The following is a 56,949-nucleotide window of genomic DNA, read 5'->3' as shown; positions in this document are numbered from 1 at the left end:
TGCTCACCGCCGTGGACCGGGTCCGCTTCGCCCAGGTGTACGCCGACGGCACGCTGCTGGCCATGGGCCGGGGGACGGTCACCGGGCAGGGCCGTTGGCTCGGGCTCAGCCTGATCGAGGTGGTGCCCGAGGCACGGCGGCGCGGGCTGGCCGGCCAGGTGGTCAGGGCCCTGGTCGAGTGGGGCCGGGCGGAGGGCGCCACGCGGGCGTTCCTCCAGGTGGAGCAGCGCAACACGGCGGCCGTGGCGCTCTACCGGTCGGTGGGGTTCACCACCCACCACACCTACCTGACCCGGGTCGCCCCACCCGGCTGAGCGCCGGTCAGCGGCGGACGACCCGTCGCGGCTTGGCCGCCTTGATCTCGGCGTACCGCTTGAGCTGCTGCGATCGGTGGTCGAGGCCGAGCGCGGTGAGGACCAGGTATCCGACGGCGACGCCGGCGCCGGCCGCCAGCAGGTACAGCCAGATCTGGGCGAAGAAGAGCCCGGCGCCCCCGCCGAACGGGTCGTCGCCGACCAGCAACGGCCCCACCAGCACGGTCAGCGTCAGCGCGATCAGCACGGCCGCGCCCACGTCCGCGCCCCAGCTACCGGCGGGGCGCTCCCGCCCCTGGACGAAGACCACCGCGGCGAGGATCAGCCCGAGCACCACGAACATGCCGAGCGAGACCCGGTCGGCGGCGGTGTCGTTGCCGTCGAAGCCGAGTTCGATGATCACCCGAGCCACCAGGTTGACCGCGAACAGCGCTCCCGCGAGCACGCCGATCGCGCGCCACCGATCCCTCATCGCACGCCTCCCGCCGTACCGCCCGCCCCGACGGCGGGCCTTCTGGCAGGAATGTCTACCACCACAGGCGGTGCGTCGTCATCACCCGTCGTGACGACCCTGCGTCGTCGGACTCAGGATCTGCCGGAACGCCATCACCGCGAAGGTCATCGCCCCACAGGTGATCATGGCCAGTCCGACCCAGTTGTCCCCGGCGACGAGCAGGTCACCCTCGGCGGTACGGACCGCCGCCAACGCCATCAGCGCGAACCAGGGCAGCGCGGGCAGCGCCACCGCCCACTTCCGGCCGACCGTGGCGTACGCGAACCAGCTCAGCGCGATCGCCGCGCCGATCGTCACCGGCACCGACACCCCGACCAGGTGACCGCCGGCCCGTACCGTCGCCAGCCCCAGCCCGAGCAGGGCGGCGAGCACCCCGCCGACGACCGAGATCAGCCCACCGGCCACCCGCAGGGCGGCGTCGAGCAGCCGCCGCACCTGGCGCGGGGGCGGCGGCGGGGCCTCCTGCTCGACGACCGGCATCGGCGCGGCGGGCAGGGTCACCGGAGCCCGGCCGCCGCGACCGGGCTGCGGTCCGGCCCGTCCGATACCAGCCCGGCGAAGAGGTCGTCCTCCCAGCCGTACGGGCCCCGGCCGGGGCCCTTCCGACCCACCGCGAGGGTGAAGTACTCCACGCCCATGAACTCGGCGCCGAAGTTGCCGGCGATCGAGTAGAGCCACGAGGTGGCCGGGATCTGGGTGGCGTGCGCCCGCATCGCCGCCTCCTTGGCGGCGTGCTGCTCGGTGGCGTCGATCCGGGCGGCGATCTCGGCGTCCGGGGTGCCGAAGGGCAACTCGTCGACGCTCCCGATGCCGTCGAAGGGGTTGTCCGACGACTCGGTGAACTGGTCCAGGCCGGCCTCCAGGACGCTGCGCGGCATCGCCGTCCAGTAGACCTTGGCCGGGGCGCAGCCCTCGGCGGCGGCCAGCTCGGCCGCCCGCATCGCCACCCGGTGGGCCTGGATGTGGTCGGGGTGGCCGTAGAAGCCGTTCGGGTCGTACGTGATCATCACCTGCGGTCGGACCTCGCGCATGACCGCCAGCAGGTGGCCGGCGGCCTCGTCGAGGTCGGCCTGCCAGAAGGCCCGGGGGTGCTCGTTGGTGGCCAGCCCCATCATCCCGGAGTCGCGGTAACGGCCGGCGCCGCCGAGGAAGCGGTGGTCGGCGACACCGAGCGCGGCGCACGCGGCGGCCAGCTCGCCGATCCGGTAGCCGCCGAGCTGGTCGGCCTCGGCCGCGCAGAGCTGCGCCAGCTCCGGCACGTGGATCTCGCCCTCCTCGCCGAGGGTGCAGGTCACCAGCGTGACGTGAGCGCCGGCGGCGGCGTAGTGGGCCATCGTCGATCCGGTGCCGATGGACTCGTCGTCGGGGTGCGCGTGGACCAGCAGCAGGCGTCGGTCGGGCAGCGTCGTCACGGGCGTCACTCTATCCGGCGGTTCTGGCCGTCCGAGGATTACGCGTCCGCTCAGGTCGGCCACATCACGCCGGGCCCGCCCCTACGATCCGAAGCGTGGACTTTCCCGAGCTGGCCGCCCGTACCCGTCGGTTCAGCCACGGGGCGCCGCGCGCCGTCACCGTGGCGGACGACGGATCCCGGGTGGTCTTCCTCCGCTCGGGCGGTCCGGAGGATCCGGCCGAGGCGCTCTGGTCGCTGGACGTCGCCACCGGCGAGGAGCGGCTGGTCGCCGATCCGAGGGCGCTGCTCGGCACGGACGAGGAGGCCGCGCTCGCCCCGGGCGAGCGGGCGCTGCGCGAGCGGCTGCGGCTGAGCAGCGCCGGCATCGGCTCGTACGCCCTGGACGCGGCCGGCCGGGTGGCGGTCCTGCCGCTGGGCGGGCGGTTGTTCCGGGCCGACCTGGTGCACGGCGACGTGGTGGAGGTGGCCACCGTCGGGCCGGTGATCGATCCGCGCCCCGACCCGACCGGCGAGCGGCTGGCGTACGTCACGGACGCCGCCGAGGGGGTGCGCCGGGGGCAGCTGCGGGTGGTCGAGCCGGACGGCACCGACGTCCTGCTCGCCGGCGAGGGCTCCGGGGTGACCTGGGGGTTGGCCGAGCACGTCGCGGCCGAGGAGTTCGACCGTTTCCGTGGCTACTGGTGGGCGCCGGACGGCCGGTCCGTGCTCGCAGCCCGGGTCGACGAGAGCCGGTTGCCGCGCTGGTGCCTGCACGACCCGGCGGATCCGGAGAGCGCGCCGACCAGCGTCGCGTACCCCCGGGCGGGCGGGCCGAACGCCGAGGTCAGCCTGCACCTGCTCGACCTCGACGGCGGGTGGGTCGACGTGCACTGGGACCGGGAGACCTACCCGTACCTGGCGTCGGTGAGCTGGGCCGACGGTGGCCCGCTGATCACCGTGCTGCGCCGCTCGCAGCAGCACGGCCTGGTGCTGGCGGTCGACCCGCGCACCGGCGAGACGCAGGTGCACGCCGAGCTGGCCGACCCGCGCTGGGTGGAGCCGATCCCCGGCACCCCGGCGCACCTGCCGGACGGCCGGGTGCTGGTCGGTGGCGAACTGGCCCACGACGGGTACGACGCCCGCTGCCTCTTCGCCGACGGCACCCTGCTCACCCCGCCCTCGCTCTACGTCCGACGGGTGGTGGGGCGGCTGCCGGGCGGCGGTGGTCCGGCCGACCTGCTGGTGGAGGCGAGCGAGGGCGAACCGAGCCAGCGCCACCTCTACCGGGTCCGCACGGCGATCGGCGGCGGCGTGGACGTCCGCCGGATGAGCGCCACCCCCGGCTGGCACACCGCCGCCGTCGGCGGGGACGTGCTGGTGGTGGGCACCGCGTCGCTGGACGACCCGGGCACCAGCTGGGTGGTGTGGCGCGGTGACCGGGAGGTGGCCCGGCTGCGTTCGCTGGCGGCCAACCCGCCGTACGCCCCGCGGCCGATGCTGGTCCGGGTGACCGACCGGCGGCTGCCGACCGGGGTGCTCTACCCGACCGACCACGTCAAGGGCACCCGGCTGCCGGTGCTGCTGGACATCTACGGCGGACCGGGCCACCAGGAGGTGGTGGCGGCGCGGTCGGCGTGGCTGGAGCGGCAGTGGTGGGCCGACCAGGGCTTCGGGGTGGTGACCATCGACAACCGGGGCACCCCGGGCATCGCCCCGTCGTTCGAGAAGGCGGTGCACCGGCGGCTGGCCGACGTGATCCTCGCCGACCAGGTCGACGCGCTGACCGCGCTGGCCGGCAAGCACCCGGACCTGGACCTGGAGCGGGTGGCGGTGCGTGGCTGGTCGTTCGGCGGCTGGCTTGCCGGGTTGGCCGTGCTACGGCACCCGGAGCTGTTCAAGTGCGGCATCGCGGGCGCTCCGGTCACCGACTGGTCCCTGTACGACACCGCCTACACGGAGCGCTACCTGGGCATGCCCGACGACGGCATCGACGTGTACGGCCACCATTCACTGGTGGAGCTGGCCGCCGAGCCGGTGGTCGACCGGGAGCAGGCGCGACCGCTGCTGCTGGTGCACGGTCTGGCCGACGACAACGTGGTGGCCGCGCACACGCTGCGACTCTCGGCGGCACTGCTGGCCGCCGGTCGCCCGCACGCGGTGCTGCCGCTGACCGGGGCGACCCACCTGGCGGCGGGCGGGGTGTCGGAGCGGCTGCTCCGGCTGGAGCTGGACTTCCTGCGTACGCGCCTGTAGGCCCGTTCCCGGGCGGCCGGGGACGTCGACACCCGGCCGGAACGGACGGAGGCCCCGGTCGACGTCGTTGTCGACCGGGGCCCGTCCGTGGTGCGGGTGTTACGGCTTGACGTGGGCGTTGACGAAGGACGGGTAGCCGAAGACGCTGGAGATGAGGACCCCGCCGACCTTCGAGCCGTGCGCGACGTAGGCCACGTCGACGAAGAGCGGCACGACGGGGGCGTGCTCCTTCATGATCCGCTCGTCGAGCTTGCCCCACTCCGGGCCCTGCTGGGCCGGGGGCAGGGCCAGGATCCGGTCCATCTCGGCGTTGATCGCCGCGTCGTTGAAGTACGACTGGTTGCTGTTGCCCTCGGCCTTGATGGAGCGGCCGTCGTAGAGCACCGGCAGGATGGACGCGCCGCTGGGCCAGTCCGCCGCCCAGTTACCGATGTACAGGTCCCAGGGGTTGTCCTTCTTCTTGATCTCGTCGAGCTTCGCGTCGTCCGGGATGTTCCGAACGGTGATCTTGAAGCCGGCGCGCTCCAGGTTGCCCTTGAGCTGGGTGGCCATCTGCTGCTCGGTGGTGTTGTCGGCGACCCCGAGGACCAGCTCCGGAATCTGCCCGCCGAGCAGTTCCTTGGCCTTGTCGACGTTGCCGTTCGCGCCCGCCGGGTAGGCGTCGTACGCCTTGTACCCGATGGTGGCCGGCGGCATCAGCGTGGTGAGCGGCTGGGCCACGGTCTGCCCGCCGAGCGCCTTGATCAGACCGTCCCGGTCGATGGCGTAGTTGAGCGCCTGGCGGACCTTCAGGTCCTTGACCCGCTGGGTGTTGATGACCAACTGGTTGGCGCTCGGCGTCGGGGAGAGGATGGTCCGCTGCTTGAGCGCCGCGTCCTGGGCCACCCGGGCGACCAGGGAGGCGGGCACGAAGTTGAAGGCCAGCGCGCTCTGGTCGGCGCCGTTGTCGGCGATCACCCGGTTGACCGCCGCGTCCGCGGTCGGGCCGAAGGTCCAGACGAACTGGTCCGGGTACTGGTGGCGCACCGGGTCGGTCTTCGCGTCCCAGTGCGGGTTGCGGTCGAGGGTGAGCTGCACGCCGACCTGGTTCTTGGCGACCTTGTACGGCCCGGACGAGAACGGCTTGGCGTCCAGGTTGACGCCGGTGTCCTGCTCGGGCTTGAGCGGGGCGGTGGTCGGCAGCGACACCGCGAACGGCAGGTCGCAGCGGGGCTTGGCGAACTCGAAGCGCAGGGTCTTCGGATCCGGGGTGGTCAGGCCCGGCGGCAGCGCGGTCTTGTTCGCCTTGAAGTCCCACTTGGTGTCGTACTGGGCGGTGTCGGCGAGCCACTCCTGGATGTAGGTCGGGCCGCCGGTGAGGTCGGGGTCGAAGGAGCGTGCGATGCCGTAGGCGATCTCCTTCGAGGTGATCGGGCTGCCGTCCTCGAACTTCACCCCGTCCTTGACCTTGAATTCCCAGACCTTGCAGTCGTTGTTGACGTTGGTGCCGGGCGTCTCGGCGAGGTCACCGACGAGGACCAGACCGCCCTTGCCGTCGTCCTTCCACGTGGTCAGGTAGCGCGCGAAGAGCGGGCTGGCCATCAGACCGGCGAACGAGTACGTGCGCTGCGGGTCCAGATGGGAGATCGGGGTCTCCCGGATGATGGTGAAGGTGCCGCCCTTCTGCGCCCCCGCCACCTCGGCCGCCGGCCCCTGCGAGTCCTTGGGGTCGGTGGCGATGACTCCGGTCTGCTTGCGGTCGGTGTCCACCGTGGTGCCCTCGCCCGTGTTCTCCGAACACGCACCCAATGCCACAACCAGGGCGATCGCGCCGCCTGCGGCGGCGGCTGCACGTGGTCGCATCTCCTACCTCCTCCACCCGGGTGCCGTCGGCGTGAACGCCGACGTCCCGTGGATCGTAAAGAAGAAAACCTTCAAATTGTGTAACGGTTGTCGATAAATTTCGTCGCCGACCGGGCGGCGGGCGGCCCGGCCGGCGGACGTACGGTCAACGCAGCCGGACCCGGGGGTCGATCGCCGCGTAGAGCAGGTCCACCAGGACGTTGGCCAGCACCACGAAGACCGCGGCGATCAGCACGGTCGCCATGATGGTCGGCAGGTCACCGGCGCGCACCGCGTCGACGGCGGTGCGGCCCATCCCGTTCAGCCCGAAGGTGGTCTCCGTGATCACCGTGCCGCCGAGCGCCGCGCCGACGTCCAGCCCGGCGATGGTGACCACCGGGGTGATCGCCGCGCGCAGCGCGTGCCGGCCGTACACCCTCGGTTTGGCCAGGCCCTTCGCCCGCGCCGTGCGGACGAAGTCCTCCGACAGCGTCTCCAGCATCTGGGCCCGGGACAGCCGCGCGTAGATCGCGGAGAAGAGGAACGCCAGCGCCACCCAGGCCAGCACCAGCCCGCTGGCCCACCGCACCGGATCGTCGAGCAGCGGGGTGTAGCTCGGCACCGGCAGCAGCCGCAGGCTGTAGACGAAGACCAGCAGCAGCACCGCCCCGACGAAGTAGAGCTGCAACGACGCGCCGGTCAGCGAGAAGCCGATCGCCACCCGGTCCAGCCAGGTGCCCCGCCGCAGCGCCGACACCATGCCCAGCCCCACCCCGAGCAGCAGCCAGAGCACCGCCGCCGGGATCACGATGCTCAGGGTCACCGGCAGCACCCGGGCGATGGTGTCGAAGACCGCCTCGTTCGACACGTACGACCAGCCCAGGCAGGGCGCGTCGCACCGGCCGCCCTGGGCGCTGCCCAGGTCCCGCCCGGTGACGATGCCCTTCATGTAGCCGGCGTACTGGGTGATCAGCGGGTCGCGCAGGCCCAACTCCTGGCGGACCCGTTCGAGCCGCTCCGGGTTGCAGTTCTTCGGGCACATCCCGCTGACCGGATCCCGGGGCAGGGCGAAGAACATCAGGAAGGTGAGCACGCTGACCGCGAAGAGGGTGAGCGCGGCGGAGAAGAGCCGCTTGACCAGGAAACGCACCATCTCTCGGCACACCCCTACCGGGAGGACTTCGGGTCGAGCGCGTCGCGCAACGCGTCACCGAAGAGGTTGAAGGCGAACACGAGCGCGAAGATCGTGACGCCGGGGAAGAAGACGTACGCCGGGTCGGTCTGCAGGTAGTCCAGGCTGCGGTAGATCATCCGGCCGAAGCTCGGCGTCTCGTCGGTCAGCCCGACCCCGATGAACGACAGCGCCGCCTCGCTGGTGATGTACGCCGGCACGGCCAGCGAGAACGACACCAGGATCGGGGCCCAGATGTTCGGCAGCAGCTGCCGGAAGAGCATGTGCCCGAGACCCGCGCCGGCAGCCCGGGCCGCCTCCACGAACTCCCGCTCGCGCAGCGCGATGACCTGCCCACGGACCAGCCGGGCGGTGCTGGTCCAGCCGAAGATGGCGAAGATGGCGACGAGCACCCCGATCTGGAACGCGGGCGGCACCGCCTCGCGCTGGCCGTAGAAGCGCAGCGCGAGGGTCGGGGTCAGGGCCAGCGCGATGATCAGGAACGGCATGGCGAGGGTGAGGTCGGTGACCCAGTTGACCACCGCGTCGACCCAGCCGCCGAGGTACCCGGCCACGGTGCCCAGCACGATGCCGATCGCGGCGGTGATGACCGCGGCGGCGAAGGCGATGAAGAGCGAGGTGCGCAGCCCGTGCACCATCCGGATGAAGATGTCGCGGCCGAGGCCCGGCTCCAGGCCGAACCAGTGCTCGCCGGTGACCCCACCGGCGTAGCCGAGCGGCATGCCGAAGCCGTCCAGCCGGCCCTGGAACTGTTCGCGCGGCCCGATCCCGTACGCCATCTCGATCAGCGGGGTGGCCAGCGCGACCACCACGAAGAAGACCAGCATGGCACCGCTGACCACGGCCGTCCGGTCCCGCCGCAGCCGGGCCCAGGCCAGTTGCCCGGGCGACCGGCCGACGAAGCCCTGCTCCTCGCCGACGTCGCCCCCGGACTCGATCTCGGCCAGCGCCACGCCCTCCACCGGGGACAAACTCACCTCGCCACCTCCTGCGCGTCCGGGCCCGCCGTCGCCGCCGGGTCCACGCTCTCGTCCCCGTCCGCCGCGACCGCGCGCCGGGCCGGGGCGGACCCGGTCACCGGGCCGTTCTCCGGGAAGTGGCAGGCGGTGGCCTGCCCGCCGCCGTCGCGCGGCACCAGGGCCGGCTCCTCGGTCGCGCAGATGTCCCGCGCCTTCGGGCAACGGGTGCGGAACCGGCAGCCCGACGGCGGGTCCAGCGGTGTCGGCACGTCCCCGGTGAGCCGGATGCGCCCGGCCGGCCCGAGGGTGGTCACGTCCGGGATCGCCGAGAGCAGGGCCCGGGTGTACGGGTGCTGCGGGCGCTCGTAGATGTCGGCGCGGTCGCCGATCTCGACGATGCGGCCCAGGTACATGACGGCGACGCGGTGGCAGAAGTGCCGCACCACGGCCAGGTCGTGGGCGATGAAGACGAACGCCAGCCCGAGGTCGCGTTGCAGGTTCCGGAGCAGGTTGACGACCTGTGCCTGGATCGAGACGTCGAGGGCGGAGACCGGCTCGTCGGCGACGATCAGCTTCGGCCGCAGGGCCAGCGCCCGGGCGATGCCGACCCGCTGTCGCTGACCGCCGGAGAACTCGTGCGGGTACCGGTTGTAGTGCTCGGGGTTGAGCCCGACCAGCTCCAGCAGCTCCTGCACCCGCCTCTTCACGCCGCCGGGCGGGTCGATCCCGTTGACCTGCAACGGCATCGCCACGATCCGGCCGACCGTGTGCCGGGGATTCAGCGAGGCGTACGGGTCCTGGAAGATGATCTGGAGGTCCTGCCGCAGCGGCCGCAACTCCCGTCGCCCGGCGTGCGTGATGTCCCGTCCGGCGAACTCGATCGTCCCCGCCGTGGGCTCCAGGAGCCGCACCAGCATCCGGCCGGTGGTGGTCTTGCCGCAGCCGGACTCCCCGACCAGGCCGAGGCTCTCCCCCGGCCGCACGTCGAACTCCAGCCCGTCCACCGCCCGCACCAGCCCCCGGCTGCGGAAGCCGGTGCGGACCGGGAAGTGCTTGGTCAGCCCGCGTACCCGCAGCAGCGGCTCGTCTTCGATCCCGCTCACCGGGCCACCCCCACGTGTGCGACGTCCTCCCGGTAGAGCCGGGCGCGCGTGTCGGCCGGCAGGTGACAGGCGACCAGGTGCCCGGCCTCCCCCGCGCCGACCAGCGGCGGCACCTCGGTTCGCGAGCGGCCGTCGGTGCGCGCGGCGTACCGGCAGCGGGGGTGGAACGCGCAACCCGACGGCAGGTTGATCAGCGAGGGCGGGTTGCCGGGGATCGGCACCAGGTCCGCCGCCGCGTCGCCGTGCAGCGAGGGCACGCTCGACAGCAACCCCCAGGTGTACGGGTGCTGCGGGCGGCGCAGCACCTGCTCCACACCGCCCTGCTCGACGGCGCGTCCGCCGTACATCACCAGCACGTCGTCGGCGACCTGGGAGACCACCCCGAGGTCGTGGGTGATCAGGATGATCGCCGAGTGGAACTCGGCCTGGAGGTCGGCGAGCAGGTCCAGGATCTGCGCCTGCACGGTCACGTCCAGCGCGGTGGTGGGCTCGTCGGCGATGAGCAGGTCCGGATCGTTGACCAGGGCCATGGCGATCATCGCCCGTTGCCGCATCCCGCCGGAGAACTCGTGCGGGTACTGGTCGAACCGGCGGGCGGGCTGCGGGATGCCGACCCGGCCGAGCATGTCGACCGCCCGGGTGCGCGCCGCCCGCCGCCCGGCCCGGGGATGGTGCACCCGGTACGCCTCGGCGATCTGCCGGCCGACCGTGTAGTACGGGTGCAGGGCCGACAGCGGATCCTGGAAGATCATCGCCATGTCCCGGCCGCGCAGCCGGCGTACCTCCTCCTCGCCGAGGCCGACGAGCTGGCGCCCACCGACGGAGATCTGCCCGGTGATGGTGCTGCGCTTCGGGTCGTGCAGGCCGAGGACGGCCAGCGAGGTGACGCTCTTGCCCGACCCGGACTCGCCGACGATGCCGAGCGTACGGCCACGCCGGACGGCGAAGGACACCCCGTCGACCGCGCGCACCACGCCGTCGGCGGTGTCGAAGCGGACCCGCAGGTCGTCCACCCGCAGGTAGGGGCCCTCGTCGGCACGCTGCTGCGGCACGACCGGCGGATCGCCCGGCCGTGCGGACGGCGCCTGTTCCGGACTGTCCACGCCCGCCTCCCCGAAAAGTTTGAAGAGAAACTACAACAAACTCACGAGGCTGAAAATAAGCTACATGCGCCGGACTGTCCGGGGCCACAGCGTAACGACTCGACAACGCCCCCGCACCGGCGAGCACCGGCCCTCCGGTCGCACTCGAAGTGCGACCATGGACGCGGTTGTTCCCGGAGGATGGCCGTCGGTGGCGAGGTGGAGGTGACCATGACCGTGGCGGTGTTCGACCACGACGGACCGTGGACCGAAGAGGAGTACGTCGCCCTCGGCGAGACGTCTCAGCGCGTCGAACTCTTCGACGGGAGCCTCCACGTGACCCCGGCACCGACCCCCCGGCACCAACGCATCTCCCGCAAGCTCGGCAACATCCTCGAAGCCGCGGCCGAGCCCGCCGGGCTCGAGCTGCTGGAGGCGGTGAACGTCCGGCTCCGGCCCGGGCGTGTCCCGGTTCCCGATCTCGTCCTCACCGGCCCGGTCGACCTGGACGAGCTGATGATCGACGCGGCAGCCGTCCGGCTGGTCTGCGAGATCATCTCGCCGAGCAACGCGGCCACCGACAAGGTGCTCAAGATGCACTACTACGCCGCCGCCGGTATCGAGTGGTACCTGCTGGTGGAGCAGGAGACGGGCGCGCTGCGACTGTTCCGCAGGCGAGGCCGCAACTACGCGGAACAGGCGATCGTCAAGCGCGGAGAGTCGCTGGAGTTGACCGAGCCGGTGCAGGCCACCATTCGGCCCGAAGATCTCGTCCCCTGACGGATGTCGGTCGGCTCGCCTAGGGTCGGGCCATGACCGAGTTCGACGCGGCCACCGCCGCCGTCCAGGCCGCCCTCGACGCGGGCGCCCGGTACGCGGACGCCCGGGTGATGCAGCGCCGCTACGAGTCGATGTCGGCCCGCAACGGCGCGATCGAGGAGCTGACCCGGGACGAGAGCATCGGGCTGGGCGTCCGGGCGCTGGTCGGGTCGAGTTGGGGCTTCGCCGCCGTACCCGACCTGTCGGACGCCGCGGCCCGCGACGCCGGCCGGCGCGCCGCGGCGATCGCCGCCGCGAGCGCACGGGTGCCCGGCCCGCCGGTCGACCTGGTACCGACCGAGGCGGCCGTGGCGAGCTGGGCCTCCGACTGCCGGACCGACCCGCTCGGCGTCGCCCTCTCCGACAAGGGGGACCTGCTGGTCGCCGCCACCGCGACGATGCGCGAGCACGGCGCCGACCTCGCCGAGGGGCTCTACCAGATCTGGGACACCGCCAAGTGGTTCGTCTCCAGCGAGGGGCACCGCATCGACCAGCGGATCCGCGAGTGCGGGGCCGGCATCTCGGCCACCTCCATCGGCGACGGGGAGACGCAACGTCGTTCCTACCCCAGTTACCGCGGCCAGTACGGCACCACCGGCTGGGAGCTGGTCGAGTCGCTGGACCTGGCCGCGCACGCCGCCCGGATCGCCGAGGAGTCGCGGGCGCTGCTCACCGCGCCCGAGTGCCCGGCGGGCGAGACCGACCTGATCCTCGGCGGCGAGCAGCTCGCCCTGCAGATCCACGAGTCCGTCGGGCACGCCATCGAGCTGGACCGGATCCTCGGCTGGGAGGCCGCCTTCGCCGGCACGTCCTGGCTGGACCTGGCCCGGCTCGGCTCGTTGCGCTACGGCTCCGAGCTGATGAACGTCACCATCGACCCGACCATCCCCGGCGCGCTGGGCAGCTTCGGCTTCGACGACGAGGGCTCCCCGGCGGTGAAGCGGGACGCGGTCCGCGAGGGGCGCTGGGTGGGCGTGCTCGCCGGCCGGGACTCGGCCGCCGTCGCCGGTCTCGGCTACGGCGGCAGCGTACGCGCCGACGGTTGGGCCCGGCTGCCGATGGTGCGGATGACCAACGTGGGCCTGGAGCCGGGGCCGCACACCCTCGACGAGATCGTCGCCGCCACCGACGACGGGGTGCTGATGGACGTCAACCGCTCCTGGTCGATCGACGACAAGCGACTCAACTTCCAGTTCGGCTGCGAGATCGGCTGGGAGGTGAAGAAGGGCCGGCGCGGGCGGATGCTGCGCAACCCGACGTACACCGGCATCGGCCCGCTCTTCTGGCGCTCGATGGACATGCTCTCCTCGGAGACGGTGGCGTGGGGCACGCCCAACTGCGGCAAGGGCCAGCCCGGCCAGATCGGCCACACCGGCCACCCGGCCGCGCCGGCCCGGTTCCGCGACGTCCGGGTGGGGGTACGCGCATGACGGAGCTGGACGTCGCCGGTCAGGTCGTCGAGCTGGTCCGCCGCCTGGCCGGCCCGGCCGCCGAGGCCGAGGTCGTGGTGACCCGCCGCGACCTGGCGCTGACCCGGTTCGCCAACTCGTTCATCCACCAGAACGTCGCCGAGTCCGGGGTCGGGGTGCGGCTGCGGGTGCACGTCGACGGGCGCACGGCCGCCGGCAGCGGCAGCCTGGTCGACACCGAGGGCCTGCGGGCGCTGGTCGAACGGACCCTCACCGCGGCCCGGCTCTGCCCGCCCGACCCGGCCTGGCCCGGCCTGGCCCCACCCGCTCCGGTGCGCTCCGACGGGCGCGTCGACGAGGCCACCGCGTACGCCGAGCCGGACGCGCGGGCCGAACGGGTACGCGGCTTCGTGGACGCCGTCGGCGGTCTGGAGGCGGCCGGCTACTGCCGCACGTCGTACCGGTCGGGGGCGTTCGCCAACTCGACCGGGCACGCCGCGCTCGGGCGCGCGGTCGAGGCGGCGATGGACGGCATCGCCCGGGCCGGCGGCGCGGACGGGGTGGCCCGGCTCTGCGTCGACCGGATCGCCGACCTCGACGGCGCGGCGCTGGGCGTGCGGGCCGCCGCCAAGGCACGGGCCGCCGCGGATCCGGTCGAGCTGCCGCCGGGCCGGTACGAGGTGGTGCTGGAGCCGGCCGCCGTGGCCGACCTGCTGCAGAACCTCGCCTGGTACGGCTTCAACGGCAAGCGGTACGCGGAGCGGCAGTCCTTCGCCCAGCCGGGCGCCGCCCAGTTCGATCCGACGGTGACCCTGGTCGACGACCCGCTGCACGGCTCCACCCTCCCGTACGACCTGGAGGGCACCGCCCGACGGGCACTCACCCTGGTCGAGGCCGGGACGACCCGCGCGGTGGCGCACGACCGGCGCAGCGGCGCGGAGGTGGGCACCGGGTCGACCGGCCACGGCATGCTCAGCGGGTCCACCTTCGGGCCGCTGCCGCACAACATCCGACTCCTCGCCGAGGCGCGGGCGACCGGCGAGGTCGTCGCACCCGGGGGCGGGGGCGAGGTCGCCGCGTCCCGGGGCGAGGGCACGGCGTCCGACGGTCCGGGCCGGGTCGACGACGCGGCCGCTCGGGGCCCGGGCGACGGTGTCCCGGGTCCGGCCGGCAGCGGCGGAGGCGGCCTCCCGGGCGGTGTGGCCGGGGCGGTGACCGACGCGGACACGGCGGCCCTGGTCGCCGGCGTGGAGCGGGGGCTGCTGGTCAGCGACTTCTGGTACACCCGGGTGCTCGACCCGAAGAGCCTGGTGGTCACCGGCCTGACCCGCAACGGGGTGTGGCTGGTCGAGGACGGTGTGCCGGTCCGGGCGGTCCGCGACTTCCGCTTCACCGAGTCGTACCCCCGGTCGTTGGGGCCGGGCCGGGTGCGCGGGCTGGGCCGGCGGCCGGTCCGCCAGCCGGACCGGGTGGAGGGCGTGTGGTGGCAGGCGCCGCCGCTGCGGCTGGCGGAGTGGAACTTCACCGGCGGCGCGTCGGGCTGACGGTCCCGTCAGCGGCGGTCGGCGGGGTGGGGAACGCCGCCTCCTTGTCGTCGCCGTCGCGCTGCGCGACGCCGCCGGAGGCACGGACTCGCCCGAGGCGGGGGCTTGTCCGAGGCAGTCGCACGCCGGTTCGAGGGAGCCGGGAGGTTAGGCATCCGCCGGTTGCAGGGAGCCGAGGGGTAGGCATCAGCACGCTACCGACTTGATCACATGGATGGATCGCCTCGACGGAGGACGTCACCTGATCCATCCGTGCGATCAGGTCGGTAGCGTGCTCGCCCTTACCCCGGCCCTCGTGGGCACGGGCCGCCAGGCCGACATGACCGCCGGGCCATCGGGCCGCCGGGCCGGTCACCGCTCATTGCGCACCGGTCACCGACCAGGGACGCCGGCCGTAACATTGATCATGGTTCGGGTCTTTCCAAGCTGCGGGACACACGGGACACTGCGTTGCGCGGCCGGGCCGTGAAGATCGGCGTAACGTGTGTCACTTAGCTGCGCCGATCGACCGGTGCGGTCGTTGGTGTGCGCAAGACGTGGCAGTGGACGCGCCTCTGGCCGGTCCGCTGACCGGTACGGAATGTGATCCGCCGCCCGTGAGGGCCCCGTCAGGGAGACGACTCGAATGACATCAACGGCAACGAAGCCGCGGGGGGCGCGGGCACGCGCCGCGATCGCGGCGAAGACGTTGCGGACCGACCGCTGGTGGCTCGCCCCACTGCTGACCGTCGTCGGGCTCACCGCCTGGGTGGCGTACGCGACGGTCCGGGTCTTCATGCACAAGTGGTACTGGGTCGACGCGTACCACTACCTGACCCCGTTCTACTCCCCCTGCGTGACCGACCGGTGCGTCGAGAATGCCTCGCACTTCGGCCGTTTCCTGCCCGGCTGGTGGATCATCCCGGACGCGGCGCTGACCCTGCCGTTCCTGCTGCTGTTCCGGCTGACCTGCTACTACTACCGCAAGGCGTACTACCGGTCGTTCTGGCTGTCGCCGCCGGCCTGCGCGGTGCCGGACGGGCACAAGGCGTACAGCGGGGAGACCCGGTTCCCGTTGCTCGGGCAGAACCTGCACCGCTACTTCTTCTACGCCGCCGCCGTCATCTCGCTGATCAACACGTGGGACGCGATCCTGGCGTTCCACTCCCCGAAGGGTTTCGGATTCGGGCTGGGCAACATCATCCTGCTGGTCAACGTGGTGATGCTCTGGGCGTACACCATCTCCTGCCACTCCTGCCGGCACATCATCGGCGGCCGGCTCAAGCACTTCTCCAAGAGCCCGGTGCGGTACAAGGCGTGGACGTTCGTGTCCAAGCTGAACGTTCGACACATGCAGCTCGCCTGGATCACCCTCGGCACCCTGGCCCTCACCGACTTCTACGTCATGGCGGTCGCAGCCGAGTGGATCTCCGACCTGCGGTTCATCAACTAGAGGGCGCCCCGGACATGACCACTACCACTCGCATCGAACGACACCACTACGACGTCGTCGTGATCGGGGCCGGCGGAGCCGGCCTGCGCGCGGCGATCGAGGCCCGGCTGGCCGGCAAGAAGACCGCGATCATCTCCAAGTCGCTCTTCGGCAAGGCGCACACCGTGATGGCCGAGGGCGGCGCGGCGGCCGCCATGGGGAACGTGAACAGCCGGGACAACTGGCAGGTGCACTTCCGCGACACCATGCGCGGCGGCAAGTTCCTCAACAACTTCCGGATGGCCGAGCTGCACGCGAAGGAGTCGCCGCAGCGGATCTGGGAGCTGGAGACGTACGGTGCGCTCTTCGACCGCACCAAGGACGGGAAGATCTCCCAGCGCAACTTCGGCGGTCACGAGTACCCACGGCTGGCGCACGTCGGCGACCGGACCGGCCTGGAGCTGATCCGCACCCTCCAGCAGAAGATCGTCTCCCTCCAGCAGGAGGACAAGCGGGACCACGGCAGCTACGACGCGCGGATCAAGGTCTTCGCCGAGACCACCGTCACCGAGCTGCTGCTCGACGGCGACCGGGTCGCCGGGGCGTTCGGCTACTACCGGGAGTCCGGCGAGTTCGTCCTCTTCGAGGCGCCGGCGGTGGTGCTGGCCACCGGCGGGGTCGGCCGGTCGTACAAGGTCACCTCGAACTCGTGGGAGTACACCGGGGACGGGCACGCGCTGGCGCTGCGCGCCGGGGCCACCCTGATCAACATGGAGTTCCTCCAGTTCCACCCGACCGGCATGGTCTGGCCGCCCTCGGTGAAGGGCATCCTGGTCACCGAGTCGGTGCGCGGCGACGGCGGCGTGCTGAAGAACTCCGACGGCAAGCGGTTCATGTTCGACTACGTCCCCGACGTGTTCCGCAAGCAGTACGCGGACAACGAGGCCGAGGCGGACCGCTGGTACAAGGACCCGGACAACAACCGGCGTCCGCCGGAGCTGCTCCCCCGCGACGAGGTCGCCCGCGCGATCAACAGCGAGGTCAAGGCCGGTCGGGGTACGCCGGCCGGCGGCGTCTACCTGGACATCGCCTCCCGGCTGCCGGCCGAGGAGATCCGCCGCCGCCTGCCGTCGATGTACCACCAGTTCAAGGAGCTGGCCGACGTCGACATCACCAAGGAGCCGATGGAGGTCGGCCCGACGTGTCACTACGTGATGGGCGGCGTCGAGGTGGACCCGGATTCCGGGGCCGCGTACGGCACCGTGCAGGGGCTGTTCGCCGCCGGTGAGGTCTCCGGCGGCATGCACGGCTCCAACCGGCTGGGCGGCAACTCCCTGTCCGACCTGCTGGTCTTCGGCAAGCGGGCCGGTGGGCACGCGGCGTCGTACACCGATCAGTTGACCGCCCGCCCGAAGGTGTCGGTCGGCGCGGTGGAGACGGCGGTGGAGACGGCGCTGGCGCCGTTGCAGCGGGACACCGGCGAGAATCCGTACACCCTCCAGCAGGACCTCCAGGCGGTGATGGGGGATCTGGTCGGCATCATCCGCCGGGAGGGCGAGCTGGTGGACGCGCTGAGCCGGCTGGCGGAGCTGCGCGAGCGGGTGGCGAAGGTCAGCGCGAGCGGCGGCCGGCGCTACAACCCCGGCTGGCACCTGGCGCTGGACCTGCGCAACATGCTGGTGGTGTCGGAGTGCACCGCGAAGGCGGCGCTGGAGCGGCAGGAGTCCCGCGGCGGGCACACCCGGGAGGACTTCCCCACCATGGACCCGGCGTGGCGGCGGGTGAACCTGGTCTGCGCGCTGGACGGCGACACGGTGCGCCTGACGCACAAGCCGCTGCCGAGGATCCGGCCGGAGCTGATCACCCTGTTCGACCGCGCGGAACTGGCCAAGTACCTGACCGACGAGGAGCTCGCCGAGTTCGACGCCCTCGCTGGGGACGCTCACGCTGAGGAGGCGGGCAAGTAATGGGCAGCAAGCGACAGTTCCGCATCTGGCGGGGCGACGAGTCCGGCGGTGACCTTCAGGACTACACGGTCGAGGTGAACGAGGGCGAGGTGGTCCTCGACGTCATCCACCGGCTCCAGGCCACCGACGCGCCCGACCTGGCCTGCCGCTGGAACTGCAAGGCGGGCAAGTGCGGCTCCTGCTCGATGGAGATCAACGGCAAGCCGCGGCTGAGCTGCATGACCCGGATGTCCACCTTCGAGGAGGGCGAGACGGTCACGGTCACCCCGCTGCGCACGTTCCCGATCATCCGGGACCTGGTCACCGACGTCTCCTTCAACTACGAGAAGGCGCGGGAGACGCCGGCGTTCGCGCCGCCGCCGGGGGTGGCTCCGGGCGACTACCGGATGCAGCAGGTCGACGTGGAGCGCTCGCAGGAGTTCCGCAAGTGCATCGAGTGCTTCCTGTGCCAGAACGTGTGCCACGTCATCCGCGACCACGAGGAGAACAAGCCGGCCTTCTCCGGCCCGCGGTTCTTCATCCGCGCCGCGGAGCTGGACATGCACCCGCTGGACGCGAAGACCGACCGCAAGGAGTACGCACAGCAGGAGCAGGGCCTGGGCTTCTGCAACATCACGAAGTGCTGCACGGAGGTCTGCCCCGAGCACATCAAGATCACTGACAACGGGATCATCCCCATGAAGGAGCGGGTCGTCGACCGCAGGTACGATCCCCTCGTGTGGCTTGGTAGCAAGATCTTCCGTCGGGGTGACACGCCCCAGAGCACCGCGAGCAGCGCGGGGAAGGAGTCCGTGGTGCACAGCGGCGCTCGTCAGGCTGGAGTCCACTCGCACGCGGGAGGGTCGCACGACCCGGCCGCCGAGGTGCAGGCCCAGAAGGGCGTGAACTGGCACCGTGAGGTCCCGCACCCGACCGCCCCGGCGGTGGACGCCAGCGGCAAGCTGCCGCTGACGGAGCTGACCTTCGACCGCGCGGCGGCGCCGTCGCCGTTCGGTGACGACGTCACCTTCCCGCTGCCTCCGGAGCACCTCAACTTCGCTCACCCGAGCCAGGACGAGAAGCACTGAGCAGCGCGACGACGTTCGACGGGGGGCCTGCGGCTGATGCCGCGGCCCCCCGTCCCCTTTCCACCCCCCTGCCGTGTTCCGACCGCCCCACCGATCCCGACCGCCCCACCGACGCCAAGTCGATCATGAAGTTGTTTCCACCGCTGACGGCGTGTCGTGGCAATAACTTCATGATCGACGGCCGGGGCCGGGGTCGGGGGTGGGGGTGGGGGTCAGGTGGGGGTGGCGAGCAGGAGGGGTCGGAGGGCGGCGACGATGGGCGCGTCGGCGGGGAGCCAGGTGACGGTGTCCAGCTCGGCGGCGGAGAGCCAGCGCATGGCGGAGTGCTCCAGCGCTGTGGGCTCGTCCCCGTGAAGCAGCCGGGCGGTGTACACCTTGAGCACCGAGCGGCCGTGGGCCATCCGTACGTCGCGGCCGACCCGCTGGCCGATCTCGACGCGTACGGCCAGTTCCTCGGCGCACTCGCGGGCCAGGGCCGCGACCTCGCTCTCGCCCGGCTCGACCTTGCCGCCGGGGAACTCGTACATCCCCGCCACCTCGGGCGGGGCGGACCGCGCACAGGCCAGCACCCGCCCACCCGCGATGATCGCCGCGCCGACGATCACCTTCGGCTCGCGCCGCTCGGCCTGTCCGTTTCCGCCTACCCGTTCGGTCCGCACGGGCGTCCAGCGTGCCAGATCAATCGTCGGTTTGGGTACCGTCCCCGACCGGTAGGTCAGCAGAACACGGAAGTGTGGGCGTGGACACACCGGATGTCTCCCGACAGACTGGGGAACATCACGAGGACACGGGACGGCGACGATTTGGCCACAAGCCGGCAACGACGCCTGGGAGGTGCGGTGATGCGCGCGCTGTTCAGCAGCCGGGCGAAGCACGACTACCTCAGCGACGCGCTGACCCTCCTGCGCGGGTGGACCCGCGAGGGTGAGCAGATCCGCCGTACCCTCGTCATGGACGACACCCAGCACGCGGCACTGACCGAGCGGGTGAAGGTGGTGGCGGACGCACTGCGGTTGCGCCCCGAGATCAGCCGACGTGACCGCGAGACGCAGATCCGGGTCGGGCACGGCGACGGCGAGCCGCTCACCGAGGGCGAGGTCCTGCTGGCCGCCCGCATCGAGGACGCGTACCGGGCGGTCACCGAGCACTGAGCGGGGTCGGGCACTGCCGCGCCCACCTGGCAGGCGTCCATCGTCGGCCCCCCGTCCCCGCCTCGACCGGTCACCGGTCGACGTCACCTCAGCCTAGGGGTCCCGCCGGACGCCGGCCGTCATCGGAACGTCCGGGCCACCCCGCCCGAGTGGTCACCCCCTGACGCTGCGTGTCCTCTGCTGAGACGTTCCTGAGAGTTCGGCGTTTCCGTCCGGACGGCTCCGGGTACAAGATCCGGCAAGGGTGAAGAAGCCGCCCATTTGAACGACATAACACTCTTAGTCGTACCTTTTGGGAGCTGATCATGACTGCGCCTACGACCAACGCCGCCACCCGGGCCAACGAACACCGCGACCACGTCGGCCACGACGTGCGGCCCGCGCGCCGGCACGGCGAGGAGACCAAGCCGTCGTGGAAGACCACCGAGCTGGCCGTCTACCTGCTCTCCGTGATCGGTGTGCTGATCGCCTCCAACGCCGTCGGTGACGGCGCCGCGAACAACGGCGGAGACTACTTCGCCGCCGACAAGGCCTGGTGGTACATCACCCTGCTGACCATCGGTTACCTGGTCAGCCGGGGCCTGGCCAAGTCCGGCAGCCGCACCCGCGACCACGACCCGCGCGTCGACCACTGACGCCCGCTGACCCACGGCCCCGCCCACCGGCGCACCCGCGCCCGGCCGGCGGGGCCCGGTCGTGTCAGCGGGCCGGTTCCCCCTGCGTCGTGGAGAGCCCCAGGGCACGGCGTACGGCCAGCTCGGTCTGCGGGTCGCGGCGCTGCTCGGCCTGCGCCACCAGGCGGAGCATCTGGTCGCGGTCGGGGGCCTTCTCCGCGTCCCGCCAGGCCACCGCCGCCCCCTGCGCCTGGGCAACCAGCTTGCCGATCGGCTCCTGGGCCTGCGCCGGCCAGGTGCCGCCGCTGAGCGCCAGCCACATGCCGGCGTGCGCGGAGGCCGCGCGCCCCACCATCGTGCGCAGCTCGGCCGGCGAGGCGGTCGGGCCCTGGGCGGCGAGGACGCCGCGGGCCTCGTCGAAGTCGCGCACCGCCATCAGGTACGCGAGCTGCTCGGGGCGCAGCACGGTGGCGTCCTGCCGCAGCGGCCGGGTCAGCGGGCTCCCGCCGGCCGCGAGATAGCAGGTGATCTGCGGGTCCGCCCCCCACTCGACCCGCGACGGGACGTACCAGCGCAGCCGCACCTCGGCCGGGAGCGAGAGCGGGTCGAGCACGTAGCTGCGCTGCTGCCGCCGGCAGGCGCTCTCCGCCCGGGTCGAGAGCGCGGCCGTGCCCGGGTACGCCTCGTCGGCGTACCGCTCGTAGCCGGGCAGACGGTCGACCAGCTCCGCGTCGTGCGGCTCGGTGCACGGCACCTCGGTGACCTCGTCCGGCGCGGTGCGCGTACCCGAGGGGGTGCCCTCGACGCGGAAGCAGTCCCCGACCCGCAGCCCCCGGACGCCCGACTCCGGCTCGGGCCGGGACGGGGGCACCGTGAGGACCAGGAGCAGCACCAGCGCCCACACGCCGAAGAGCACCAGGCCGGCGACGGCGAACCCCCGGCCCCGCTCCCCGGTCCGGCGGATCCGGCGCAGCGCCACCACCGCGAGGACCGCCCCGAGCACCCCGCCGAGCAGGCCGAGGACGAAGGCGGCGATCGCGAGCCGGTTCGTCCGGCCCCGCTGCGCCCCGGAGCCGGCCCACGGCTCCCACCCGTCGTCGGCCACCTCCGGCACGCCCGGGAGCACGGGTCGCCTCGGCCTGCTGTCGTCCGCGGTCATGTCCCGTTCCTTCCCCCGTGTCCCCGGTGCGGCGTGCAGATTAGCCGACGGCGGCTCCGCCGAGGACCGTCGTGTCTGGCGCGCGCTTCCTACCGTGGGATCCATGGCCAATGCGACGTACGACCGCAAGGAGCAGTTCCAACAAATCCAGAGTGGACTGCTCGACGGAGAGCAGATCATCGCCGTCTACGACGCCGTCGGCACCGGCACCGGCTTCATCGGACTGACCGACCGCCGAGTGATCATCCAGGACCGCTCCTTCATCGGCAAGCGGTACGCGATCACCAGCATTCCGTACTCGAAGATCACCAGCGTGAGTGTGGTCAGCAACAAGTCGTGGGGCGGGTCCTTCTTCTCCACCGGCGCGATCGCCGTCCACGTCGGCACGCACACGTACGAGGTGGAGTTCCGGGGCGCGCAGAAGAGCCACCACGTGCACAACGTGATCCTCCACTACATCTCCTGACCGCCGCGCTACGGGCCAACGGTCGCCCCTGCCGTCGGCGTCCGCCACGACGCGGTGCCCCGGTGGGCCAGGACCGGCTCGGCCAGCAGCCGGCCGAGCCGGTCGCTGAGCCGGTCGGCGCCGGGGTGATCCAGGTCGTCGAGGATCTCCAGGGCCGACCGCCACGCCTCGCCGGCCCCGCCGGGGTCCCCGGAGGCGAGCAGGCTCTCGCCGAGCCGGGTCAGGGTCGCCGCCCGCACGTACCGGTCCCCGAAGTCCCGCAGCATGTCGAGGCAGCGCCGGTAGCACTCGATGGCCCGTGGGTAGTCACCCCGCTGGTGGTGGACGTATCCGACGCTGTCCCAGCTCTCCGCCTCACCGTGCCGGTCACCGATCGCCTGGAGCAGCGCCAACGCCTCCTGGCAGCGGGCCAGCGCCTGGTCGTGGTCGCCGAGTTGGGCATGCTCCCAGCCGAGCCCGCTCAGGCTGCGGGCCTGCCCGATCCGGTGGCCGACCTGGCGGTAGAGGTCGAGGGCGAGCTGCGCGTGCCGGAGCGCGTCGTGGTGCCGGCGCTGCCGGTCGAGCAGACGGGCCACGTCCAACTGCACGTGCGCCTGCCCGGTGAGGTTCCCCGACTCGAGGTGCAGGTCGAGGACCTGCTGGTACTGCCGGTGCGCGTCCGGGTAGCGACCCAGCCGGTCGTAGGTGCTGGCGAGGTAGCGGCGCAGCTCGGCCTGCGCCGCCCGGTCCCCGCAGTCGCCTGCCGCCGCCACCGCCACCCGCAGCACGACCAACTGGTCGTGCCAGTGCCCTTGGCGGCTCAGGACCGGTTTGATCACCCAGGCGAGTTGCCAGGCGTGGTCGGGGAAGCCCTCGGCGGCGGCGTGCTCGACGGCGGCGAGCAGGACCCCGCGTTCCTCGGCGAACCACGCCGCGGCCTGCGCCGGACCGTCGAACTCCAGCAGATCGGCCCCGGGCGCGGGGGCCGTCAGCGGAACCGGGTCACGGTTGGGTTCCAGCAGCAGGTCCCCCCGCCGGGCGGTGTGCAGGCAGTGGTCGAGCAGCCGGCGCAGCGCGGCGCGCCGGACCTCCGCCGGGTCGACGGTGTGGGCCAGTTCGGCGGCGTAGGCCCGCAGCAGGTCGTGGAAGGCGTACCGCCCGGGGATGTGCTCGTTGAGCAGGCGGATCCGGGTCAGCTCGGCCAGCAGCGGGCGCGTCCGGGCCACCGGGAGGTCGGCGAGGCTCGCTGCGGCGGACGCGCTGATCTCGGGGCCCGGGTGCAGGCCGAGCAGCCGGAACAGGTGGGCCGCCTCCTCGCCGAGCGCGCCGTACGACCACGAGAAGACGGTCCGGACATCGGTGCTGGCGTCGCCGTTCGCGAAGGCGTCCAGGCCACCGCGGCTCTCGCGTAGTTCGGCCGCGAGCGCCGCGAGCGGAAAATCGGGGTGGGTGACGGCGCGGGCCGCCACGACCGCCAGCGCGAGGGGCAGCCGCCCGCACCGCGCGATGATCTCCTCGCCGGCCGCCGGGTCGTCGGCGAGCCGTCGGTCACCGATGCGCGCGGCCAGGAAGTCCCACGCCTCCCGTGACGACGGGCGGTCCAGGGTGAGCGGGTGGGCGCCGTGCGCCGCGACCAGACCGGGCATCTCATGACGACTGTTGACCAGTACGAGACAGCAGGTGGTACCGGGCAGCAGCGGGCGAACCTGGTCGGCGTCGCGCGCGTTGTCGAGCACCAGCAGGATCCGCCTGTCGGCGACGATCGTCCGGAGCAGGTCGGCCTGCCCCTCCACGTCGGCGGGCAGCCGTTGGGCCGGCACCCGCAGGGCGGACAGCAGGCGGGACAACGCCTCGGCCGGCGACATCACCGACCCCGTCGGGTCGAAGCCGCGCAGGTCGAGGAAGAGCTGCCCGTCGGGGAAGAGGTGGGCGACGCGACGGGCCCAGTGCACGGTGAGGGCGGTCTTGCCCACCCCGGCACCACCGGTCACGACGATCAGCGCGGGGGTGGGCTCCCCGGTGTCCTGCGGCACCAGCGCGTCGAGCATGGCCAGCTGCCGCTCCCGGCCGGTGAAGTGCGCGACGTCGGCGGGCAGTTGTCGCGGGCAGCCGTCGGCGGCGGGGTGCCGGTCGGGCGGTGCGGGCGACGGCGGCTCCTGGTCCAGCAGCCGCCGGTGGAGGCGTTGCAGGTTCTGCCCCGGCTCGATGCCCAGTTCGTCGACGAACCGTCGCCGGGTGTCCCGGAACAACGTGAGGGCGTCGCAGCGGCGGCCGGCGAGGTACAGCGCCGTCATCAACAGGCCGAGCAGGCTCTCCCGCAGCGGATACTGCGCGGCGAGGGTGGACAGTCGCGTGACGACGTCGACGTGCCCGCCGAGGCTGAGTTCGACCTCGGCCTGGTGCTCGATCGCGCGGAGTCGTTCCTCCTCCAGCGCCGGCGCGACGGTGGCGGGCAGCCAGTCGCCGGAGACGTCGACGAACACCGGTCCGCGCCAGAGCGCCAGCGCGGCACCCAGCAGCTTCCCGGCCTCGGTGGGGTGGCTGTCGCGTGCCCGCTCGGCCAGCCCGCGGAACCGGTGCAGGTCGACCAGTTGGGGGTCGACGTCCAGCCGATAGCCCTGTCCCGCGGTGACCAGGCCGACCTCGGGAAGACCGGTGAGCAGCCTGCGCAGCCGCGACACATGGCCCTGCACCGCGTTCCGCGCCGACGCGGGTGGGCTCTCTCCCCAGAGCGCGGTCACCAGATGGTCGAAACTGACCACCGTTCCGGGAGTGAGCAGAAACATCGCCAACAATGTCCGCTGTTGCGCGTTCGTCGGGCTCAGTTGGCATTCGTGATGCCACACACCGACAGGTCCCAGAATGCGGAAGTCCGGTCCGTCCACCTGCTCGCCACCCCGTTTCCGAATGCCGCAAGCGCACGAGCCTACTCGCGGAATCGAAAGCCGTGGGTACGCGCGGAGGGAGGCACCCGCGAACGGGCACCTCCCTCCCCTGACGCCAGCCGAGGGGCGTGTCGTCAGCCCTGGGCGACCGTGCCGCTGTCGCAGTAGTCGAGTCGGGCCCAGTCGTCCTTCATCAGGCAGAGGTTGATGAAGACCTTCCTGTCCTCGGGGAGGTTGAAGGTGGCGCCCTCGGAGGCCTTCCGGTCGGCGCAGCTCCCGTTGCCGCCCACGTAGAACTGGTACTCGAAGGTCCGCAGACCGTCGGGCCGGACGGAGAAGACCTGGGCGGAGGTCGCCCAGCCGTCGGCCTCGATGTCGCAGATCTTCACGACGTCGCCGTAGCCGGTCCAGTAGACGACGCCGCCGGGGTCCCTGTCGTCGGTCTTCCAGCTGTTGTCGTACGCGAGCGCCGGGCTGGCCACGGCGAACGTGGTGAGGACGGCGGCGGCCGACATACCGACCGTGGTGAGCATCTTCTTCAGTGCCATGAGCACTCCTTTCGGGGTCGGCAGGAACGTATCCGGGGGCGCTGATCCCGACATGAAATCCGGCTTAATTGGCCGGCGTCGATCAATTCAGCAGCCGTACGCGGGCGTCGGCGAACGCGTGCGGCGCGAGCACCGGCCGGGCCGCCTCCCGATCCGCGACCACACCGTCAGCGCCGGGCGAGGCGGCGGGAGCAGGGGCCGCCGTGGTCGGCCCGGAGCCGGCAGCGCCGGCCGCCTGGCATCCGCAGATCACAGACCCGATGGCGTACGCCCTGCTCGTCCTCGGCCGACACGGTGGTCTCCCCCCGGGTCGGCCGGGGTGAGCACGCTCGCCCAGCGGGCCACCACCCGGGCGAGGCGGACCGCGCCGGCCCGCGTCGGCCCGCCGTGCCTGCTCGGACTGCCAGCGACGCAGCGAGTCCTTGATCCGGGCCGTCTCCAGCCGGCGCTCCCGCAGCGCCTGGTAGACCGTGGCGAGGTCACCGGCCACCCGGCCGAGGAAGAGTTGCACCTCGTCCGGGTCGAGTCCGCGCCGGCCGTACCCGGTCAGCCTGAATCGTGCTCAGGGGCACAACCACTCCGACGCCGGCAGGTGGAGGTGCCGCCTGGCGCGACGGTGATCGCGCGGATGTCGAGCGGCAAGGAGCGTCGGGCGATGCAGCTCGACGAGGGCGTACCCGTGCTGGAGGTCCGCCGACGCGAAGGGCGAGGTCGAGGTCCTGCCCGGCGACGAGGTCGAACTGACCCGCCCGCCGGCCTGACCCGCGTCGCCTGCGGCATGTCGCGGTGTCCCAGCCCGACGAAGACCGCGACATGCGCACCGCGAGCCGGAGAGCCGGCCCTGCGGTCATCGTCTCCAGAACAGCAGGTGGGTGATCCCGCTCGGGCTCGGCACCGATTCGAGATGGAAGCGGTCGAGGAGATCGTCGGGGCTGTCCCACAGTCGCTCGCCTCGTTCGAGGTCGACCGGGGCGACCGCGATGTGCATCGTGTCGACCAGGTCGGCCTCGATGAACTCGCGGATGGTGGCGACTCCACCACCGAGGCGTACGTCCCGACCGGCGGCGGCCTCCTTGGCGCGCGCCAGCGCCTCGCCCGGGCTCGCGTCGAGGAAGTGGAAGGTGGTGTCGGCCAGGGTGAACGACGGGCGTTCGTAGTGGGTGAGCACGAAGACCGGCGTGTGGAACGGCGGGTTGTCCCCCCACCACCCCTGCCACTCGTAGTTCTCCCACGGGCCGCGTTGGGGACCGAACTTGTTGCGACCCATGATCTCCGCCCCGATGTTGTGGTCGTAGTCGCGGGTCATGTAGTCGTCCAGGCCGCGAGTGCCGCCAGGTTCGGTGCGGTAGTGGAAGCTGGCGGTGGCGGCGCGCCAGGAGAACAGCGGGGTGGGGTCCGCGTGGCCGAAGGGCCGATCCAGGCTCTGCCCCTCACCCGTACCGAACCCGTCACGCGACACGTTGAAGCACTGCACCCGCAACAACTGCGGCATGTTCTACACCTCGCTGACCTGATGCGCCGTCCCGATCGCAACGTACAGGGTGGCGCTGGTGGACGCGGGTCTGCTCGTTCGACACGACGGCCGAGGATCTCCGCCTACTCGCCGGTCGGGCCGCCCGCCAACTCCGCCACGATGTCCAGGTGCCCGACGTGCCGGGCGTACTCCTGCACGAGGTGGAACAGCACGCGCTCCAGCGACGCCGGGTCGGCGCCGTCCCAGCGCTCGCCGGGCGCCCCGATCGCGGCGAGGTCGCTGCCCTCCACCACCGCCCGGGTGTGCCCGCCCTGCGCGCGGAGCGCGGCCAGCAGGTCGGCCCGGGTCTCCTCCGGAGCCACGTGCCACCGGTCGTCGCGCCGGTCACCCCACGGGTCGCCGACGTCGCGCCCCTGGAAGCCCCACTCGATCCAGCGAAGCTCCACGTACCGCAGGTGCTTGACCAGCTCCAGCGGGGTCCAACCCGACGGCAGCCTGCTGCGCCGTACGTCGTCCTCGGACAGCGCGGTCACCTTCGCCACCACGCTCTCCCGGAAGTAGTCGAGATAACGCAGGAACACCTCGGTACGCCCTGCGGCCGGGACGGTGGGCGAAGGAAATTCGATGGTCACCCGACCAGTATCCGCACGAGCCTCCCCCATCTGGGTGGCGCGGACCTACCCAGGTCGACCGAACACGGAGTTCAGCCGGTCGGCCCAGTCGCCGTCGGCGAGCCCCGCCGCCACCAGGACATCCCGCCAGTCCTGCTGAGCCGACGCCATCGCGTCCAGAAACCGTCGACTGTCGCCACGAGACAGCAGGAGCACTGCCCCCTGGACGCGCTCGGCACCCTCCGCAGTGCCGCCCGGCCCGAACGGCGCAAGCTCCGACAGGAGTTGCAGCACGGCGTCGACCTCCGACCGCCCGAACCATGCGTGCGCCCATGCCCGGAGTCGGTCGCTCACCATGCGGGCCAGTGTGTCGAGCGTGGTCAACCATCCTCGGCTCACCTGCGGTGTTCCCCCGGTTCGCGGCCGAGCGGGTCGGAGCGGCGTGCAGGTGCGGCGCTGTCGTCGCCGGAATGCCCCGGACCCGGACCGCCGAGGTTGTCCTCGCCTGGCAGCCTCGGACAGGTGCAGATCCTGATCGCTCAACTACCCGCGCTCCTCGGCGTCCTGGTCGGAGCACTCGGCACCGTGCTGGCCACGTCCATAGCTGACAGGAGGAGATGGAAGCGCAGCCTGAGTGTCCGGTGGGACGAGCGCCGGCTCGACGCCTACGCCGAGTTCGCCCGCGTCCTCAAGGAGATCCAGGCGGTCTCGGTCAGGATCCTCGCAACGGACACGGGCGACGGGAGCCGCTCGGGGATGGATCCCGCGGTAGGACTGCCACGGCTGGCCGATGCCGACGTCCGCCACACCTTGGCCTGGGAGAACATCCTCCTGCTGGGTGACGCCTCGACGGTCCGCGCCGCCCAGTCGTGGCGAGACGCGGTCTGGAGCATCGAAGATCTCGCCCGCGGCGTCGCGAACGGAGACGAGTCGCTACCGGACCGCCTGCACCGCGCCAACGAGGCACGCGACGCCTTCTACCGTGCCGCTCGCGGCGGCCTGGACGTCAGCGGCGGTACGGTCGCCCAATCGGAACTCCTGCGGCAACGCCTCGGCCCCACGCTGACGGCCGGCTCCTCGCAGCCCGGTGACAGCGGGCGGACCGACGCGTGACGCGCTGAAGCCACCTTCCGGCGTCCCCGTCCCTCGTCACCCCACTTCGTCACACCCCTCGGGCAGGCTGACCGTCCTGAACCAGGGCCGGTGCGGCACCGGCCTCACAGACCTGGGGGGGGAACCGTGGCGGTCACCGCCGATGATCTCGACGCAGCGATGTCCAGCGTCGTCGCCGCCCTGCGACCGGCGACCGGCCTGGACTGGGCTGCGCGGGCAGGAAGTCTGGAGTGGGACTGCTGGCACACCACCGAGCACATCGGTGACTGCCTGATGTCGTTCGCGGGCCAACTCGTGGCCCGGCCGCAGGAGCGGTACGTGCGCTTCATGGCGAACGCGGACAAGGACGCCTCCCCGGCGGAGGTGCTGGAGTTCGCCGAGGCAGGCGGCCGGATCCTGGCGGCCACGGTACGCACGTCCGGGCCGGATGTCCGGGCCTACCACCCCTCGGGCCGTGCCGATCCGGAGGGCTTCGCCGCGATGGGGTGCGCGGAGACGCTGCTGCACGGCGACGACATCGCGCAGGGCCTCGGCCTCGCCATCGATCCACCACGTGACGTCTGCACCCGGGTACTCACGCGGCTCTTCCCCGAGGCGGCGCAGGAACTGGCCGGCGTGGACCCGTGGACTGCACTGCGATGGTCCACCGGCCGGATCGAGCTGCCCGGACGCCCCCGGCTGACGGAATGGCGCTGGCGCGGTGCTCCGCTGAGCGAATGACCCCGGCAGACGCGACGCCCTCGCGTCTGCCGGCGGCCCGCCCTCCCCGAGGGCGAACCGCCGCCCGACCCGCAGCGTCAGGGCTGTCTGACGGACAGGTCCTTGGTGAGGCAGGCGGTTCCGTCAGGGCTGGCAGGCATCGACCGGTAGCCCTCGCTGCGGTAGAGCTCGATGTTCCGTAGGCTCTTGGCGCCGGTGTACAGCACGACGCGACGGCAGTCCGGTGGAGCGGCGGCTTCGGCGGCGCGCAGCAGCCACCGGCCCAGCCCCTGGCCGCGCAGGTCGGGCACGATGGCGAGCCGACCCACGTGCCAGTCGGTGTCGACGCGACGCACCCGCACCATGCCCAGCAATCGGCCGTCCCGCCAGATGCCCGTGGTACGCCAGGTCGCCAGCCAGTCACGGACCTCCGCCAGCGACTCGTGCAGGGCCGGCACGGCCAGGGTGTCGTTGGCGACGCCCTCGTCCACCCAGCAGCACCGCTGCAGCACGGTGACCTCGGGCGCGTCGTCGGGGGTCAGCTCTCTCGCGTACGACCCCGGCAACGGTCCGGACAGGGCACCGGCTCGGGCGCGTTCGCGCATCGGCCGTAGGGCGTGGGCGACCCGGGCCAGTTCGTCCAGCAGGCCGACAGCCGCCGTGTCGCGGGCCGCGTCGGGCCGCAGCCGTCCGTTCTCCGTCGCGTCACCGATGCGCATCGCGACCGTGGCGCCCAACGGAACCAGGCGCAGCGTGGTCACCACCTGCTTCGCGTGCTGGACCGACCGGGTGCCCGCCGACGTGTGGCCGTAGCTGACGAAACCGATCGGCTTCCAGGCCCATTCGCGGCTGAGGTAGTCCAGCGCGTTCTTCAGGGTCGCCGGCATCCCGTAGTTGTACTCCGGCGTGACCACGATGAACCCGTCCGCCGCGTCGACGAGCGCGCTCCACCGGCGGGTGTGCTCATGCCGGTACACACCCGACGACGGGTGTTCCTCCTCGTCCAGGAACGGCAGGTCCAGATCGCCGAGGGCCACCGGCACGAGCTCGACGCCGAGTTCCGCCGCACGAGGGGTGATCGCCTCGACCAACCACTGCCCCACTGCGGGGCCGAGAGCGCCGGGGCGGGTGCTGGACGTGAGCACCAGGACACGGATCGTTTTCGTTGACATGGAAACGAAGACTAGATGCTAAGTTGATTACATGTCAACGAGATCGTCGGTCGGCAACGTGCGGTGGTTGAACCCGGACGAGGAGCGGGCGTGGCGGGCCTTCCTGCGGGTGATGGTCGCCGTGCGGACCGGCACGGCGCGCGACCTGGCCGCGCTCGGCCTCTCCGAACCCGACTACGAAGTCCTCAGCACGCTGTCGGAGCGGCCCGACCACACCAGCACCCTGGGGGAACAGGCCGACAAGATGGGCTGGTCACGCAGTCGGCTGTCCCGGCACGCCACCCGGATGGAGGCGCGCGGCCTGCTGCGGCGCGCACCCGACCCGACCGACGGCAGAGGCTGCCTCCTCGTGCTCACCGCGCACGGCCTGGAGACCCTCGACGACGCCGCGCCGGCCCACCTGGAGTCGGTGCGGCACCACTTCATCGACCGGCTCACCCCGGAAGACCTCAGCGCCATCGAACAGATCGCCCGGAGGCTGGAGAATCCCTGACCGGCGACGACCGAGCACCCGGACGGCACCCGTCGGCATGACCGTCGCCGGCTACGAACGGTCGGGCCGCGCCCCCGGTGTGCCCGAGGGCGAAGCGCCAACCACGTGACCTGTGGAAGCAGGCCGGAGTCAGACGTTGAAGCGGAACTCCACCACGTCGCCGTCCTGCATGACGTACTCCTTGCCCTCGATCCGGACCTTGCCGGCGGCCTTCGCCGCCGCCATCGATCCGGCCTCGACCAGGTCGGCGTAGGAGACCACCTCGGCCTTGATGAAACCGCGCTGGAAGTCGCTGTGGATGACCCCCGCGGCCTCCGGCGCGGTCGCGCCGACCGGGACGGTCCAGGCCCGCGCCTCCTTGGGGCCCGCCGTCAGGTACGTCTGGAGGCCGAGCGTACGGAAACCGACCCGGACCAACTGGTCCAGGCCGGGCTCGCTCTGCCCGATGGACTCCAGCAGCTCGCGGGCCTCCTCCTCGGGCAGGTCCACCAGCTCGGATTCGATCTTGGCGTCCATGAAGACGGCCTCGGCGGGGGCGACCAGCGCGCGCAGCTCGTCGAGGAACTCGGCGTTGGCCAGCTCGGCCTCGTCGACGTTGAAGACGTAGAGGAACGGCTTGGTGGTGAGCAGGTGCAGCTCGCGCAGGTGCTCCAGCTCGATCTTGGCGGCGGCGGCCCCGGCGTACAGGGTGGTGCCTCCGTCGAGCACCTCGACGGCGGCCTTCGCGGCGGCGACGGCGGCGGCCCGGTCCTTGCGGAGCTTGGCCTCCTTCTCCAGCCGGGGCAGCGCCTTCTCCAGGGTCTGGAGGTCGGCCAGGATCAGCTCGGTGTTGATCGTCTCGATGTCGTCGGCCGGGGAGACCTTGCCGTCGACGTGCACCACGTTCGGGTCGGAGAAGGCGCGCACCACCTGGCAGATCGCCGAGGCGTCGCGGATGTTCGCCAGGAAGGCGTTGCCCCGGCCCTGCCCCTTGGAGGCGCCGCGCACCAGGCCGGCGATGTCGACGAACGACACCGGCGCGGGCAGCACCTTCTGCGAGGAGAAGATCTCGGCGAGCTTGGTCAGCCGCTCGTCCGGCAGCCCGACGACGCCGACGTTGGGCTCGATCGTGGCGAACGGGTAGTTCGCCGCGAGCACGTCGTTCTTGGTCAGCGCGTTGAACAGGGTGCTCTTGCCGACGTTGGGCAGGCCGACGATGCCGATGCTCAGACTCACGACGAGCCAGCTTACGCGCTCCGTCGCCGGCACCGGGCAGCCAGCCCCGCTCGCGCCGGAGAAAAGGGACCCCGGGGACACCGGGCGCGTTGCTAGCCTGCGCCGGTGACCAACCAGGCGGGGCAGCGACTGCCCGAGCTGTACGTGGCGGTCGACGTCGAGGCGGACGGGCCGATCCCCGGGCCGTACAGCATGATCTCGCTCGGCATGGCGGTCGCCGGCCGGCCCGACCTGACCTTCTACACCGAGCTCAAGCCGATCTCCGACGACTTCGTGCCGGCCGCGCTCGCCGTCTCCGACCTGGACCGGGACCGGCTGCTGCGCGAGGCCCCCACCGCCGAGCAGGCGATGACCGCCGCCGCGACGTGGGTCGACGGGCTGCGCCGGATCGGCCGCCCGGTCTTCCTGGCCGCGCCCGCCGTCTGGGACGGCATGTTCATGCACTGGTACTTCGTCCGGTTCACCGGCCGCAGCCCGTTCGGCGCGACCGGCTCGGGAGTGGACCTGCGCAGCTTCTGGATGGGGCGGACCGGCGTCGAGTGGGTGGCCACCCGCAAGGGGATCATCAAGCACGAGTTGGGCCTGACCGACGTGCCGCACACCCACCACGCCGGGGAGGACGCGGCCGAGCTGGCCCAGGTCTTCGACGCCGCGCTGCGCCGGCCCGCGTCCGGCTGAGCCCGGGCGGCGCGACCGCGCGTACCGGGGGGGGGTCAGCCGGTCTCGGCGGCGGCCAGGAGCGTACGGAGCAGGTCGCCCAGGCGTCGCCGGTCGTCGGGCGGCAGCGCGTCGAGGATGCGCCGCTGCACCTCCAGGCCGGCCTCGGCGGCCTCCTCCACCGCGTGGCGGCCGGCGTCGGTCAGGGTGACCCGCAGCCCTCGCCGGTCGGCCGGGTCGGGGGCGCGACGCACCAGTCCGGCGCGCTCCAACCGGTCGAGCCGGCCGGTCATCCCGCCGGAGGTGAGCATCAGCGAGGCGGTCAGCTCCTTCGGGGCGAGCGTGTACGGCGTGCCGCTGCGGCGCAGCGCGGCCAGCACGTCGAACTCACCCCGGCCGATGCCCCAGCCGGCGTACACCTTCTCCTGCGCGTCGCCGACGATGCGCGCCAGCCGGTAGATCCGGCCGAAGACGGCCATCGGCTCGGGCCGCATGCCGGCCCGCTCGCGCCGCCACTGCTCGACGATGACATCGACGTCGTCCCGCTCGGTCACCCCCGGATTGTGCCGCACCTCGCACTTCCCGATTCCCCTCGCCGGTGATTAGCTTAGCGCTAAGCTACTTAGCATCGAGAGAATCGAGCGTCCGATGAGCCGCCGCGGCACCGACATCGCGCTGACCGCCCTCGCCCCGGTCACCTGGGGCACCACCTACCTGGTCACCTCCGAGCTGCTGCCGCCGGGACACCCGCTCTGGTCGGGCGTGCTGCGGGCCCTCCCCGCCGGGCTGCTGCTGCTCGCCGTCACCCGACACCGACCACACGGCGACTGGTGGTGGCGGGCCACCGTGCTGGGCGCGTTGAACGTCGGCGTGTTCTTCCCGCTGCTCTTCCTCGCCGCGTACCGGCTGCCGGGCGGCACCGCCGCCGTGCTGGGCGCGGCGCAGCCGCTGCTGGTCGCCGCGCTGACCGTCCCGGTGCTGCACGACCGCCCGCACCGGCGCGCACTGCTCGCCGCGCTCGCCGCCCCGCTCGGCGTCGCCCTGGTCGTGCTGCGGCCGGACGCCGGCACCGACCCGCTCGGCGTCGCCGCCGGACTCACCGCCACCGCCGCGATGGCCACCGGACTGGTCCTCACCCGCCGCTGGGGACGCCCGCCCGGCGTCGGCACCCTCGCCGTGACGAGCTGGCAGCTCACCGTCGGTGGCCTGCTGGTCGTACCGGTCGCGGTCGCGGTCGAGGGAGCGCCGCCCGTCCCCGACGGACCGGCCCTGGCCGGGTACGCCTGGCTCGGACTGGCCGGCGCCGCACTGGCGTACGCGCTCTGGTTCCGAGGCGCGGGGCGGCTGCCGCTGACCCAGGTCTCGGTGCTCGGGGCGCTGAGCCCGCTGACCGCCGCCGCCCTGGGCTGGATCGTGCTCGGGCAGGCGCTGGACGCGACCCAGCTCGCCGGGTTCGCCCTCGCGGTGGCCGCGATGGTGGTGGCCCAGCTCCCGGCCCGGTCCGGGCACGCTCAGCCGGCGGACCGCCGGGCCGCTGCTCAGCCGGCGAGCCGCCAGTCCGCACCGATCGCGTCGACCTCGGGCAACGCCCCGTCGGGCAGTTCGGCGGCGGCGGCCAGCGGCAGGGTGAACCGGTGCGCGGCGGCCGGCCCGGCACCGTACGACTCGCCGAGCATCCAGCGCACCTCGTCGACCGTCCAGCCCAGCCCGCGCCGCCCGGCGATGTCGCGGACCAGCCGCAGGCCGGGGCGGGTGTCGTCGTCGTAGAAGCGCATGCACCAGTGGTGCGCCCACATGCCGAGCGCACGCAGCGCGGCCGGGTCGAGCGAACCGGCCAGCCGCCCGCACGCCGTGTCGGCGAAGGGCCGCCCCGGATCGCCGACCCGGTCCCGCTCGATCGCCCCGTACGCCGCCGGCGCGACCGCCCGCATCCGGTCGTAGAAGCCCTGCACCACCGCGCCGTCGAGCCGTGCCCGCCCCGACCGCATCAGCGGGCACCCCGCCCGGCCACGCCCACCATCGCCCCCGCACCCTTTCTGGAGTTGGTGGCGGGACGGTACCGGCCACTACCGACACTTTGCCGCCCCGGATCCGTTGCCCCGCAACGGATAACCGCCCCCACCTGCGACATCTGCACCCGGGACGGGACTGGACGGACGACGACCGTGCCGAGTGTGACCGCCGCCGACCGGGACGACCCGGGCCGCCGGCCGGAGCAGGGAACGGTCCGGCGGAAGCCCGGCCGGAGCCCGGGCCCAGGGTGAGCCGGGCCGGGGGCAGGGTGGCCCGGCGGGAGCGGGGGCCGGTAGGAGCCGGGCCGGGCCGGGACGGCCCGGCGGGGAGCCCGGGTCGGACGGCCCCCGTACCGCCAGGTCCGAATCCCGCGAGCCACCGGCCCTGAGCTGCGGGCATCATCGGTGGCGTGGAGTTGGACTTCGAACGGTGCTACCGGGCCGTGGACAGCCGTGACCAGCGCTTCGACGGCTGGTTCTACACCGGCGTGACCTCGACCGGGATCTACTGCCGGCCGTCCTGCCCGGCGATGACGCCGAAGCGGCAGAACGTCCGGTTCTTCCCGTCCGCCGCCGCCGCGCAGGGCGCCGGGCTGCGGGCCTGCCGCCGCTGCCGTCCGGACGCCGCGCCCGGCTCGCCCCAGTGGGACGTCCGGGCCGACGTGGTGGGGCGGGCGATGCGGCTGATCGCCGACGGGGTGGTGGACCGGGACGGCGTGCCGGGGCTGGCCGGGCGGCTCGGCTACACCGAACGGCACCTGCACCGGATGCTCCGCGCCGAACTGGGCGCCGGCCCGCTGGCGCTGGCCCGGGCGCAGCGCGCGCAGACCGCCCGCACGCTGATCGAGACGACCGAACTGGGCATGGCCGAGATCGCCTTCGCGGCCGGCTTCGGCAGCGTGCGACAGTTCAACGACACCGTCCGCGAGGTCTACGGCACCGCCCCGTCCGAGCTGCGCACGCTGCCGGGACGCCGTCCGGCGGCCGGTGGCGCGGGGACGATCACGCTGCGGCTGGCGTACCGGCCGCCGCTGCACGCCGCCGCGCTGCTGGACTTCCTCGCCGTCCGCGCGCTGCCCGGGGTGGAGGAGGTGCGCGACGGGACGTACCGCCGGGGGTTGCGGCTGCCGCACGGCCCGGCGGAGGTGGCGCTCACCCCGGTCGACGGGCACGTCTGCGCGACGCTGCACCTGGCCGACATGCGGGACCTGGCCCCGGCGGTGGCCCGCTGCCGCCGCCTGCTCGACCTCGACGCCGACCCGGAGGCCGTGGACGCCACCCTGGCCGCCGACCCCGCGCTCGCCCCGGCGGTCCGGGCCGAGCCCGGGGTACGCCTGCCCCGCGCCGTCGACGGCTTCGAGATGGCCGTCCGCGCGATCGTGGGCCAGCAGGTCTCGGTCCGCTCCGCCCGCACCACCCTCACCCGCCTCCTCCAGACCGCCCACCCCACCCCCACCCCCGACCTCCGCCCTGTTGATCAAGAAGTTCTGGTCCACGAGAGCGCTTCCCCAGGCCACGAACCTCTTGATCGACAAGACGAGGGGTGGGGCGGTGGGGCGCAGGCAGGGGGTGGGTTGCGGGGGTTTCTGACGGCCGCGGAGGTGGCGGGGTTGCCGGATGCGGCGTTCGGGATGCCTGGGGGGCGGCGGGAGACGCTCCGGGCGCTGGCCCGGGCGGTCGTCGACGGGGAGATCGTGCTCGACCCGGGTGGGGACCGGCAGGAGACCGTACGGCGGCTGCTCGCGGTGCCCGGGATCGGGGCGTGGACGGCGGGCTACGTGGCGATGCGCGCGCTCGGCGACCCGGACGTCTTCCTCCCCACCGACCTGGCGGTACGCCGGGGCGGCGCCGCCCTCGGCCTGCCCGACGACCCGAAGACCCTCGAACCGTACGCCGACCGCTGGCGCCCCTGGCGCTCGTACGCGGTGATCCGACTCTGGAGAGCAGCATGACCATCGACAGCACCGTCATCGACACCCCGACCGGCCCGCTGAGCGTCCTGGCCGGCCTCGACGGGGCGGTACGCGCCGCCGGCTTCACGCCGGACCCCGTGACCCTGCTCCCCCTCGTCCACCCGAGCCTGCGCGGCGAGATCCGTCACCGGCCGGACCTCGGGCCGGTCAGCCGGGCCGTCACGTCCTACCTGGACGGTGACCTGACCGCGATCGACGACGTGCCGGTGCACCAGCACACCGGCGGCATGTTCATGGCGCACGCCTGGCAGGTGCTGCGCGACGTGAAGGCCGGCGAGCCGGTGACCTACACCGCGTACGCCGCGCTGGCCGGGCGGCCCGCCGCGGTCCGCGCCGCCGCCGCGGCCTGTGCCCGCAACGCCGCCGCCCTCTTCGTCCCCTGCCACCGGGTGCTGCGCACCGACGGCACGCTCGGCGGCTACCGCTGGGGCCTGGCCGTGAAGACGTGGCTGCTCGACCACGAGCGGCACAGTGACGGCAAGCTGACACCGGCAGCGCTCCCGATTGACGCTACCGTCGGGTAGTGCCTGCGCAGCGCGACGGCGACCCCGAGGAACGGGTCGACGGCGGCTCGCGCCCGCTGCGCAACCTCTGGCGGCTGCGCCCCTACCTGCGCCCGTACACGGCCGAGTTCTGCTGGCTGCTGCTGGCGGCGCTGGCGGCCACCGCGGCCAGCCTGGCCGTCCCGCTGGTGACGCAGCGGGTGGTCGACGGGCCGGTCGCCGACCGCGACGTCGCCGGCCTGTTCCGCCTCGGCGGCCTGGCCCTGTTGCTCGGGCTCGCCGAGGCGGTGCTGATCTTCATCCGGCGGTGGACGCAGTCCTCCTCCTCGGTCGGCATGGAGGCGGCGATCCGCGCCGACGTCTACGCCCACCTGCAACGCCTGCCGGCCGGGTTCCACGACCGGTGGCAGTCCGGCCAACTGCTCTCCCGGGTCACCAGCGACCTGTCGGTGATCCGCCGGTTCCTCTCCTTCGGCCTGCTCTTCCTGGTGCTCAACCTGATCACCTACCTGGCCGTGGTGGTGCTGCTGATCCGGCTGCACGGGCCGCTTGGCCTGCTGGTGGCCGCCAGCGCCGTGCCGCTGTTCCTGATCAGCCGCAGGTTCGCCCGGCACTACCACGCGGCGGCCCGGCGGATGCAGGACCAGCAGGGCGACGTGGCCACGCTGGTCGAGGAGACCGCCCAGGGGCTGCGCACCATGAAGGCGTACGGGCGGGGGCCGGAACTGGCCGGCCGGTTCGCCGCCCGGGCACGGGCGCTGCACGACACCGGAGTCGGCAAGGCGCGACTGCTCGCGCGCACCTCGGCGCTGTTCGACCTGGTGCCCAACCTGACCCTCGGCGTGGTGCTGGTGGGCGGCGCCGCCCTGGTCGCCCGGGGCACGCTCACCGTCGGCGAACTGGTCGCCTTCGTCAGCCTCCAGCTCATGCTGATCTGGCCGGTGCAGTCGCTCGGCTGGATCATCGCCAACGGGCAGGAGGCGGCGACCGCCGCCGACCGGATCCAGGAGGTGCTGGACACCCCGCCCGCCATCGTGGACGCGCCGCACGCCGTCGCGCTCGACCGGGACGCCGTGCGGGGTCGGCTGCGCTTCGAGGGCGTCTCGTTCCGCTACCCGGGCAGCGGTGAGCCGGTGCTGCGGGAGATCGAGCTGACCGTCGAGCCGGGCGAGACGCTGGCCCTGGTCGGCGCGACCGGCGCCGGCAAGAGCACCCTGCTCTCCCTCGTCCCGCGGCTGCACGAGGTGACCGGCGGCCGGATCACCCTGGACGGTCACGACCTGCGCGACCTGCGGCTGGCCTCGCTGCGCCGGCTGGTCGGGGTGGCCTTCGAGGAGCCGACCCTGTTCTCCATGTCGGTCTGGGAGAACCTCACCCTGGGCCACCCCGACGCCGGTGAGGACGAGGTCCGGGCGGCGCTCGCGCTGGCCCGGGCCGACTTCGCGTACGAGCTGCCGTGGGGGCTGGCCACCCGGGTCGGTGAGCAGGGGCTGTCGCTCTCCGGCGGGCAGCGGCAGCGGCTGGCGCTGGCCCGGGCGGTGCTCGGCCGGCCGGCGCTGCTCGTCCTCGACGACCCGCTCTCCGCGCTGGACGTGCACACCGAGGCGCTGGTCGAGGCCGCGCTGCGGCGGGTGCTGCGGGACACCACCGCGCTGCTGGTGGTGCACCGGCCGTCGACCGTCGCGCTGGCCGACCGGGTCGCGCTGCTCGACGGCGGACGGATCACCGCCGTCGGTCGCCACTCCGACCTGCTGGCCACCGTGCCGGCGTACCGGGCGCTGCTCTCCGCCGGGCCGACGGCCGAACACGGCCTGGTGCGGTAGTGACACCCCCGGTACCCCGCCCCCGCGCCGGCACCTCCGACCACCTGACCCGCTGGCGGGGCCGGGCCACCGACCCGGACGCCGACCGAAGCCGCGCCGAGGACACCGCACCGGAGGCGGTGGCCCGGCTGCGCGTCCGCAGCCGGGTCCTGCTGCGCAGCCTGCTGCGCCCGCACCGGCGACGGCTGGCCCTGGCGGTGGTCCTGCTGCTCGTGCAGAACGCCGCCGCGATGTCCGGGCCGTACCTCGTCATGCTCGGCATCGACCGGGCCGTCGCGCCGCTGCGGACCGGCGACGCGGGCCCGCTCGCGGCCGTCGCCGGCGCGTTCGCCGTCGCCGCCCTCGCCGAGTACGCGGCCCGGCGCGGCTTCCTCACCCTCTCCGCCCGGATCGGCCAGGCCGTCCTGCTGGAGCTGCGCCGGCGGGTGTACGGCCACTTCCTCGTCCTGTCGGTCGGCTTCCACGAGCGCTACACCTCCGGTCGGGTGATCTCCCGGCTCACCAGCGACCTCGACTCCATCGCCGAACTGGTCGACGGGGGCATCGACAGCCTGGTGACCGCCGCGCTGACCGTGGTGTCGGTGGCCGCCGTGCTGCTCTGGCTGGACATGCCGCTGGCCGCGGTGACCCTGCTGGCGTTCCCGTTCCTGTTCCTGCTGTCCCGCTGGTTCGCCCGCGCCTCGGCCGACGCGTGGCGGCACAGCCGGGAGGCGGCGGCGCTGGTGATCGTCCACTTCGTGGAGTCGCTGCGGGGCATCCGGGCCGTGCAGGCGTTCCGCCGGGAGCCGCGCAACCAGCAGATCTTCGGGGCGGTCAACGACGAGTACCGGCGCGCCAACCTGCGCGCGTTCCGGCTGATCGCGACGTACTCCCCGGGGATCAAGGTGGTCGGCAACGTCACCGTGGCGGTGGTGCTCGGCTACGGCGGCTGGCGGGTCCTCGGCGGCGCCACCGAGGTGGGGGTGCTCGCCGCCTTCCTGCTCTACCTGCGGCGGTTCTTCGAGCCGATGCAGGAGCTCAGCCAGTTCTACAACTCGTTGCAGTCGGCGACGGCGGCGCTGGAGAAGCTGGCCGGGGTGCTGGACGAACCGCCCGGGGTGCCGGAGCCGGTCCGGCCGGTGCCGCTGCCGCCCGGGCCGGGCCGCGGGGCGGTGGAGTTCCGGTCCGTCTCCTTCGGCTACCGCGCCGGCACCCCGATCCTCACCGCGCTGGACCTGCGGGTGCCGGCCGGGCAGACGGTCGCGCTGATCGGCCCGACCGGCGCCGGCAAGTCCACCGTCGCCAAGCTGCTGGCCCGCTTCCACGACCCGGACGGCGGCACGGTGGAGCTGGACGGGGTCGACCTGCGCGACCTGGCCGACGCCGAGCTGCGCCGCGCGGTGGTGCTGGTGACCCAGGAGAACCACCTGTTCAGCGGCACGGTGGCGGAGAACATCCGGTTCGGCCGTCCCACCGCCGACGACGCGGCGGTGGAGGCCGCCGCGCGGGCCATCGGCGCGCACGACTTCATCGCCGCCCTCCCCGACGGGTACGCCACCGAGGTGCACCGGCGCGGCGGCCGGCTCTCCGCCGGGCAGCGGCAGCTCGTCGCGTTCGCCCGCGCCTTCCTGGCCGACCCCCGGGTGCTGATCCTGGACGAGGCGACGTCGTCGCTGGACGTGCCGACCGAGCGGCTGGTGCAGCGGGCGCTCGCCACCGTGCTGCGGGACCGCACCGCGCTGGTCATCGCGCACCGGCTCTCCACCGTGGAGACCGCCGACCGGGTGCTGGTCCTCGACTCCGGCCGGGTGGTGGAGGACGGCCCGCCGGCCCGGCTCGTCACCGCCGGCGGCCGGTACGCCGCCCTGCACCGGCAGTGGCGCGACTCGCTCGTCTAATGTCTCGCCCTTTAGCGCTAATCGGGCGATCCGTCGGCTCCGGGAATTGCGGTTGCGGGAATCACTCGCACGGGGAGAAATTTGCAACAACTCCCGCCAGCTGCGCAGCCCGCGATGCCTCCTATCTGACATCGAAATCTATCGACTGAATTGCGCCTGCGGGAGATCCTTGTACGCGGTAAGTCAATTGGCCTTACCGCAGTCAAGGAGAACGGGGATGGCCGCATGAAACTGAAATCGCTCACGAGCGTCGCAGTAATGATCGTGGCATTGTTCGGCGGAACCGTGGCCGCGGCTTCGCCGGCCAACGCCGCCACCACACCGCCGGGTACCGCGCAGGGGGCCGTGCGACTCACCCCTTCGGACCTGTCGACCAAGGCGGTGACGCCGATCATCTCGTGGGCCAACAGCCGGTACGTCACGGCAAGACTCAGCCAGACCAGTGCAGCGCTACAGGCTCGCGCCAGTGCTGAGAGCAGCTGGGAACAGTACCAGTCCTACGGCCTGTCCGATGGTTCCTGGGCGATTCAATCGCTGGCCAACGGCCTCTTCGTCACCGCGAGGATAAGCCAGACCGATGCGCCGCTACAGGCTCGCGCCGCCAGCATCTCTGGCTGGGAAAATTCAGCATCCCCTACCTCTGACGATTCGGGCGGCACAGGATCTGGCAACCGCACGCCCTACCGGGGCGGTCAGTTGACCGCCCCGGTAGGGCCGTCAGGTTAAGCGGGGCGGCTTGCTGCGCGACCTCCGGATAGACTGCCGCTCGTCGATCGGTCGAGCCGTCAGCCGCAGTGCCGGCCCGGCGGGACGGGCCGGTCGGGCACCGCCGAACTACACGGGGAGGTTACGGCGTGCGGATCCGACGACGGATGGTTGTCGCGGCAGCATTGGTGATCAGCACGGTCGGCGCGACGACGGTCGCGCTGAGCCGGGAGGAGGACGGCGGCCCGCCGGTCGCCACGGCGGCGACGGGCGAGTGGTCCGCGGAGGCCGCGGCCGAATCGGCGGACGTGTCGCCGCGCGCGGCGACGGACGGTGCCCGCGAACGGGCCGCCGCGCCACGCTCCACGGCGGACACCCGGCCGGTGAAGGCCACCCCCCGGCCAGCGTCGGAGGTGGCGAAGGCGGCCCCCGCGTCGGTGGGCTACCTCGCCGAGCGGTACCGGCTCCCGCAGGGCGAGGCGGCCCGGCGGGTGGCGTTGCAGGAGATCTCCGCGCCGCTCGCCGCCACCCTCGCCGACCGGTTCCCCGACGGGTACGCCGGGATGTGGCTGGACCAGGCCGCCGGCGGCGTCCTGACCATCGCCGCCACCGACCCGGCCCCGATCCGGCAGGCGGTCGCCGCGATGCCGGACGCCGCGCACATGACGGTGGTTCCCGCGCGCCATTCGCTGCGCCGGCTCACGGGGACGGCCGCTGAACTGGCCGCGACCCTCGGGGTGGAGGCCGGAACGGACGTGGTGGTCGACGAGCAGGCCAACGAGGTCGTGGTGCTCACCGGCGACCGGGTCGCCGCCGACGACCCCCGGCTCGCCGGGGCGCGTGACGGGGCCGGGGCACCGGTCCGCGTCCAGCCACGCCGGTCCGGGCCGACGGTGCCGAAGGCGTGCGACCCGCGCTACTGCGCCCAGGCCCCGATGCGCGGCGGCATCCGGCTGGACGTCCCCCGGGACAACGGCACGGTCGGCGGCTGCACCAGCGGCTTCAACGTCCGGGCGCGCTCCGGGCGGTACTACGTGCTGACCGCCGGGCACTGCGTGGCCAGCGGCACCCACACCCACGTCGACCGGACCTGGCACCAGTTCCTCGGGCCCAAGGTGCCGGTGAACATCGAGTCCACCAGCCCGGTGCTGGCCGAGTACGACGGCACCCTCCCGTACGACTACGCGCTGCTGCCGTACCAGGAGGGCGCATTCACCCGGTGGGCGTACCCGAAGCGCACCCAGGGAGCGAGCCTGGTCAACTACTGGTGCGTGACGGACAACCCGGCCTGCGCCACCAGGGGCAGCCGCGACGTGAAGATCACCGGCGTCACGCCGTACAGCGCGGTGGTGATCGGCTCGATCGTCTGCGCCACCGGCTCGGCGTACACGCCGAAGGCGGGCGAGGTGTACGTCGACTCCGGGGCGGGCGCCGGGTACGTCCCGGGCACCCGCTGCGGCCAGGTCATCGGCAAGGCCGGCGGCATCAGTGTGCAGATCTGCGCCCGGCCCGGCGACAGCGGCGGCCCGCTGTTCACCGAGTCCGACGGCCGGGCGCTGGGCATCCTCAGCGACGGTGACCCGGGCAGCGGCCCGTGCACCAACGCGGCCGAGAAGAACCACTACGCGCCGGTCTCCCTCATCCTGGACCGGGCCAACGCCCGCACCGGCCTGGGCTTCCAGATCGCCACCCAGGGTCCGCTGCTCACCCCGATCGGCTCCTCGACGCGGTAGCGACGACGCGACAATTCGGTGGCGCGGGCCGGTCGGCTGCCTAGGATCGGACGATGACCGACACGGCGAGGACGGCCCGCGCCGGCGTCCCCGAACGTCCCACCCTGGACGGCATCGAGGAGACCTGGGCGCGCCGCTGGCAGGAGGAGGGCACGTACGCGTTCGACCGCGCGAAGCAGCGTTCGGACGTGTACTCGATCGACACCCCGCCGCCGACGGTATCGGGCGAGCTGCACATGGGGCACGTCTTCTCGTACACGCACACCGACACGGTGGCCCGCTTCCAGCGGATGCGCGGCCGCACGGTCTTCTACCCGATGGGCTGGGACGACAACGGCCTGCCCACCGAACGTCGGGTGCAGAACGTCTACGGGGTGCGCTGCGACCCGGCCCTGCCGTACGACCCGCACTGGCAGCCGCCGGCCACCCCGGTCACCGAGGACGCCCGCAAGAGCCCCACCTCGATCTCCCGGCGCAACTTCGTGGCACTGTGCGAGACGCTGACCGCCGAGGACGAGCAGGTCTTCGAGGCGCTGTGGCGGCGGCTCGGGCTGTCGGTGGACTGGTCGCTGACGTACACGACGATCGGGCGGGCGGCCCGGGCCACCTCGCAGCGGATGTTCCTGCGGAACCTGGCCCGGGGCGAGGCGTACCAGGCGGAGGCGCCGACCCTCTGGGACGTCGGCTTCGCCACCGCCGTGGCCCAGGCCGAACTGGAGGACCGGGAGCGGCCGGGGGCGTACCACCGGCTGCGGTTCACCGGGCCGGGCGGGCGCGAGGTGCTGATCGACACCACCCGCCCGGAGCTGCTGCCGGCCTGCGTGGCGCTGGTCTGCCACCCCGACGACGAACGGTACGCGGACCTGGTGGGCGCGGTCGTGCGTACCCCGGTCCTCGGGGTCGAGGTGCCGGTGCGCGCGCACCCGCTGGCGGTCCCGGCCAAGGGCACCGGCATCGCGATGGTCTGCACCTTCGGTGACCTGACCGACGTGACCTGGTGGCGGGAGCTGGACCTGGCGACCCGGGTGGTGATCGGCCGGGACGGGCGGCTGCTGCCGGAGCCGCCGGCCGGCGTGCCGGCGGAGCCCTACGCGGCGCTGGCCGGGCAGACGGTCAACGGCGCCCGGCGGACGCTGGTGGCGATGCTGGCCGACGCGGGCGACCTGGTGGGCGAGCCACGCCCGATCACCCACCCGGTGAAGTTCTACGAACGCGGCGACCGGCCACTGGAGATCGTCTCGACCCGGCAGTGGTACCTGCGCAACGGCGGCCGGGACGCCGGGCTGCGGGCGGAACTGCTGGCCCGGGGCGCCGAGCTGCGCTGGGTGCCGGAGCACATGAAGCACCGGTACGACCACTGGGTGGGCGGGTTGACCGGTGACTGGCTGGTCAGCCGGCAGCGCTTCTTCGGCGTGCCGGTGCCGGTGTGGTACCGGCTCGACGACACTGGCGAGCCGGACTACGCCCACCCTCTCACACCGGACGAGGCCACGCTGCCGGTCGATCCGTCCAGCGAGCCGCCGCCCGGATTCTCCGAGGAGCAGCGCGGCGTGCCGGGCGGCTTCGTCGGCGACCCGGACGTCCTGGACACCTGGGCCACCTCGTCGCTGACCCCGCAGATCGTCGGCGGGTGGGAGTCCGACCCGGACCTGTTCGCCCGGGTCTTCCCGATGGACCTGCGCCCGCAGGGCCAGGAGATCATCCGCACCTGGCTCTTCTCCACCGTGGTCCGTGCCCACCTGGAGCACGGGGTGCTGCCCTGGCGGGGCGCGGTCCTGTCCGGCTGGATCCTCGACCCGGACCGCAAGAAGATGTCGAAGTCCAAGGGGAACGTGGTCACCCCGATGGCCCTGCTGGAGCAGCACGGCTCGGACGCGGTCCGCTACTGGGCGGCCAACGGCCGACCCGGGATGGACCTGGCCTTCGACGCCGCGCAGATCAAGGTGGGGCGGCGGCTCGCGACGAAGCTGCTCAACGCGTCGAAGTTCGCCCTCGGGCTGGGCGCCGCCGACGCGTTGCGCGCCCCGGCGACCGCGCCACTGGACACCGCGATGCTCGCCGAGTTGGCCACCGTGGTCGAGGTGGCCACGGCGGCGTTCGACTCCTACGACCACACGGCGGCGTTGCAGGCCACGGAGGCGTTCTTCTGGCGGTTCTGCGACGACTACATCGAACTGGTGAAGGAGCGCGCCTACGGCGCCGGGCCGGGGGCGGACTCGGCCCGGGCGGCGCTGGCCACCGCGCTCTCGGTGCAGTTGCGGCTCTTCGCCCCGGTGCTGCCGTACGTGACCGAGGAGGTCTGGTCCTGGTGGCGGTACGGCTCGGTGCACCGGGCCACCTGGCCCACCACGTACGAGGTGCGGCGGGCGATCACCGGCACCGGTGACCCGGGGCTGCTACGGCTGGCCTCGGACGCGCTGAGCCAGGTGCGCCGGGCCAAGTCGGAGCGAAAGCTGTCGATGAAGGCGGAGGTGCCGCTGGCCGAGGCGCTGGGCCCGGCGGCGCTGTTGGACCAGCTCACCCTGATCGCCGACGACCTGCGCGCCGCCGGACGCATCGGCAAGCTCGACCTGCTCCCCGACCGCACCCCCGAACTGGTCGTCGCCTGCGCCTTCTGACCCCCTCCCCTCCCCCTCCCCCATCCCCCTCCCCCCGCGCACTTTGAGAGCGCACTTTCAGAGAAAGAGTGGCTATCCGGCGAGGAATAGCCACTCTTTCTCTGTATTTGCGCCCCGAGGGTGGGGGCGGGGTGGGGAGGGGTGGGTGGAGGTCAGCTGGTTTCGCCGGCGATGCTGAAGGAGCGGAGGCGGTCGACGGCGAGGGCGGTGAAGCCGACCGCGACCAGGCCGGTCAGCACGGCGGCCACCGGGACGGAGACCGTCGTGGAGAGCAGGTCGGTCGGGGCGCTCCGGTCGGCCAACGCGATCACCCACTGCTGGATCGACAGCACCCGCGTGCCGCTGACGAACCGGCCCAGCAACCCCTCCCAGATCAGCACGTAGACCAGCCCGAGCAGCACCGGCCGCCGGGTGAGCAGGCTCATCGCCAGGAACAGCGCCGAGTACGCCAGCGCGCCCAGCGCGGAGGCGGCGGCGAGCGCCCCGCCGAGGCGTACCGAATCGGCGAGCAGGCCCGCGACGAAGATCGGCACGGCGACGGTGGCCGCGCTGACCCCGGTCGCCACCGCGAGCTTCGGCAGCACGATCTGCCAGCGGGGCAGCGGCTTGGTGAGGACGTGCACCACCGTCCCGTCGTCGATCTCGGCACCGAGCACGCCGGTGCCGACGACCAGCGCCACCACCGGCAGCACCACGGCCAGGCCGAGGCCGACCAGCACCGGCGGCCCCCAGTCGGCCGGCGCCACCCCCAGCGACCGGCAGAGCACGGCGAGCGCCACCAGCACCGCCGGCAGCGGCAGCAGCATCAGGAAACGACGGCGGCCGAACAGCCCGCGCGCGGTGATCCAGGTAACGGTCGACACGGCTCTCAGCCCTCCAGCAGGTAGGAGAAGACGCTCTCCAGGGACTCGTCCTCGGGCAGCAGCCGCCGGACCCGGATGCCGTGGGCCAGCGCGACCTTCGGCAGCGCACGGGTGAACGCGCCGTAGTCGCCGGCCTTCACGGTCAGCCCGGTACGGTCCAGTTCGACCCCGGTGACCGAGGGCTCGGCCATCAGCGCCACGGCCAGCGCCCGGTCGTCGGTGGAGCGGACCGCGAACACGTGCGGCCGGTTGGTCATCAGCCGCCGGATGGTGCGGAAATCGCCCGAGGCGGCGAGCCGGCCGGCGACCATCACCTGCACCGTGCCGGAGACCTGCTCGACCTCCTCCAGGATGTGCGAGCTGAACAGGATGGTCCGGCCGGCGTCCCCGAGCGAGTGCAGCAGCGTCATCATGTGCAGCCGCTGCCGCGGGTCCATCCCGTTGAACGGCTCGTCGAGCAGCAGCACCTGCGGGTCGTGCACCAGCGCCGCGGCGACCCGCGCCCGCTGCCGCATGCCCTTGGAGTACGTGCCGATCCGCCGGTCCTGCGCCCCCTCCAACTCGACCAGGGCGATCGCCCGACGGGCCGCCGCTGCCGGGTCGGGCAGCCGGTGCAGCTTCGCGCTGGCCAGCACGAACTCGTACGCGGTGAGGAAGGTGTGCACCGCCTCCCGCTCACTGACCAGCCCGAGCCGGCGGTACACCGACGGGTTGCGCCAGGTCGGCTCCCCGTCCAGGGTCACCGTGCCCCGGGACGGGGCGAGGAAGCCGGCCATCATGTGCAGCAGGGTGGTCTTGCCGGCGCCGTTGGGGCCGAGCAGTCCGGTCACCCCGGGCCCCAGCCGCATGCTGACGTCGTTGACGGCCACCACATTGCCGTACCAGCGGGAGACGCCGGCGAGGTCCAGGGTGCTGGTGGTGACGGCCGGGGCGGCCTCGGCGCTGATCGTGGTCATCGGGCGGCCACCTTCCGGTATCGCAGCAGCAGCAGGGTGACGCAGGCGGCCACGAGCAGCCCCGCGCCGAGGACGTAGACCGGCCCGAACCCGCCGATCAGCCGGTCCACCTCGGACGCGGGCACCAGCAGGTCACCGAGGAGGAACAGGCCGACCCCCTGCACCAGGGTGGACGGCGAGGCGAGCAGGGCCAGCTCGTTGACCGTGGCCGACGGCAGGATCGACAGGGTGCCGACGATCGGGGTGGTCATCAGGAAGACCGCCACGATGCCCCCGGCGGCGAACGCCCGCTTGCCGGTGAGCGAGGCGACCAGCAGCCCGACCGAGGCGAAGACCACCGCCCAGAGACCGGCGTAGAGCAGCGCCGGCAGCAGGTCGAGCAGTTCGTCGCGGACCCCGCGCAGGCCGGCGTCGGTGGTGAACGCGGCACCGAGGAACATCACCAGCTGCGGCCCGCCGAGCAGCAGCCACAACCCGGTGACCAGGGCCAGCAGCTTGGCCGTCGCGTAGTCGCCACGCGGCAGCGGCCGGGAGAAGTACAACGGCAGCACCCCGCTGCGCAGGTCGCGGGAGACCAGCTCCGGAGCGGCGACCGCGACGAAGAAGATGACCAGCCAGCTCATCGAGTCGGCGAACTGGGCGTACGTCATCACCACCTGGCCGATCTGGCTGCGTACCGCGGTGACCCCGGCCGCCACCAGGGTGACGATGCCGACCACCAGCCAGGGGAAGATCTTGGCCTTGGCGCTGCGGCCCAGGCCGAAGACGGTCCGCAGGCCGTGCAGGTAGAGCGCGCCGAACACGTGCCGGCGACCCAGCCGGGGGCCGGTGTAGCGCTGGTAGCCGATGTCGTGGATGACGCCGGTCGGCTCAGACATGGCTGGGCTCCCTCGGGGTGAACAGCTCGGCCACCCGGTGCCGTCGCTGGTCCAGCCGGTGCAGCGGCAGGTCCAGGTCGGCGACCGCGCCGAGGATCAGGTCGTAGGTGGCCTCGTCGGCGAGCGGGACGAGCAGCAGCCGGCCGTCGGTGTCCACCGGCAGGTCGAGCGCCGCGAGCCGGGCGGCCAGCAGCTCCGTACCCTCGCTGACCTCGACGGCGAGCACGTCGGTGGCGGAGGTCATCGCGGCGATCGGTCCGGCGCGCAGCAGCCGGCCGCCGTCGATGGCGACCAGGGTGTCGCAGATCCGCTCGACCTCGCCGAGCAGGTGCGAGCAGACCAGCACGGAGATGCCGAACTCGGTGCCGATCCGGTGCACCAGGGCGAGCATGTCGTCCCGGCCGGCGGGGTCGAGGCCGTTGGTCGGCTCGTCCAGCAGCAGCAGGTCCGGGTCGTGCACCAGGGCCTGGGCGAGCTTCACCCGCTGCTTCATGCCGGTGGAGTAGCCGCCGACGGCGCGGTGCCGCTCCTCGTGCAGCCCGACGTGGCGCAGCGCCTCGGAGGCCCGCTCCCGGGCCGCCGTCCGCGGCAGGCCGCTGATCCGGCCGAGGTGGGTGACCAGCTCGGCGGCGGTGAGGTCGGGCGGGAGCGCGTCGTGCTCCGGCATGTAGCCGACCCGGGCCCGAACGGCGGCCGGGTCGGTGGTGGGGTCGAGGCCGAGCACGGAGACCCGCCCGCTGGTCGGGGCGAGCAGCCCCAGCAGGATCTTGATCAGGGTGGACTTCCCGGCGCCGTTGGCGCCGACCAGCCCGATGATGCCCGGCTCGACCGCGACGGTCAGGTCGGCCAGCGCGGTGACGCGGCCCCCGTACGTCTTGGTCAGCGACTCGGTCGCGATCAGTGTCACGACCGCCAGCGTAGGAAGTCGGGACCCCGGGAGGTATCGGGAATCGCCCGGGTCGGCCCCTGATACCCGTCCGGGGGAAGCCGGTAAGGCTTTCGTAAGGCCGCCGACCGGTCCCCGGGTGACCGCGTCCGGCCAGACTGGACGGCATGCTCACCCGTCTGCTGCGTACTCCCCTGGCCTGGGTCGCCGTCGCCGTCCTCGCCGTCGGGGCGGCGGTCGGCCTGTACTGGTTCCAGCCGTGGAAGGCGGTCACCGACACCCGGGTCAGCGAACAGCTCTCCGACGTGACGGTGGAGACGCCGTCGGTCGGGCCCGCGCCGACGGGGGGCGCGGGCCCGGCCACCCCGGCGCCGCCGGCCGGGCCGACCCTGGTCAGCCGGGGCGAGTTCGTCACCCACGAGCACGACACCTCGGGCGCCGCCCGGATCGTGCGGGCCGCCGACGGCAGCCACCGGCTGGAACTGGTCGGGCTCGACACCTCCAACGGACCCGACCTGCGGGTCTGGCTGAGCGACCAGCCGGTGCGCACCGGCCGCGCCGGGTGGGACGTCTTCGACGACGGGCGGTGGGTCGAGCTGGGCCGACTGAAGGGCAACCGGGGCGATCAGGCGTACGACATCCCCGCCGGAACCGACCTGGCCCGGCTGACCAGCGTCTCGATCTGGTGCAAGCGCTTCTCGGTCTCCTTCGGCGCCGCCCCGCTGGCCCCGACGGGCTGACCGACGCCCACCCTCGGCGCGCGGGAGTGGAGTGGCGCTCTCGACCGATCGCCGGTCGGCTGCGAAACTGTGTGCCGGTCAGCGAGTGAGGGGTACGGATGAGCAACGGGTGGGTGCTGCCCGACGAGGTGCTTCGGGACGCGCCGGCGTACACGCCGCGCCCGGGCGAGCTGGCCGATCTGGAGTTGTTGCTGACCGGCGCGTACGCCCCGCTGACCGGTTTCATGACCCGCGCCGACCTGGTCTCGTTGCAGCGCCGGGGCCGGCTCGCCGACGGCACCCCGTGGCCGGTGCCGGTGACCCTCCAGGTGCCGGCGACGCTGGCCGCCGGGCTGGACCCGGCCGACCCGGGCCGCCGCACGCTGGTGCTCAGCGACGGCGAGGGCGCGCCGGTGGCCGCGCTGGAGGTCGTCGACGTGTGGCCGGCCCGCGAGGGCGTGACCGGGGTGGGCGGCCGGGTCCGCCGGCTCGGCGACGGTGGGCACGGCCCGTTCCAGCGGCTGCGCCGCACGCCGGAGGAGGTCCGCGGGCTGCTGCCCCCGGGCCGGGTGCTCGGGGTGATCGCGGACCGGCCGCTGCACCGCCCCCAGCTGGCCCAGATCGCGCACGCCGCCCGCACCCTGGGCGCGCACCTGCTGGTGATGATCCCGGTGGCCGAGGACGGCCACGGCGGCCTGCCGTCGGAGGCGCTGGTCCGGGCGGTCTTCGCCGCCCGTGACCGGATGCCCCCGGCGACCCTGGTCGCGGTGCCGATGCCGCGTCGCCGCGACGAGATCAGCGACGCCCTGCTGCGGGCCCGGATCTCCGCCGCGTACGGGGTGACCCACCTGCTCTCCACCGGCGAGATGCTCTCCGGCGCGGGGCTGCGGGTGCTGGTCCCCCGCGAGCTGGCCTACGACAACCGGGACGGGCAGTGGCGCTGGCGGGAGGACATCCCGCCACGCAACCGGCGCCTGGCGTTGAGCCAGGAGGAGATCGAGGACCTGCTGGACCGGGGCTTCCCGCTGCCCGAGTGGCACACCCCGCCGGCGGTGGCCAAGGAGCTGAGCCGGGCCCGGCCGCCGCGCCGGCACCGGGGCCTGGTGGTCTTCCTCACCGGGCTCTCCGGTTCGGGCAAGTCGACGATCGCGCGGGGCCTGGCGGACCTGCTGCGTGAACAGGGCGACCGGACGGTGACCCTGCTCGACGGGGATGTGGTGCGCCGGGAACTCTCGGCCGGGCTGGGTTTCAGCAAGGCCGACCGGGACGCCAACGTACGCCGGATCGGTTGGGTGGCCGCCGAGATCGCCCGGCATCGCGGCGTCGGCATCTGCTGCCCGATCGCCCCGTACGCCCAGGCGCGGCAGACCGCCCGGGAGATGGCGTTGGCCGCCGGGGCGGGCTTCGTGCTGGTGCACGTGGCCACCCCGCTGGAGGTCTGCGAGCAGCGTGACCGCAAGGGCCTGTACGCCCGCGCCCGCGCCGGCCTGCTCACCGGGATGACCGGCATCGACGACCCGTACGAGGAGCCGACGGACGCCGACCTGGTGATCGACACCACCGGCCTCGATGTCGAGGAGGCGGTGCAGTCGGTGATGAACCTGCTCACCGAGACCGGCTGGGTGGAGCCCCGCCTCCAGTCCACCTGATTCCCCGGGGGGTTCGCCTTCCGTCGCTGACGCCTGCGCGCTAGTGTTCGCTCTTGTTGGAACACGTTCGAGCGCGTGAGAGTGCGCGGGAGCCGGAGGTGCGGCGGATGCTGGCGCGACAGCGACAGGCGGCCATCCTCGACCGGGTCCGCGCGACGGGCGGCGTACGCGTCAGCGAGCTGTCCGTCGAGTTCGGCGTCTCCGACATGACCATCCGGCGCGACCTGGACGTCCTGCACGAGCAGGGTCTGCTCGCCAAGGTGCACGGCGGGGCCACCGTCGCCGGCCCCGGCTCCACCGACGAGCCCGGCTTCCACGCCAAGTCGGTGCGCCAGCTCGCCGAGAAGGCCGCCATCGCCGCCCGGGCCGCGGAGCTGGTCCGCCCCGGGGCCGCGATCGCCCTCTCCGCCGGCACCACCACCGCCGAGCTGGCCCGGCGTCTGGTCGACGTACCCGGCCTGACCGTGGTGACCAACTCGCTGCCGGTGGCCGAGATCCTGCACTCCGGCGGTCGCCCCGACCAGACCGTGGTGCTCACCGGGGGCGTCCGCACCCCGTCCGACGCGCTGGTCGGCCCGCTGGCCGTGGACGCGATCCGCTCGCTCCACCTGGACCTGCTCTTCCTCGGCGTGCACGGGATCAGCGCACGGGCCGGCTTCACCACCCCGAACCTGATGGAGGCGGAGACCGACCGCGCCCTGGTGGCCGCCGCCGACCGGCTGGTCGTCCTCGCCGACCACACCAAGTGGGAGACCGTCGGCATCTCCTCGATCGTCGGCCTGGCCGCCGCCGACGTGCTGGTCACCGACGACCGGCTGACGCCCGAGGCGCGCCGGGTACTCGACGAGCACGTGGGCGAGCTGGTGATCGTGCCGGGCACGGAGGGAGCGCAGTGAAGCGTACGGCGATCGAGCTGGCGGACGGCCGCGAGCTGATCTACTTCGACGAGCGGGACGACGCGCTCCGCGACCAGCCCGACCGGCGTGAGCTGCCGCCGCCCCCGCCGGCCTCCCAGCTCCGGTACGACCCGCTGACCGACGAGTGGGTGGCGGTCGCCGTGCACCGGCAGACCCGGACGTTCCTGCCGCCGGCCGACCAGTGCCCGCTCTGCCCCTCCCGGGACGACCGGCTCAGCGAGATCCCCGCCCCCGACTACGACGTGGCGGTCTTCGAGAACCGTTTCCCGTCGCTGAGCCAGCGGGTCGCCGAGGAACCGGCGGAGATCACCCGGTTCACCCCGGTCCGGCCGGGCCGGGGCCGCTGCGAGGTGGTCTGCTTCACCGACGACCACCACGCCTCCTTCGCCGGGCTGCCGCCGCACCGGGTCCGCACCGTGCTGGACGCGCTGGCCGACCGGACGCTGGCGCTGAGCGAGCTGCCCGGGGTGGAGCAGGTGTTCTGCTTCGAGAACCGGGGCGTGGAGATCGGGGTGACCCTGCACCACCCGCACGGGCAGATCTACGCGTACCCCTTCCTCACCCCCCGCACCCGGTCGCTGCTGGCCGCCGCCCGCCGGCACACCGAACGCACCGGCGGGGGCAACCTCTACGCCGACGTGCTCGCCGCCGAACGCGCCGCCGGGGACCGGGTCGTCGCGGCCAACGAGCACTGGACGGCGTACGTCCCGGCGGCCGCCCGCTGGCCGTTCGAGGTGCACGTGGCGCCGCACCGGCCGGTGCCGGACATCCCGGCGCTCGACGACGCCGAGCGGGACGCCTTCGGCCCGCTCTACCTGGACGTGCTGCGCCGCTTCGACGGGCTCTTCGACCTGCCGATGCCGTACATCGCCGCCTGGCACCAGGCGCCGGTCCACGTCGACCGGGAGTTGGGGCACCTGCACCTGCAGCTGTTCAGCATCCGGCGGGCCCGGGACAAGCTGAAGTACCTCGCCGGCTCGGAGTCGGGCATGGGCGTCTTCATCAACGACATCGCGCCCGAGCGGGCGGCGGAACTGCTCCGCGCCGGCTGACCCGCCGATCCGCAGCACGCGGCAGTGGCCGGGAGACAGGGCGCGGGGGGCCCGGGACAGGGCCCCCCGCAGGGAAGGGACGGCTGGCTGTGCACGACAGCCGGGAAGGCTGGCTGGTCGGCACTCGTGCCGCGAGGTGACCGCGGTCAACCTTCCTGGACGCGACTGGCACCACGTCCACCCAGTTCAACGACCTGGCCCTCCCCCGGTGACGGAGCGCCACCGTCACCGGGCCGCCCACCCGCCCACCCGCCCGCGCGACGTCCGACGCGCGGGCGTGACGCGCTCGAAGATCGTGCTCGATCCTGGCTGTAGGGGCATCCACCGCGCCCCGAGGCCACTACATCCAGGATCCTGCGTCCACACGACGCGGCCCCGCCACGACGCGGCCCGGGTACGACGGAGCCCGGGTACGACGGAGCCCGCCGGCGCGGGGCCGGCGGGCTCGGTCGGTGCGCGGGAATCAGGCGCCGAGCTTGCGGGCCAGGTTCTCGTCGAGCGCGTTCATGAACTCGTCGGTGGTCAGCCACGGGGCGTCGCGCGAGATGAGCAGCGCGAGGTCCTTGGTCATCTGGCCGCCCTCGACGGTGTCGATGATGACCTGCTCCAGGGTGTTGGCGAACTCGGTGACCGCCGGGGTGCCGTCCAGCTTGCCCCGGTGGGCCAGGCCCCGGGTCCAGGCGTAGATCGAGGCGATCGGGTTGGTCGAGGTCTTCTCGCCCTTCTGGTACTGCCGGTAGTGCCGGGTGACGGTGCCGTGCGCCGCCTCGGCCTCGACCGTACGGCCGTCCGGGGTCATCAGCACGGAGGTCATCAGGCCGAGCGAGCCGAAGCCCTGCGCGACGGTGTCGGACTGCACGTCACCGTCGTAGTTCTTGCAGGCCCAGACGAAGCCACCCTCCCACTTGAGCGCGGCGGCGACCATGTCGTCGATGAGCCGGTGCTCGTAGGTGATGCCGGCGGCCTCGAACTCCGAGGAGAACTCGTTCTCGAACACCTCGGCGAAGATGTCCTTGAAGCGGCCGTCGTACGCCTTGAGGATGGTGTTCTTGGTCGACAGGTAGACCGGGTAGCCGCGGTCCAGGCCGTAACGCATGGAGGCCCGGGCGAAGTCCCGGATCGAGTCGTCGAAGTTGTACATGCCCATGGCGACGCCGCCGCCGGGGAAGTTGGCGACCTCCATCTCCATCGGGGCGCCGCCGTCGGCCGGCTGGTAGGTGATGGTCACCGTGCCCGGGCCGGGGACGACGAAGTCGGTGGCCTTGTACTGGTCACCGTGGGCGTGCCGGCCGATGATGATCGGCTTGGTCCAGCCGGGGACCAGCCGCGGCACGTTGGACATGATGATCGGCTCACGGAAGACGACGCCGCCGAGGATGTTGCGGATGGTGCCGTTCGGCGACCGCCACATCTTCTTCAGGCCGAACTCCTCGACCCGGGCCTCGTCCGGGGTGATGGTGGCGCACTTGACGCCCACGCCGTGCTGCTTGATGGCGTTGGCGGCGTCAACGGTGACCTGGTCGTCGGTCTCGTCGCGGTACTGGATCGACAGGTCGTAGTAGTGCAGGTCGACGTCGAGGTAGGGCAGGATCAGCTGCTCCCGGATCTGCTTCCAGATGATCCGGGTCATCTCGTCGCCGTCGAGCTCCACGACCGGGTTGTTTACCTTGATCTTCGCCATCGGCCGGCGCTCCTCTCGGGGGACACGTGCTCAAGCAGTACGAGCGTACTGGAAACGGGCCGGCACCCCCCAGCCGGCCTCGGCAGGTGGGATGACCGGGGGCCGGCGCGGGAGATCACTGGCATCATCGGCCGATGCCACTGAGCCGCACCCTCGGGTCTATCACGGTCACCGCCCTCACCGACGGCGAGGGGGCGTTCTTCGAGCCCCGCAGCGCGGCGTTCCCGGACGCCACCGACGCGCACTGGCGCGAGGCGGACCGGCGTGACCCCGGGGCGGTCACCGCCGACGGGCAGTGGTGGCTGCCGTTCCGCAGTTTCGCGCTGCGCGCCGGGGACGGGCCGGCGACCCTGGTCGACGCGGGCATCGGCCCGGCCGACTCCCCGGCGGCGAGCTGGGCGCCGGTGCCGGGACGGCTGCCGGACGAGTTGGCCGCCGCCGGCATCGACCCGGGCGACGTCCGCACCGTGGTCCTCACCCACCTGCACAGCGACCACATCGGCTGGGCGGTGACCGGCACGCCGGGCCGGCCGTGGTTCCCGAACGCCGACTACGTGGTGCAGCGGGCGGAGCTGGCCGCGATGGAGTCGATCAACCCGGGGCTGCCGGCCGGCCTGGTCGCCCCGTTGCGCGCCGCCGGCCAGCTCCGCGTGGTCGACGGCGACACCGACCTCACCCCGGGGGTACGGGTGCTGAGCACGCCCGGACACACCCCCGGCCACCAGTCCGTGCTGGTCGACACCGGCGACGAGCGCCTGCTGCTCACCGGCGACCTGCTGGTGCACATGGTGCAGCTGGTCGCCCCCGACCTGGCGTACGCCCACGAGCAGGACCCGGCCACGGCCCGCACCTCCCGGACGACCCTCCTGCGCACCCTCACCGCCTCCCCCACCCCCACGAGCAGGACCCGGCCACGGCCCGCACCTCCCGGACGACCCTCCTGCGCACCCTCACCGCCTCCCCCACCCCCACCCTCCTGGCCACCCCCCACCTGTCCACCCCCTTCACCCCGCTCTAACC

At 72.9% G+C, this 56,949-nt stretch carries 51 protein-coding genes and 3 pseudogenes (1 of these 54 only partly in view); 28 read left to right on the top strand and 26 right to left on the bottom strand.

Translation table 11 applies throughout. The features are described 5' to 3' along the window. Positions 1-314, top strand: the 3' end of a protein-coding gene (locus ACPFP2_RS24590; RefSeq protein WP_424091819.1) for a GNAT family N-acetyltransferase. It extends 649 nt beyond the left edge of the window; 314 of the gene's 963 nt are visible here — the last part of the coding sequence; the start codon falls outside the window, past its left edge; its stop codon occupies positions 312-314. Between the two features lie 7 nt (positions 315-321). Here the strand turns inward: ACPFP2_RS24590 and ACPFP2_RS24585 are convergent, their stop codons facing one another. The 3 genes from ACPFP2_RS24585 to mshB form a co-directional block, all read right to left on the bottom strand. Next, positions 322-786, bottom strand: coding sequence for a hypothetical protein (locus ACPFP2_RS24585; protein ID WP_424091817.1), 465 nt, complete (start codon positions 784-786; stop codon positions 322-324). Positions 787-867: 81 nt separating this feature from the next. Beyond that, on the bottom strand, positions 868-1,308 hold the full coding sequence (locus ACPFP2_RS24580; RefSeq protein WP_424091871.1) for a hypothetical protein: 441 nt from the start codon (positions 1,306-1,308) through the stop codon (positions 868-870). Positions 1,309-1,325: 17 nt separating this feature from the next. Further along, on the bottom strand, positions 1,326-2,249 hold the full coding sequence (mshB, locus tag ACPFP2_RS24575) for an N-acetyl-1-D-myo-inositol-2-amino-2-deoxy-alpha-D-glucopyranoside deacetylase (protein WP_424091815.1): 924 nt from the start codon (positions 2,247-2,249) through the stop codon (positions 1,326-1,328). Positions 2,250-2,335: 86 nt separating this feature from the next. On the opposite strand from mshB, the gene ACPFP2_RS24570 reads away from it, so the two are divergent. Continuing rightward, positions 2,336-4,474, top strand: coding sequence for a prolyl oligopeptidase family serine peptidase (locus ACPFP2_RS24570; RefSeq protein ID WP_424091813.1), 2,139 nt, complete (start codon positions 2,336-2,338; stop codon positions 4,472-4,474). Positions 4,475-4,573: 99 nt separating this feature from the next. On the opposite strand, the gene ACPFP2_RS24565 is transcribed toward ACPFP2_RS24570, so the two are convergent. The 5 genes from ACPFP2_RS24565 to ACPFP2_RS24545 form a co-directional block, all read right to left on the bottom strand. After that, complete coding sequence (locus ACPFP2_RS24565; RefSeq protein ID WP_424091811.1) at positions 4,574-6,316, bottom strand: ABC transporter substrate-binding protein; 1,743 nt, start codon at positions 6,314-6,316, stop codon at positions 4,574-4,576. A 145-nt stretch (positions 6,317-6,461) separates the two neighbouring features. After that, a complete protein-coding gene (locus ACPFP2_RS24560; RefSeq protein ID WP_424091809.1) occupies positions 6,462-7,448 on the bottom strand; it encodes an ABC transporter permease in 987 nt (328 codons plus the stop codon). A gap of 14 nt (positions 7,449-7,462) precedes the next feature. Continuing rightward, positions 7,463-8,464, bottom strand: coding sequence for an ABC transporter permease (locus ACPFP2_RS24555; protein WP_424091808.1), 1,002 nt, complete (start codon positions 8,462-8,464; stop codon positions 7,463-7,465). Further along, entirely contained in the window at positions 8,461-9,540 is a 1,080-nt protein-coding gene (locus tag ACPFP2_RS24550; RefSeq protein WP_424091870.1) for an ABC transporter ATP-binding protein, read from the bottom strand. The genes ACPFP2_RS24555 and ACPFP2_RS24550 overlap by 4 nt, the downstream gene beginning before the upstream one ends. A gap of 5 nt (positions 9,541-9,545) precedes the next feature. Continuing rightward, positions 9,546-10,601, bottom strand: a complete 1,056-nt coding sequence (locus ACPFP2_RS24545; RefSeq protein WP_424091868.1) for an ABC transporter ATP-binding protein — start codon at positions 10,599-10,601, stop codon at positions 9,546-9,548. Between the two features lie 261 nt (positions 10,602-10,862). Between ACPFP2_RS24545 and ACPFP2_RS24540 the strand changes: the two genes are divergently transcribed. The 6 genes from ACPFP2_RS24540 (at position 10,863) to ACPFP2_RS24515 (ending at position 18,848) form a co-directional block, all read left to right on the top strand. Beyond that, positions 10,863-11,411: a Uma2 family endonuclease gene (locus ACPFP2_RS24540; RefSeq protein ID WP_424091806.1), complete on the top strand. Its 549-nt coding sequence runs from the start codon at positions 10,863-10,865 to the stop codon at positions 11,409-11,411. Positions 11,412-11,443: 32 nt separating this feature from the next. Next, complete coding sequence (locus ACPFP2_RS24535; RefSeq protein WP_424091805.1) at positions 11,444-12,880, top strand: TldD/PmbA family protein; 1,437 nt, start codon at positions 11,444-11,446, stop codon at positions 12,878-12,880. Further along, positions 12,877-14,403, top strand: a complete 1,527-nt coding sequence (locus ACPFP2_RS24530) for a TldD/PmbA family protein (protein ID WP_424091803.1) — start codon at positions 12,877-12,879, stop codon at positions 14,401-14,403. Before ACPFP2_RS24535 ends, ACPFP2_RS24530 begins: the two co-directional genes overlap by 4 nt. A 625-nt stretch (positions 14,404-15,028) precedes the next feature. Beyond that, positions 15,029-15,835 (top strand): hypothetical protein, encoded by an 807-nt coding sequence (locus ACPFP2_RS24525; RefSeq protein ID WP_424091801.1) that lies wholly within the window; start codon positions 15,029-15,031, stop codon positions 15,833-15,835. Between the two features lie 14 nt (positions 15,836-15,849). Beyond that, positions 15,850-17,781 (top strand): fumarate reductase/succinate dehydrogenase flavoprotein subunit, encoded by a 1,932-nt coding sequence (locus tag ACPFP2_RS24520; protein ID WP_424091800.1) that lies wholly within the window; start codon positions 15,850-15,852, stop codon positions 17,779-17,781. Further along, on the top strand, positions 17,781-18,848 hold the full coding sequence (locus ACPFP2_RS24515; protein ID WP_424091798.1) for a succinate dehydrogenase/fumarate reductase iron-sulfur subunit: 1,068 nt from the start codon (positions 17,781-17,783) through the stop codon (positions 18,846-18,848). The genes ACPFP2_RS24520 and ACPFP2_RS24515 overlap by 1 nt, the downstream gene beginning before the upstream one ends. A gap of 212 nt (positions 18,849-19,060) precedes the next feature. Here the strand turns inward: ACPFP2_RS24515 and ACPFP2_RS24510 are convergent, their stop codons facing one another. Continuing rightward, positions 19,061-19,453 carry a (deoxy)nucleoside triphosphate pyrophosphohydrolase gene (locus ACPFP2_RS24510; protein ID WP_424091866.1) on the bottom strand — a complete coding sequence of 131 codons (393 nt, stop codon included), beginning with the start codon at positions 19,451-19,453 and terminating at the stop codon, positions 19,061-19,063. 237 nt (positions 19,454-19,690) lie between these two features. Between ACPFP2_RS24510 and ACPFP2_RS24505 the strand changes: the two genes are divergently transcribed. Beyond that, on the top strand, positions 19,691-19,999 hold the full coding sequence (locus ACPFP2_RS24505) for a 4a-hydroxytetrahydrobiopterin dehydratase (protein ID WP_091290064.1): 309 nt from the start codon (positions 19,691-19,693) through the stop codon (positions 19,997-19,999). 305 nt (positions 20,000-20,304) lie between these two features. After that, positions 20,305-20,634, top strand: coding sequence for a hypothetical protein (locus tag ACPFP2_RS24500; RefSeq protein ID WP_424091796.1), 330 nt, complete (start codon positions 20,305-20,307; stop codon positions 20,632-20,634). 64 nt (positions 20,635-20,698) lie between these two features. On the opposite strand, the gene ACPFP2_RS24495 is transcribed toward ACPFP2_RS24500, so the two are convergent. Beyond that, positions 20,699-21,772, bottom strand: coding sequence for a DUF4190 domain-containing protein (locus ACPFP2_RS24495; RefSeq protein ID WP_424091794.1), 1,074 nt, complete (start codon positions 21,770-21,772; stop codon positions 20,699-20,701). Positions 21,773-21,875: 103 nt separating this feature from the next. On the opposite strand from ACPFP2_RS24495, the gene ACPFP2_RS24490 reads away from it, so the two are divergent. Continuing rightward, a complete protein-coding gene (locus ACPFP2_RS24490) occupies positions 21,876-22,238 on the top strand; it encodes a PH domain-containing protein (RefSeq protein ID WP_088960401.1) in 363 nt (120 codons plus the stop codon). An 8-nt stretch (positions 22,239-22,246) separates the two neighbouring features. Here the strand turns inward: ACPFP2_RS24490 and ACPFP2_RS24485 are convergent, their stop codons facing one another. The 7 genes and pseudogenes from ACPFP2_RS24485 to ACPFP2_RS24455 form a co-directional block, all read right to left on the bottom strand. Then, positions 22,247-25,063, bottom strand: coding sequence for a BTAD domain-containing putative transcriptional regulator (locus tag ACPFP2_RS24485; RefSeq protein WP_424091792.1), 2,817 nt, complete (start codon positions 25,061-25,063; stop codon positions 22,247-22,249). Between the two features lie 173 nt (positions 25,064-25,236). After that, a complete protein-coding gene (locus ACPFP2_RS24480; protein ID WP_424091790.1) occupies positions 25,237-25,650 on the bottom strand; it encodes a hypothetical protein in 414 nt (137 codons plus the stop codon). Between the two features lie 167 nt (positions 25,651-25,817). Beyond that, positions 25,818-26,016 (bottom strand): annotated as a pseudogene (locus tag ACPFP2_RS24475) (hypothetical protein); the annotation flags it as partial. Further along, a pseudogene (locus ACPFP2_RS24470) lies at positions 26,000-26,209 on the bottom strand (DivIVA domain-containing protein); the annotation flags it as partial. The pseudogenes ACPFP2_RS24475 and ACPFP2_RS24470, both read right to left, overlap by 17 nt. Positions 26,210-26,497: 288 nt before the next feature. Next, positions 26,498-27,142 carry a dihydrofolate reductase family protein gene (locus ACPFP2_RS24465; protein WP_424091788.1) on the bottom strand — a complete coding sequence of 215 codons (645 nt, stop codon included), beginning with the start codon at positions 27,140-27,142 and terminating at the stop codon, positions 26,498-26,500. A 104-nt stretch (positions 27,143-27,246) separates the two neighbouring features. Then, on the bottom strand, positions 27,247-27,756 hold the full coding sequence (locus ACPFP2_RS24460; protein WP_424091786.1) for a DinB family protein: 510 nt from the start codon (positions 27,754-27,756) through the stop codon (positions 27,247-27,249). Between the two features lie 45 nt (positions 27,757-27,801). Next, positions 27,802-28,119, bottom strand: a complete 318-nt coding sequence (locus tag ACPFP2_RS24455; protein ID WP_424091785.1) for a hypothetical protein — start codon at positions 28,117-28,119, stop codon at positions 27,802-27,804. A gap of 138 nt (positions 28,120-28,257) precedes the next feature. Here ACPFP2_RS24455 and ACPFP2_RS24450 point away from each other — a divergent pair, with 138 nt between their 5' ends. Then, entirely contained in the window at positions 28,258-28,848 is a 591-nt protein-coding gene (locus ACPFP2_RS24450; protein ID WP_424091784.1) for a hypothetical protein, read from the top strand. 159 nt (positions 28,849-29,007) lie between these two features. Continuing rightward, positions 29,008-29,568 (top strand): hypothetical protein, encoded by a 561-nt coding sequence (locus ACPFP2_RS24445; RefSeq protein ID WP_424091783.1) that lies wholly within the window; start codon positions 29,008-29,010, stop codon positions 29,566-29,568. A 77-nt stretch (positions 29,569-29,645) separates the two neighbouring features. On the opposite strand, the gene ACPFP2_RS24440 is transcribed toward ACPFP2_RS24445, so the two are convergent. Beyond that, complete coding sequence (locus ACPFP2_RS24440; protein WP_424091782.1) at positions 29,646-30,719, bottom strand: GNAT family N-acetyltransferase; 1,074 nt, start codon at positions 30,717-30,719, stop codon at positions 29,646-29,648. Positions 30,720-30,750: 31 nt separating this feature from the next. Between ACPFP2_RS24440 and ACPFP2_RS24435 the strand changes: the two genes are divergently transcribed. After that, positions 30,751-31,212, top strand: a complete 462-nt coding sequence (locus ACPFP2_RS24435) for a MarR family winged helix-turn-helix transcriptional regulator (protein WP_424091780.1) — start codon at positions 30,751-30,753, stop codon at positions 31,210-31,212. 129 nt (positions 31,213-31,341) lie between these two features. Here ACPFP2_RS24435 and ychF read toward each other — a convergent pair whose 3' ends face one another. After that, positions 31,342-32,427 carry a redox-regulated ATPase YchF gene (gene ychF, locus ACPFP2_RS24430; RefSeq protein ID WP_424091778.1) on the bottom strand — a complete coding sequence of 362 codons (1,086 nt, stop codon included), beginning with the start codon at positions 32,425-32,427 and terminating at the stop codon, positions 31,342-31,344. Between the two features lie 105 nt (positions 32,428-32,532). Here ychF and ACPFP2_RS24425 point away from each other — a divergent pair, with 105 nt between their 5' ends. Beyond that, positions 32,533-33,105 carry an exonuclease gene (locus tag ACPFP2_RS24425; RefSeq protein WP_424091776.1) on the top strand — a complete coding sequence of 191 codons (573 nt, stop codon included), beginning with the start codon at positions 32,533-32,535 and terminating at the stop codon, positions 33,103-33,105. Between the two features lie 35 nt (positions 33,106-33,140). Here ACPFP2_RS24425 and ACPFP2_RS24420 read toward each other — a convergent pair whose 3' ends face one another. After that, complete coding sequence (locus ACPFP2_RS24420) at positions 33,141-33,638, bottom strand: MarR family winged helix-turn-helix transcriptional regulator (RefSeq protein WP_424091774.1); 498 nt, start codon at positions 33,636-33,638, stop codon at positions 33,141-33,143. Between the two features lie 94 nt (positions 33,639-33,732). On the opposite strand from ACPFP2_RS24420, the pseudogene ACPFP2_RS24415 reads away from it, so the two are divergent. Beyond that, positions 33,733-34,554 (top strand): annotated as a pseudogene (locus tag ACPFP2_RS24415) (EamA family transporter); the annotation flags it as partial. A gap of 68 nt (positions 34,555-34,622) precedes the next feature. On the opposite strand, the gene ACPFP2_RS24410 reads toward ACPFP2_RS24415, so the two are convergent. Next, entirely contained in the window at positions 34,623-35,072 is a 450-nt protein-coding gene (locus tag ACPFP2_RS24410) for a hypothetical protein (protein WP_424091772.1), read from the bottom strand. A 434-nt stretch (positions 35,073-35,506) separates the two neighbouring features. Between ACPFP2_RS24410 and ACPFP2_RS24405 the strand changes: the two genes are divergently transcribed. From ACPFP2_RS24405 to valS, 7 genes are all read left to right on the top strand, one after another. Next, on the top strand, positions 35,507-37,048 hold the full coding sequence (locus tag ACPFP2_RS24405; RefSeq protein WP_424091770.1) for a DNA-3-methyladenine glycosylase 2 family protein: 1,542 nt from the start codon (positions 35,507-35,509) through the stop codon (positions 37,046-37,048). Continuing rightward, positions 37,045-37,593: a methylated-DNA--[protein]-cysteine S-methyltransferase gene (locus tag ACPFP2_RS24400; RefSeq protein ID WP_424091769.1), complete on the top strand. Its 549-nt coding sequence runs from the start codon at positions 37,045-37,047 to the stop codon at positions 37,591-37,593. The genes ACPFP2_RS24405 and ACPFP2_RS24400 overlap by 4 nt, the downstream gene beginning before the upstream one ends. Then, positions 37,593-39,395 carry an ABC transporter ATP-binding protein gene (locus ACPFP2_RS24395; RefSeq protein WP_424091767.1) on the top strand — a complete coding sequence of 601 codons (1,803 nt, stop codon included), beginning with the start codon at positions 37,593-37,595 and terminating at the stop codon, positions 39,393-39,395. The genes ACPFP2_RS24400 and ACPFP2_RS24395 overlap by 1 nt, the downstream gene beginning before the upstream one ends. Next, on the top strand, positions 39,395-41,272 hold the full coding sequence (locus ACPFP2_RS24390; protein ID WP_424091765.1) for an ABC transporter ATP-binding protein: 1,878 nt from the start codon (positions 39,395-39,397) through the stop codon (positions 41,270-41,272). Before ACPFP2_RS24395 ends, ACPFP2_RS24390 begins: the two co-directional genes overlap by 1 nt. Before the next feature lie 225 nt (positions 41,273-41,497). Beyond that, positions 41,498-41,998, top strand: a complete 501-nt coding sequence (locus tag ACPFP2_RS24385; protein ID WP_424091764.1) for a fascin domain-containing protein — start codon at positions 41,498-41,500, stop codon at positions 41,996-41,998. A gap of 128 nt (positions 41,999-42,126) precedes the next feature. Next, entirely contained in the window at positions 42,127-43,710 is a 1,584-nt protein-coding gene (locus ACPFP2_RS24380) for a trypsin-like peptidase domain-containing protein (RefSeq protein WP_424091762.1), read from the top strand. A gap of 53 nt (positions 43,711-43,763) precedes the next feature. Beyond that, positions 43,764-46,328 (top strand): valine--tRNA ligase, encoded by a 2,565-nt coding sequence (valS, locus tag ACPFP2_RS24375; RefSeq protein ID WP_424091761.1) that lies wholly within the window; start codon positions 43,764-43,766, stop codon positions 46,326-46,328. A gap of 152 nt (positions 46,329-46,480) precedes the next feature. Here the strand turns inward: valS and ACPFP2_RS24370 are convergent, their stop codons facing one another. Genes ACPFP2_RS24370 through ACPFP2_RS24355 form a run of 4 tightly spaced genes read right to left on the bottom strand, consistent with a single transcriptional unit; the run spans position 46,481 to position 49,932 of the window. Then, positions 46,481-47,191: an ABC transporter permease subunit gene (locus ACPFP2_RS24370; RefSeq protein ID WP_424091759.1), complete on the bottom strand. Its 711-nt coding sequence runs from the start codon at positions 47,189-47,191 to the stop codon at positions 46,481-46,483. A 5-nt stretch (positions 47,192-47,196) separates the two neighbouring features. Next, positions 47,197-48,147: an ABC transporter ATP-binding protein gene (locus tag ACPFP2_RS24365; RefSeq protein WP_424091757.1), complete on the bottom strand. Its 951-nt coding sequence runs from the start codon at positions 48,145-48,147 to the stop codon at positions 47,197-47,199. Continuing rightward, positions 48,144-49,025, bottom strand: coding sequence for an ABC transporter permease (locus tag ACPFP2_RS24360; protein ID WP_424091755.1), 882 nt, complete (start codon positions 49,023-49,025; stop codon positions 48,144-48,146). Before ACPFP2_RS24360 ends, ACPFP2_RS24365 begins: the two co-directional genes overlap by 4 nt. Next, on the bottom strand, positions 49,018-49,932 hold the full coding sequence (locus tag ACPFP2_RS24355) for an ABC transporter ATP-binding protein (RefSeq protein ID WP_424091753.1): 915 nt from the start codon (positions 49,930-49,932) through the stop codon (positions 49,018-49,020). Before ACPFP2_RS24355 ends, ACPFP2_RS24360 begins: the two co-directional genes overlap by 8 nt. Positions 49,933-50,078: 146 nt before the next feature. Here ACPFP2_RS24355 and ACPFP2_RS24350 point away from each other — a divergent pair, with 146 nt between their 5' ends. From ACPFP2_RS24350 to galT, 4 genes are all read left to right on the top strand, one after another. Beyond that, positions 50,079-50,651: a DM13 domain-containing protein gene (locus ACPFP2_RS24350; RefSeq protein ID WP_424091751.1), complete on the top strand. Its 573-nt coding sequence runs from the start codon at positions 50,079-50,081 to the stop codon at positions 50,649-50,651. A gap of 98 nt (positions 50,652-50,749) precedes the next feature. Then, complete coding sequence (cysC, locus tag ACPFP2_RS24345; protein ID WP_424091749.1) at positions 50,750-52,279, top strand: adenylyl-sulfate kinase; 1,530 nt, start codon at positions 50,750-50,752, stop codon at positions 52,277-52,279. A 107-nt stretch (positions 52,280-52,386) separates the two neighbouring features. Continuing rightward, on the top strand, positions 52,387-53,175 hold the full coding sequence (locus tag ACPFP2_RS24340; protein WP_424091747.1) for a DeoR/GlpR family DNA-binding transcription regulator: 789 nt from the start codon (positions 52,387-52,389) through the stop codon (positions 53,173-53,175). Further along, positions 53,172-54,248 carry a galactose-1-phosphate uridylyltransferase gene (gene galT, locus ACPFP2_RS24335; RefSeq protein WP_424091745.1) on the top strand — a complete coding sequence of 359 codons (1,077 nt, stop codon included), beginning with the start codon at positions 53,172-53,174 and terminating at the stop codon, positions 54,246-54,248. The genes ACPFP2_RS24340 and galT overlap by 4 nt, the downstream gene beginning before the upstream one ends. A 463-nt stretch (positions 54,249-54,711) precedes the next feature. On the opposite strand, the gene ACPFP2_RS24330 is transcribed toward galT, so the two are convergent. Then, positions 54,712-55,929: an NADP-dependent isocitrate dehydrogenase gene (locus ACPFP2_RS24330; protein ID WP_424091743.1), complete on the bottom strand. Its 1,218-nt coding sequence runs from the start codon at positions 55,927-55,929 to the stop codon at positions 54,712-54,714. 134 nt (positions 55,930-56,063) lie between these two features. Between ACPFP2_RS24330 and ACPFP2_RS24325 the strand changes: the two genes are divergently transcribed. Next, positions 56,064-56,949: MBL fold metallo-hydrolase (locus ACPFP2_RS24325; protein WP_424091742.1), on the top strand; the 886-nt coding region annotated here is incomplete at its 3' end.

The sequence above is a fragment of the Micromonospora citrea genome, assembly GCF_049629545.1.
In the GTDB taxonomy this organism is placed as follows: domain Bacteria; phylum Actinomycetota; class Actinomycetes; order Mycobacteriales; family Micromonosporaceae; genus Micromonospora; species Micromonospora citrea_A.
Note: the sequence above shows the minus strand (reverse complement) of the source record. Positions and strands in the feature narration are given on the sequence as shown.

Bases quoted from the DNA above. Each gene is read 5' to 3' on its own strand.
- ACPFP2_RS24585 (WP_424091817.1), bottom strand. From the start codon at position 786: ATGAGGGATCGGTGGCGCGCGATCGGCGTGCTCGCGGGAGCGCTGTTC.
- ACPFP2_RS24580 (WP_424091871.1), bottom strand. From the start codon at position 1,308: ATGCCGGTCGTCGAGCAGGAGGCCCCGCCGCCGCCCCCGCGCCAGGTG.
- ACPFP2_RS24565 (WP_424091811.1), bottom strand. From the start codon at position 6,316: ATGCGACCACGTGCAGCCGCCGCCGCAGGCGGCGCGATCGCCCTGGTT.
- ACPFP2_RS24560 (WP_424091809.1), bottom strand. From the start codon at position 7,448: ATGGTGCGTTTCCTGGTCAAGCGGCTCTTCTCCGCCGCGCTCACCCTC.
- ACPFP2_RS24540 (WP_424091806.1), top strand. From the start codon at position 10,863: ATGACCGTGGCGGTGTTCGACCACGACGGACCGTGGACCGAAGAGGAG.
- ACPFP2_RS24535 (WP_424091805.1), top strand. From the start codon at position 11,444: ATGACCGAGTTCGACGCGGCCACCGCCGCCGTCCAGGCCGCCCTCGAC.
- ACPFP2_RS24530 (WP_424091803.1), top strand. From the start codon at position 12,877: ATGACGGAGCTGGACGTCGCCGGTCAGGTCGTCGAGCTGGTCCGCCGC.
- ACPFP2_RS24525 (WP_424091801.1), top strand. From the start codon at position 15,029: ATGACATCAACGGCAACGAAGCCGCGGGGGGCGCGGGCACGCGCCGCG.
- ACPFP2_RS24520 (WP_424091800.1), top strand. From the start codon at position 15,850: ATGACCACTACCACTCGCATCGAACGACACCACTACGACGTCGTCGTG.
- ACPFP2_RS24515 (WP_424091798.1), top strand. From the start codon at position 17,781: ATGGGCAGCAAGCGACAGTTCCGCATCTGGCGGGGCGACGAGTCCGGC.
- ACPFP2_RS24505 (WP_091290064.1), top strand. From the start codon at position 19,691: ATGCGCGCGCTGTTCAGCAGCCGGGCGAAGCACGACTACCTCAGCGAC.
- ACPFP2_RS24500 (WP_424091796.1), top strand. From the start codon at position 20,305: ATGACTGCGCCTACGACCAACGCCGCCACCCGGGCCAACGAACACCGC.
- ACPFP2_RS24495 (WP_424091794.1), bottom strand. From the start codon at position 21,772: ATGACCGCGGACGACAGCAGGCCGAGGCGACCCGTGCTCCCGGGCGTG.
- ACPFP2_RS24490 (WP_088960401.1), top strand. From the start codon at position 21,876: ATGGCCAATGCGACGTACGACCGCAAGGAGCAGTTCCAACAAATCCAG.
- ACPFP2_RS24480 (WP_424091790.1), bottom strand. From the start codon at position 25,650: ATGGCACTGAAGAAGATGCTCACCACGGTCGGTATGTCGGCCGCCGCC.
- ACPFP2_RS24465 (WP_424091788.1), bottom strand. From the start codon at position 27,142: ATGCCGCAGTTGTTGCGGGTGCAGTGCTTCAACGTGTCGCGTGACGGG.
- ACPFP2_RS24445 (WP_424091783.1), top strand. From the start codon at position 29,008: ATGTCCAGCGTCGTCGCCGCCCTGCGACCGGCGACCGGCCTGGACTGG.
- ACPFP2_RS24440 (WP_424091782.1), bottom strand. From the start codon at position 30,719: ATGTCAACGAAAACGATCCGTGTCCTGGTGCTCACGTCCAGCACCCGC.
- ACPFP2_RS24435 (WP_424091780.1), top strand. From the start codon at position 30,751: ATGTCAACGAGATCGTCGGTCGGCAACGTGCGGTGGTTGAACCCGGAC.
- ACPFP2_RS24410 (WP_424091772.1), bottom strand. From the start codon at position 35,072: ATGCGGTCGGGGCGGGCACGGCTCGACGGCGCGGTGGTGCAGGGCTTC.
- ACPFP2_RS24400 (WP_424091769.1), top strand. From the start codon at position 37,045: ATGACCATCGACAGCACCGTCATCGACACCCCGACCGGCCCGCTGAGC.
- ACPFP2_RS24385 (WP_424091764.1), top strand. From the start codon at position 41,498: ATGAAACTGAAATCGCTCACGAGCGTCGCAGTAATGATCGTGGCATTG.
- valS (WP_424091761.1), top strand. From the start codon at position 43,764: ATGACCGACACGGCGAGGACGGCCCGCGCCGGCGTCCCCGAACGTCCC.
- ACPFP2_RS24365 (WP_424091757.1), bottom strand. From the start codon at position 48,147: ATGACCACGATCAGCGCCGAGGCCGCCCCGGCCGTCACCACCAGCACC.
- ACPFP2_RS24360 (WP_424091755.1), bottom strand. From the start codon at position 49,025: ATGTCTGAGCCGACCGGCGTCATCCACGACATCGGCTACCAGCGCTAC.
- ACPFP2_RS24350 (WP_424091751.1), top strand. From the start codon at position 50,079: ATGCTCACCCGTCTGCTGCGTACTCCCCTGGCCTGGGTCGCCGTCGCC.
- cysC (WP_424091749.1), top strand. From the start codon at position 50,750: ATGAGCAACGGGTGGGTGCTGCCCGACGAGGTGCTTCGGGACGCGCCG.
- ACPFP2_RS24340 (WP_424091747.1), top strand. From the start codon at position 52,387: ATGCTGGCGCGACAGCGACAGGCGGCCATCCTCGACCGGGTCCGCGCG.
- ACPFP2_RS24330 (WP_424091743.1), bottom strand. From the start codon at position 55,929: ATGGCGAAGATCAAGGTAAACAACCCGGTCGTGGAGCTCGACGGCGAC.